At 46.9% G+C, this 49,421-nt stretch carries 45 protein-coding genes and 1 tRNA gene; 30 read left to right on the top strand and 16 right to left on the bottom strand.

What is annotated here, in order from left to right; genetic code table 11:
* The first annotated feature begins 122 nt into the window (after nucleotides 1–122).
* The 6 genes from truA to purF all read left to right on the top strand — a co-directional run bounded on the left by truA (nucleotide 123) and on the right by purF (nucleotide 6,398).
* A complete protein-coding gene (gene truA, locus L4D12_RS01935) occupies nucleotides 123–908 on the top strand; it encodes a tRNA pseudouridine(38-40) synthase TruA (protein ID WP_428446125.1) in 786 nt (261 codons plus the stop codon).
* Nucleotides 909–1,156: 248 nt separating this feature from the next.
* Nucleotides 1,157–2,092, top strand: a complete 936-nt coding sequence (gene accD / locus L4D12_RS01930; protein WP_428446124.1) for an acetyl-CoA carboxylase, carboxyltransferase subunit beta — start codon at nucleotides 1,157–1,159, stop codon at nucleotides 2,090–2,092.
* A 240-nt stretch (nucleotides 2,093–2,332) separates the two neighbouring features.
* Entirely contained in the window at nucleotides 2,333–3,607 is a 1,275-nt protein-coding gene (gene folC, locus L4D12_RS01925; protein WP_428446123.1) for a bifunctional tetrahydrofolate synthase/dihydrofolate synthase, read from the top strand.
* 2 nt (nucleotides 3,608–3,609) lie between these two features.
* Nucleotides 3,610–4,194 carry an SPOR domain-containing protein gene (locus L4D12_RS01920; protein ID WP_428446122.1) on the top strand — a complete coding sequence of 195 codons (585 nt, stop codon included), beginning with the start codon at nucleotides 3,610–3,612 and terminating at the stop codon, nucleotides 4,192–4,194.
* 64 nt (nucleotides 4,195–4,258) lie between these two features.
* The gene (gene cvpA / locus L4D12_RS01915; RefSeq protein WP_428446136.1) at nucleotides 4,259–4,750 is read left to right on the top strand and encodes a colicin V production protein; all 492 of its coding nucleotides are present in this window, start codon (nucleotides 4,259–4,261) and stop codon (nucleotides 4,748–4,750) included.
* Between the two features lie 130 nt (nucleotides 4,751–4,880).
* Entirely contained in the window at nucleotides 4,881–6,398 is a 1,518-nt protein-coding gene (gene purF / locus L4D12_RS01910) for an amidophosphoribosyltransferase (RefSeq protein ID WP_428446121.1), read from the top strand.
* A gap of 130 nt (nucleotides 6,399–6,528) precedes the next feature.
* Here purF and L4D12_RS01905 read toward each other — a convergent pair whose 3' ends face one another.
* Both L4D12_RS01905 and L4D12_RS01900 read right to left on the bottom strand, forming a co-directional pair.
* On the bottom strand, nucleotides 6,529–7,128 hold the full coding sequence (locus tag L4D12_RS01905) for a Yip1 family protein (protein ID WP_428446120.1): 600 nt from the start codon (nucleotides 7,126–7,128) through the stop codon (nucleotides 6,529–6,531).
* A gap of 271 nt (nucleotides 7,129–7,399) precedes the next feature.
* Nucleotides 7,400–8,275, bottom strand: a complete 876-nt coding sequence (locus L4D12_RS01900; protein ID WP_428446119.1) for a LysR family transcriptional regulator — start codon at nucleotides 8,273–8,275, stop codon at nucleotides 7,400–7,402.
* A 356-nt stretch (nucleotides 8,276–8,631) separates the two neighbouring features.
* Between L4D12_RS01900 and L4D12_RS01895 the strand changes: the two genes are divergently transcribed.
* Entirely contained in the window at nucleotides 8,632–9,681 is a 1,050-nt protein-coding gene (locus L4D12_RS01895) for a response regulator (RefSeq protein WP_428446118.1), read from the top strand.
* Nucleotides 9,682–10,336: 655 nt separating this feature from the next.
* On the opposite strand, the gene L4D12_RS01890 is transcribed toward L4D12_RS01895, so the two are convergent.
* Nucleotides 10,337–11,728: a peptide MFS transporter gene (locus L4D12_RS01890; protein ID WP_428446117.1), complete on the bottom strand. Its 1,392-nt coding sequence runs from the start codon at nucleotides 11,726–11,728 to the stop codon at nucleotides 10,337–10,339.
* A 446-nt stretch (nucleotides 11,729–12,174) separates the two neighbouring features.
* On the opposite strand from L4D12_RS01890, the gene rfaH reads away from it, so the two are divergent.
* Together rfaH and galU are read left to right on the top strand one after the other, a co-directional pair.
* Nucleotides 12,175–12,675: a transcription/translation regulatory transformer protein RfaH gene (gene rfaH / locus L4D12_RS01885; RefSeq protein WP_428446116.1), complete on the top strand. Its 501-nt coding sequence runs from the start codon at nucleotides 12,175–12,177 to the stop codon at nucleotides 12,673–12,675.
* Between the two features lie 124 nt (nucleotides 12,676–12,799).
* On the top strand, nucleotides 12,800–13,708 hold the full coding sequence (galU, locus tag L4D12_RS01880; protein ID WP_428446115.1) for a UTP--glucose-1-phosphate uridylyltransferase GalU: 909 nt from the start codon (nucleotides 12,800–12,802) through the stop codon (nucleotides 13,706–13,708).
* 289 nt (nucleotides 13,709–13,997) lie between these two features.
* Here galU and folD read toward each other — a convergent pair whose 3' ends face one another.
* Nucleotides 13,998–14,858 (bottom strand): bifunctional methylenetetrahydrofolate dehydrogenase/methenyltetrahydrofolate cyclohydrolase FolD, encoded by an 861-nt coding sequence (folD, locus tag L4D12_RS01875; RefSeq protein WP_428446114.1) that lies wholly within the window; start codon nucleotides 14,856–14,858, stop codon nucleotides 13,998–14,000.
* Between the two features lie 791 nt (nucleotides 14,859–15,649).
* Here folD and L4D12_RS01870 point away from each other — a divergent pair.
* The 10 genes from L4D12_RS01870 (at nucleotide 15,650) to L4D12_RS01825 (ending at nucleotide 26,293) form a co-directional block, all read left to right on the top strand.
* A tRNA-Arg gene (locus L4D12_RS01870) sits at nucleotides 15,650–15,726 on the top strand.
* 435 nt (nucleotides 15,727–16,161) lie between these two features.
* On the top strand, nucleotides 16,162–16,350 hold the full coding sequence (locus L4D12_RS01865; protein WP_428446113.1) for a hypothetical protein: 189 nt from the start codon (nucleotides 16,162–16,164) through the stop codon (nucleotides 16,348–16,350).
* Nucleotides 16,347–16,601, top strand: coding sequence for a bacteriocin immunity protein (locus L4D12_RS01860; protein WP_428446112.1), 255 nt, complete (start codon nucleotides 16,347–16,349; stop codon nucleotides 16,599–16,601). The genes L4D12_RS01865 and L4D12_RS01860 overlap by 4 nt, the downstream gene beginning before the upstream one ends.
* Before the next feature lie 775 nt (nucleotides 16,602–17,376).
* Nucleotides 17,377–18,678, top strand: a complete 1,302-nt coding sequence (tig, locus tag L4D12_RS01855) for a trigger factor (RefSeq protein WP_428446111.1) — start codon at nucleotides 17,377–17,379, stop codon at nucleotides 18,676–18,678.
* A gap of 107 nt (nucleotides 18,679–18,785) precedes the next feature.
* On the top strand, nucleotides 18,786–19,409 hold the full coding sequence (clpP, locus tag L4D12_RS01850) for an ATP-dependent Clp endopeptidase proteolytic subunit ClpP (RefSeq protein ID WP_428446110.1): 624 nt from the start codon (nucleotides 18,786–18,788) through the stop codon (nucleotides 19,407–19,409).
* A 116-nt stretch (nucleotides 19,410–19,525) separates the two neighbouring features.
* On the top strand, nucleotides 19,526–20,806 hold the full coding sequence (gene clpX, locus L4D12_RS01845) for an ATP-dependent protease ATP-binding subunit ClpX (protein WP_428446109.1): 1,281 nt from the start codon (nucleotides 19,526–19,528) through the stop codon (nucleotides 20,804–20,806).
* Nucleotides 20,807–20,934: 128 nt separating this feature from the next.
* The gene (lon, locus tag L4D12_RS01840; RefSeq protein ID WP_428446108.1) at nucleotides 20,935–23,307 is read left to right on the top strand and encodes an endopeptidase La; all 2,373 of its coding nucleotides are present in this window, start codon (nucleotides 20,935–20,937) and stop codon (nucleotides 23,305–23,307) included.
* 219 nt (nucleotides 23,308–23,526) lie between these two features.
* A complete protein-coding gene (gene hupB / locus L4D12_RS01835) occupies nucleotides 23,527–23,799 on the top strand; it encodes a nucleoid-associated protein HU-beta (RefSeq protein ID WP_428446107.1) in 273 nt (90 codons plus the stop codon).
* Nucleotides 23,800–23,971: 172 nt separating this feature from the next.
* Entirely contained in the window at nucleotides 23,972–25,861 is a 1,890-nt protein-coding gene (gene ppiD / locus L4D12_RS01830) for a peptidylprolyl isomerase (protein ID WP_428446106.1), read from the top strand.
* A gap of 138 nt (nucleotides 25,862–25,999) precedes the next feature.
* Entirely contained in the window at nucleotides 26,000–26,293 is a 294-nt protein-coding gene (locus tag L4D12_RS01825) for a ComEA family DNA-binding protein (protein ID WP_428446105.1), read from the top strand.
* Between the two features lie 103 nt (nucleotides 26,294–26,396).
* Here the strand turns inward: L4D12_RS01825 and rrtA are convergent, their stop codons facing one another.
* A complete protein-coding gene (gene rrtA / locus L4D12_RS01820; RefSeq protein WP_428446104.1) occupies nucleotides 26,397–26,963 on the bottom strand; it encodes a rhombosortase in 567 nt (188 codons plus the stop codon).
* Nucleotides 26,964–26,973: 10 nt separating this feature from the next.
* On the opposite strand from rrtA, the gene L4D12_RS01815 reads away from it, so the two are divergent.
* Nucleotides 26,974–27,597, top strand: coding sequence for a tRNA-uridine aminocarboxypropyltransferase (locus L4D12_RS01815; protein WP_428446103.1), 624 nt, complete (start codon nucleotides 26,974–26,976; stop codon nucleotides 27,595–27,597).
* A 392-nt stretch (nucleotides 27,598–27,989) separates the two neighbouring features.
* Here L4D12_RS01815 and L4D12_RS01810 read toward each other — a convergent pair whose 3' ends face one another.
* From L4D12_RS01810 to L4D12_RS01800, 3 genes are all read right to left on the bottom strand, one after another.
* Nucleotides 27,990–29,357 (bottom strand): anti-phage deoxyguanosine triphosphatase, encoded by a 1,368-nt coding sequence (locus tag L4D12_RS01810; RefSeq protein ID WP_428446102.1) that lies wholly within the window; start codon nucleotides 29,355–29,357, stop codon nucleotides 27,990–27,992.
* Nucleotides 29,357–29,941, bottom strand: a complete 585-nt coding sequence (gene yfbR, locus L4D12_RS01805; RefSeq protein ID WP_428446101.1) for a 5'-deoxynucleotidase — start codon at nucleotides 29,939–29,941, stop codon at nucleotides 29,357–29,359. Before yfbR ends, L4D12_RS01810 begins: the two co-directional genes overlap by 1 nt.
* Before the next feature lie 201 nt (nucleotides 29,942–30,142).
* Nucleotides 30,143–31,357 carry a pyridoxal phosphate-dependent aminotransferase gene (locus tag L4D12_RS01800; protein WP_428446100.1) on the bottom strand — a complete coding sequence of 405 codons (1,215 nt, stop codon included), beginning with the start codon at nucleotides 31,355–31,357 and terminating at the stop codon, nucleotides 30,143–30,145.
* Nucleotides 31,358–31,971: 614 nt separating this feature from the next.
* Here L4D12_RS01800 and L4D12_RS01795 point away from each other — a divergent pair.
* Genes L4D12_RS01795 through menE form a run of 5 tightly spaced genes read left to right on the top strand, consistent with a single transcriptional unit; the run spans nucleotide 31,972 to nucleotide 38,239 of the window.
* Nucleotides 31,972–33,288: an isochorismate synthase gene (locus L4D12_RS01795; protein WP_428446099.1), complete on the top strand. Its 1,317-nt coding sequence runs from the start codon at nucleotides 31,972–31,974 to the stop codon at nucleotides 33,286–33,288.
* Nucleotides 33,285–35,024, top strand: coding sequence for a 2-succinyl-5-enolpyruvyl-6-hydroxy-3-cyclohexene-1-carboxylic-acid synthase (menD, locus tag L4D12_RS01790; protein ID WP_428446098.1), 1,740 nt, complete (start codon nucleotides 33,285–33,287; stop codon nucleotides 35,022–35,024). Before L4D12_RS01795 ends, menD begins: the two co-directional genes overlap by 4 nt.
* On the top strand, nucleotides 35,008–35,841 hold the full coding sequence (menH, locus tag L4D12_RS01785; RefSeq protein WP_428446097.1) for a 2-succinyl-6-hydroxy-2,4-cyclohexadiene-1-carboxylate synthase: 834 nt from the start codon (nucleotides 35,008–35,010) through the stop codon (nucleotides 35,839–35,841). Before menD ends, menH begins: the two co-directional genes overlap by 17 nt.
* A gap of 38 nt (nucleotides 35,842–35,879) precedes the next feature.
* On the top strand, nucleotides 35,880–36,854 hold the full coding sequence (menC, locus tag L4D12_RS01780; RefSeq protein WP_428446096.1) for an o-succinylbenzoate synthase: 975 nt from the start codon (nucleotides 35,880–35,882) through the stop codon (nucleotides 36,852–36,854).
* Nucleotides 36,854–38,239 (top strand): o-succinylbenzoate--CoA ligase, encoded by a 1,386-nt coding sequence (gene menE / locus L4D12_RS01775; protein ID WP_428446095.1) that lies wholly within the window; start codon nucleotides 36,854–36,856, stop codon nucleotides 38,237–38,239. The genes menC and menE overlap by 1 nt, the downstream gene beginning before the upstream one ends.
* A 36-nt stretch (nucleotides 38,240–38,275) precedes the next feature.
* On the opposite strand, the gene L4D12_RS01770 is transcribed toward menE, so the two are convergent.
* The 3 genes from L4D12_RS01770 to L4D12_RS01760 all read right to left on the bottom strand — a co-directional run bounded on the left by L4D12_RS01770 (nucleotide 38,276) and on the right by L4D12_RS01760 (nucleotide 41,542).
* Entirely contained in the window at nucleotides 38,276–40,150 is a 1,875-nt protein-coding gene (locus L4D12_RS01770) for an MFS transporter (RefSeq protein WP_428446094.1), read from the bottom strand.
* Between the two features lie 136 nt (nucleotides 40,151–40,286).
* Entirely contained in the window at nucleotides 40,287–40,883 is a 597-nt protein-coding gene (locus tag L4D12_RS01765; protein WP_428446093.1) for a TetR/AcrR family transcriptional regulator, read from the bottom strand.
* Between the two features lie 260 nt (nucleotides 40,884–41,143).
* Nucleotides 41,144–41,542 carry an NINE protein gene (locus L4D12_RS01760; RefSeq protein WP_428446092.1) on the bottom strand — a complete coding sequence of 133 codons (399 nt, stop codon included), beginning with the start codon at nucleotides 41,540–41,542 and terminating at the stop codon, nucleotides 41,144–41,146.
* A 176-nt stretch (nucleotides 41,543–41,718) separates the two neighbouring features.
* Here L4D12_RS01760 and L4D12_RS01755 point away from each other — a divergent pair, with 176 nt between their 5' ends.
* Together L4D12_RS01755 and L4D12_RS01750 are read left to right on the top strand one after the other, a co-directional pair.
* Nucleotides 41,719–42,588, top strand: a complete 870-nt coding sequence (locus tag L4D12_RS01755; protein WP_428446091.1) for a Tim44 domain-containing protein — start codon at nucleotides 41,719–41,721, stop codon at nucleotides 42,586–42,588.
* Between the two features lie 171 nt (nucleotides 42,589–42,759).
* On the top strand, nucleotides 42,760–43,005 hold the full coding sequence (locus tag L4D12_RS01750) for a TIGR02647 family protein (RefSeq protein WP_428446090.1): 246 nt from the start codon (nucleotides 42,760–42,762) through the stop codon (nucleotides 43,003–43,005).
* 56 nt (nucleotides 43,006–43,061) lie between these two features.
* Here L4D12_RS01750 and L4D12_RS01745 read toward each other — a convergent pair whose 3' ends face one another.
* Nucleotides 43,062–43,310, bottom strand: a complete 249-nt coding sequence (locus L4D12_RS01745; protein WP_428446089.1) for a YkgJ family cysteine cluster protein — start codon at nucleotides 43,308–43,310, stop codon at nucleotides 43,062–43,064.
* 253 nt (nucleotides 43,311–43,563) lie between these two features.
* On the opposite strand from L4D12_RS01745, the gene L4D12_RS01740 reads away from it, so the two are divergent.
* Nucleotides 43,564–44,007, top strand: a complete 444-nt coding sequence (locus L4D12_RS01740) for a YcgN family cysteine cluster protein (RefSeq protein ID WP_428446088.1) — start codon at nucleotides 43,564–43,566, stop codon at nucleotides 44,005–44,007.
* Nucleotides 44,008–44,152: 145 nt separating this feature from the next.
* Here L4D12_RS01740 and dusC read toward each other — a convergent pair whose 3' ends face one another.
* Both dusC and L4D12_RS01730 read right to left on the bottom strand, forming a co-directional pair.
* Nucleotides 44,153–45,103, bottom strand: coding sequence for a tRNA dihydrouridine(16) synthase DusC (gene dusC, locus L4D12_RS01735; RefSeq protein ID WP_428446087.1), 951 nt, complete (start codon nucleotides 45,101–45,103; stop codon nucleotides 44,153–44,155).
* 52 nt (nucleotides 45,104–45,155) lie between these two features.
* On the bottom strand, nucleotides 45,156–45,842 hold the full coding sequence (locus L4D12_RS01730; protein WP_428446086.1) for a Rossmann-fold NAD(P)-binding domain-containing protein: 687 nt from the start codon (nucleotides 45,840–45,842) through the stop codon (nucleotides 45,156–45,158).
* A gap of 150 nt (nucleotides 45,843–45,992) precedes the next feature.
* On the opposite strand from L4D12_RS01730, the gene L4D12_RS01725 reads away from it, so the two are divergent.
* Nucleotides 45,993–46,640: a YecA/YgfB family protein gene (locus L4D12_RS01725; protein WP_428446085.1), complete on the top strand. Its 648-nt coding sequence runs from the start codon at nucleotides 45,993–45,995 to the stop codon at nucleotides 46,638–46,640.
* A complete protein-coding gene (locus L4D12_RS01720; RefSeq protein ID WP_428446084.1) occupies nucleotides 46,585–47,067 on the top strand; it encodes a (deoxy)nucleoside triphosphate pyrophosphohydrolase in 483 nt (160 codons plus the stop codon). The genes L4D12_RS01725 and L4D12_RS01720 overlap by 56 nt, the downstream gene beginning before the upstream one ends.
* Nucleotides 47,068–47,183: 116 nt before the next feature.
* Here L4D12_RS01720 and dsbB read toward each other — a convergent pair whose 3' ends face one another.
* On the bottom strand, nucleotides 47,184–47,702 hold the full coding sequence (gene dsbB / locus L4D12_RS01715) for a disulfide bond formation protein DsbB (RefSeq protein ID WP_428446083.1): 519 nt from the start codon (nucleotides 47,700–47,702) through the stop codon (nucleotides 47,184–47,186).
* A 97-nt stretch (nucleotides 47,703–47,799) separates the two neighbouring features.
* On the bottom strand, nucleotides 47,800–49,392 hold the full coding sequence (gene nhaB / locus L4D12_RS01710) for a Na(+)/H(+) antiporter NhaB (RefSeq protein WP_428446082.1): 1,593 nt from the start codon (nucleotides 49,390–49,392) through the stop codon (nucleotides 47,800–47,802).
* Nucleotides 49,393–49,421 lie beyond the last annotated feature (29 nt).

Here is a 49,421-nt window from a genome sequence, read left to right as displayed (position 1 = left end):
CCCCTAGCCCCTCGAAACTCGCCCCTGTTTTCTGCTCTCCCTCGCATCTCATTCCACTTTTCCCTATAATTCGGATTCATTTGAACCTTGGCCGCGGGCCATCAGTAAGAACGAAGTGAATTATGCGAATAGCTTTAGGTATTGAGTACGATGGTGCGAAATACTACGGTTGGCAACGCCAGCGGGATGTAGACAGTGTGCAAGAGCGTTTGGAAAAGGCGCTGACTAAAGTTGCCAATCAACCGGTTGAAGTACAGTGTGCCGGGCGTACTGATGCGGGGGTGCACGGTACGGGTCAGGTGGTGCATTTTGATGTGAATGTTGACCGTAAAATGGCCGCTTGGACAATGGGCGTGAATGCACATCTGCCAAAAGATATTGCTGTGCGTTGGGCGAAGGAAGTTAACGATGATTTTCATGCCCGTTTTACCGCCACAGCCCGCCGTTATCGCTATGTCATTTATAATCACGCGTTGCGTCCTGCCATTTTAGGGACGGGTATTAGCCATTACCATGGCGACCTGGACGAGAAAAAAATGCATGAAGCAGGACAATATCTATTAGGTGAGAATGACTTCACCTCGTTTCGTGCGGTGCATTGCCAGTCACTCAGCCCATGGCGTAATCTGATGCACTTAACGGTGTCTCGCCAAGGTAATTTTGTCATTATTGATATCAAAGCGAACGCCTTTGTTCATCATATGGTTCGCAATATCACCGGTAGCTTGATTAAGGTCGGGCGGGGTGAAGAGAAGCCGGAGTGGATCCAATGGCTTTTAGCACAAAAAGATCGAAAATTGGCGGGTGCAACAGCTAAGGCGGAAGGGCTATACTTGGTGGATGTGGACTATCCTGAAGCGTTTGCTCTGCCACGTGCGCCGATTGGCCCACTGTTTCTACCCGATTAAGCCTGCGTGTAGGTTCATTTTTGCCGCAATAGGATAGAAATGGGGCGAAATGATGAGGATTTTACCCTATGTCTTTTACTTCATAGGGTAACAACAACTCATAGTACCAGTTTTTTATCTACAGACTGGCAAGTTTGTGCTTTAATTCCATATCGGAAAATTAACGAATTTGTAATTCTCTGCCACAACAGCTTGTGCTATGAAATTAATGCGCATTGGGCAGGGGAATAGAACATAAAAGGTCATTCATGAGCTGGCTGGAAAAGATCCTAACCAAAAGCAACATTGTTTCTTCTCGCAAAGCGTCAATCCCTGAAGGGGTATGGACCAAGTGTACATCTTGCGAACAAGTGCTTTATCACGCCGATCTAGAGCGAAACCTGGAAGTTTGCCCGAAGTGTGACCATCACATGCGAATGAAAGCGCGTCGCCGTCTGGAAACGTTTCTGGATGCTGACGGTCAGGTTGAACTTGCGGCGGATATGGAACCACAAGATAAGTTGAAGTTCCGCGATTCTAAGAAGTACAAAGATCGTCTTTCTACTGCGCAGAAGACCAGTGGTGAAAAAGATGCCTTGGTGGTAATGAAAGGCACATTGCTTGAGCAGCCATTGGTTGCCTGTGCGTTTGAGTTCTCCTTCATGGGGGGCTCAATGGGCTCGGTAGTGGGCGCTAAATTTGTGCAGGCTGTTGATGAGGCCATTGCTAGCAATTGTGCGTTAGTTTGTTTCTCTGCCAGTGGCGGTGCGCGTATGCAGGAAGCATTGATGTCATTGATGCAAATGGCGAAAACCAGTGCCGCATTAGAGCGTTTATCTGACAAAGGCTTACCTTTTATTTCCGTGCTTACCGATCCGACTATGGGTGGTGTTTCAGCCAGTTTGGCCATGTTAGGTGACATTAATATCGGCGAACCGAAAGCCTTGATTGGTTTTGCTGGCCAGCGTGTTATTGAGCAGACGGTGCGTGAAAAACTACCTGCTGGATTTCAACGCAGTGAATTTTTGCTGGAGCATGGTGCGATTGATATGATTGTTGACCGCCGTGAAATGCGCCAGCGCATTGGTGGTTTGGTTGCAAAACTCACCAACGCGACGTCGCCAATGGTTGTGCCTATTAAAAAGCCGGTCGTGGCGCCTGTAGAAATGGTTGATGATATTGAAACGCCAAAGACGGAAGACTAGTTTGCGTTAACCACGCACACAGTGTTGTCTTTGTAGCGATCAACAATGAACGGGACGATTGTCCCGTTCGTTATTTTTAAGGCAGTTTTATACCTAGCTGCTTTATGACGAGGCGATGTGCCTGTCACGTTTGGTGATATTGCTGGCTTTTGTCACCCTTAATCGTGTAATGCGGTTTGGGTTCAGACCGTTCAGTGTTAAATTAGTGGGCATATTGGTTTCACTAGAAAATGATGACGCATGTCTGGATTGACCGTACCACAAGCAAATTCTTCTTTAGCCTCTTGGCTTTCTTATCTCGAACATCTTCACACCAGCGCGATTGATCTTGGACTTGACCGGGTTCAGGCTGTTGCGATCAACGCAGAACTGACGAAGCCAGCAAATCGGGTGATCACCGTGGCTGGGACGAACGGCAAAGGATCGACCTGTGCGATGTTAGAATCTATCTTACTGCAGGCGGGTTATACCGTCGGTGTGTACAGCTCCCCGCATCTGATTCGTTATAATGAGCGAGTTCGTATTAATGGCCGCGAGCTGCCAGATAGCGCACATACTGAAGCGTTTGCTGTTATTGAGCAGCAGCGTGGTGACACCAGCCTCAGTATGTTTGAATTCGGTACCTTGGCGGCGCTGCAATTGTTTAAGAGCCATCACGTTGACGTGGCTATTCTGGAAGTCGGTCTTGGCGGTCGCCTTGATGCGACTAACATTGTTGAGCATGATGTCTCTGTTATCACCAGTTTGGCGGTTGACCATGTTGACTGGCTTGGTGATGACATCAATGTTATCGGTTATGAAAAAGCGGGGATTTTCCGTTCTGGCAAACCCGCCATTTGTGGCCAGCCAAATCCACCGGCGACAGTACCGGCTCATGCCGACGATATTGGCGCTGATTTTTATCAGGTCGGGTATCAATTTGACTACCAAGTCTGTGATGACCATTGGCAATGGAAGAGCGGAGCATTTACGCTCGATAACCTGCCATTACCATCATTACCATTGCCTAATGCTGCAACTGCCCTGATGGCCCTCGCACTTGCGGAGCTGGATATTTCTGATCAACATATTGCCGACGGTTTGGAAAAAGCCTCATTACCTGGCCGCATGCAAACGGTATCAACCCAACCGCTCGTGATTATGGATGTGGCGCATAATCCACATTCTGCTGAATATTTTGCTCGTCAGTTGTCTTTAATTAAGCAGCGTGAAGGGAAAGCGAAAATCCATGCCGTTGTAGCTATGCTGCACGATAAAGACATTGCCGCGACCGTGGCTGAAATGACTGAGATTGTTGATGCGTGGTATCCCGCCTCATTGACGGGTCCTCGTGCAGCAACGGCCGATGAGATTATTGCTCATCTGGCACCGGAGACTCACGGATTTGAAACGCCAATAGCGGCATATGACGCTGCGCTGACAAAGGCAGAGCCTGAAGATATGGTAATTGTATTTGGCTCCTTTTACACTGTTGGGCAAGTATCCAGTCACATTGGAATAAATGAACAGGAGTGATTGTGGCAAGTAAATTTCAAAGTCGCCTGATAGGCACGATTATTTTGGTCGCTATTGGGGTTATTTTTCTACCGGATTTATTTGACGGTCAGAAGCAGCATTATCAGGAGCAATTCGCCAGTATCCCGCTTCAGCCTGAGGCGGCCGATAAGGTGGCCTATGAAACCATCCCTGAGCCTGAGTTTGCAGAGGTGAAATTACCTCCGGAACCAGTCACTGTGACCATTGATAATGACACCGCTGATGATAATGTTGTCGAGCGTGATGTGCCGGATGAGGCGGTGCAAGTCGTGCAGGTTAAACCTCAGCCCGTGACGCCACCGAAAGCGGGTAATCAGGACAGTGGTTGGGTGGTGCAACTCGGGGTATTCCGAAATTTTGATAATGCGCACCAGCTTGTTGATCGCTTACGTAAAGAAGGCTATCAGGCACATGTGTTTCCAAAGCAGCCGAAACAAGGTGACTTAGCAAGGGTTGTAGTAGGGCCTGATATTTCAAAAGTGACCTTGTCTGCCAAACTGAAAGAATTGGAAAAATTAACCGGATTAAAAGGCCGATTGGTCAGATTTAATCCATTAAACCCATAGGTAAACGTTTGCGTCCTCATTTTTTCTGTTAGAATACGCATCAATAAGACGAATACAATAAATGATGATTTGGATTGATTACGTCATTTTAGGCGTAATAGGCTTCTCTGCTCTGGTGAGTTTGCTCCGGGGTTTTGTGAAAGAAGCGTTGTCACTCGTGATTTGGTTTACGGCTTTTTTTGTCGCCAGTAATTTTTATACTCAGCTGGCAGCGCATTTCACGAATATTCAGGACGAGATGCTACGTAACGGTAGCGCCATTGCAGCGTTGTTCATTGCCACGCTGATTGTGGGCGCGGTCGTGAATTATGTGATTGGACAGCTTGTTCAGAAAACCGGCCTGTCGGGGACAGATCGGGTGTTGGGGATTGTGTTTGGCGGCGTGCGTGGTGTCTTGATTGTCGCAGCCGTGCTGTTCTTTATGGATGCTTTTACCGGGTTTTCAGAAGCGGATTGGTGGAAACAGTCGCAATTGATCCCTCAGTTTGGCGTCGTCATTGAATGGTTCTTCACTTACCTAAAGGATACATCAAGTTTTTTACCGAGCGTGTTGTAACGGGCGGTCTTGATTAATAGGAATCAGATCACAATGTGGTTTGGTAGCCTCATGGAAACAGTATTCAGCAGGGATTCGGTTTTATCGGGTGCCTGCTGAAATTTAACTAAGTGTGACGAGGATTTAGGACATGTGTGGTATTGTCGGAATCGTGGGTTCTACCCCGGTGAACCAGTCTATCTATGATGCATTGACCGTGCTGCAGCACCGTGGCCAAGATGCAGCGGGTATTGTTACCCTGGAAAGCAATCGTTTCCGTCTGCGGAAGGCAAATGGTCTAGTCCGTGATGTGTTTGAAGCTAAGCATATGCAGCGTCTTCAAGGTAATGTTGGGATTGGGCATGTTCGCTACCCAACCGCGGGCAGTTCGAGTGCCTCAGAGGCTCAGCCGTTTTATGTGAACTCACCTTATGGTATATCGCTGGCCCATAATGGCAATCTGACTAATGCTGCCGAGATCCGTGATAGCTTATTTGAGAAAGCCCGCCGCCATGTCAATACCACTTCTGATTCTGAGCTGCTGCTGAATGTACTGGCTAACCAGCTAGATAGCGCTAAATCCTACCCTATCTCTCCTGCTGAAGTGTTTGAGTCGATCACTGAGCTGCATCGGATGGTTTCAGGTGCCTATGCGGTGGTCGCGATGGTCATTGGCCACGGTATGATTGCATTTCGGGATCCTAAGGGCATTCGTCCTTTGTGCTTGGGTAAACGTGAGGTTAATGGTCACATTGAGTATATGGTGGCGTCAGAGTCTGTTGCATTGGATGCGGTTGGCTTTAACTTTATGCGTGATGTTGCCCCTGGTGAAGCGGTTTACATTACGTTCGACGGACAACTCTATACTCAGCAGTGTGCGGATAATCCAACATTGAACCCTTGTATCTTTGAGTTTGTTTATTTTGCCCGCCCGGATTCCTTTATCGATAAAGTGTCTGTTTACGCTGCGCGTCTGTGCATGGGGCAGAAGCTTGGTGAGAAAATTAAGCGTGAGTGGAGTGATTTGGATATTGATGTTGTTATTCCAATCCCAGAAACCTCTTGTGATAGTGCGCTTGAAATTGCAAATACATTAGAGAAACCTTACCGTCAGGGGTTTGTTAAAAACCGTTATGTTGGCCGTACCTTCATCATGCCAGGTCAGCAACTGCGCCGTCAGTCAGTACGTCGTAAACTTAACGCAATCCGTTCTGAGTTTAAGGATAAGAGCGTGCTGTTGGTTGATGATTCGATTGTTCGCGGGACAACGTCTGAGCAAATTATCGAAATGGCGCGGGAGGCGGGGGCGCGTAAAGTGTATCTGGCCTCGGCGGCACCGGAAGTGCGATTCCCTAATGTGTATGGTATTGATATGCCATCAGCCAATGAACTGATTGCCCATGGCCGTGAAGTGGATGAAATTTGCCAGATGATCGGTGCTGATGGCCTGATTTTCCAAGATTTGAATGATCTCGTTGCCGCTGTTGCGGAAGGTAACCCAGATATTCAGCAATTTGAAACATCAGTATTTAGCGGTACCTATGTCACCGGTGATATTGATCAGGCTTATTTAGATTTTCTTGACTCGCTACGTAATGAAGATTCAAAGACTAAGCGCGAGATCCAGCAAGACTTGGCCAACCTTGAGTTGCATAACGAAGAGGTGTAGGTATAACCTCCTAGACCCTAGACCCTAGACCCTAGACCCTAGACCCTAGACCCTAGACCCTAGACCCTAGACCCTAAAAGCGAGAGTCATGACTCTCGCTTTTTGTTCTTTCTCGCCACGCGTTCTGCTGTTAATGACTAAACTGCGGCCCAAGGCCGACACTCCAGAGAATGACTGAACCGGCAATAATCGACACCAACAAGACTAACCCGGCAGTCACAATTGAGCTTGCATAGATGAAGCCTCGCTCTTCGGGAATATGCATTAAAATCGGTACGCCGGTATACAGTAAATACACTGAGTAGGCGATACCAATGAGGCCTGCAATCATTAAAAACCAGATCTGTGGATAAATGGCGGCGATACTGATCATAAACAGGGGAGTCGCCGTATAAGCGGCTAATTCTAATGCTTGTTTATAGGTTGGGGAGGAACCAAAAGTGTGACTCATCCAATAGGTGAGGTAAGCCAAGGCAAAGACGCCACCGATCAGGGCAATGTACATGGTCGCAGACATGATCAGTGCACTACTCTGGGTCAGGAAGATCGGCTCACCGACGCCAACACGCCAGCCGATAAAGGCACTGGAAATAAAGGCAAAGATTGGCGGTAGCAGGGCAACCAGCAGAATATGGCTGAGGCAGCTCTGGATCCCTTCATGCTCCTTGTCGATGGTTTTCCATTCTTGCTTTGGATGGGCATACAGCCCGAATAAATGTCCCAGAATCATAACGTTTCCTTATTAATACCGATCATTGTGGCATATCCGGTATCTCTTCATTCAACGTAGAGCCACTTGTCTACTAATCTATGCCTTGATTAGAAACCAATATACTCTCGCTGAAACGAGCATCTTGAAGTAGCTTGGTTATATTAACGTTTAGTCGGGGTTGAAACGGTTAGCAAGAAATTGTATGCAACGAGATTAAGACAGAGGGAGAATGAAGCCCTTTACTCAGTGATGAGTTCGGAATAAGGGCTTCATGAGGAACCGCGGTAACTTACAGTTTGAAATAATCACTCGCAAATTCGATGAATAAGCGTAGTTTTTCAGGTTGATAATCGCGGTGATTATACATTAGATAGACATCGCGTTGGTTCGATGACCAGTTTTCAAGAATTTGGACCAGTTTTCCTGATGCAATGTATGTTTTCAACATGACATCGGGCATCAGGGTGATTCCAAGTCCTGCCATACAGGCTTTACGTACCACATTCAGTTCATTGGCTTCAAAGCGACCGCGATCACTGACTGTAATCGTTTCGCCATTACAGTCTGTAAGACGCCAGCGGAACAATGGTTTGCCTTTTAATAGTGGATGCTGGTGGAGGTCTTGGGCGTGTTTAGGCTCAGGATTGGATTTTAGGTAATCTGGGCTCACCACAAGAATATCTTTAACGATATTGATTTTGCGTGCAATGAGCGTTGAATCACGTTGTGGACCGACACGGAAAATGATGTCCCAGTCAGTTGGGTCTAGTAATTCAGGATCGTTGCTCATCGACAATTCCAGGTTAATCGCTGGATGCTCCTTCATAAAGGCGTTGAGTAACGGTTGTAGCATGACTTTTGTCAGGTTGGATGGCGCCGCAATTTTAAGCTTACCTGCCGCACCTTTACATTCTTCACTGATATGCTCAGCAGTGTCGACAAGACTTTGCAGGATCGGACTACAATCGTCATAAAACTTCTGTCCAGCCTCTGTCAGTGACAGCTTTCTGGCATGGCGATTAAGCAGCCGAATGTTCAGGCTCTCTTCGAGTGCTTGGATACGCCGGGTAAGTGTGGCGACAGGCACTTGGGTTTTACGCGAAGCCGCAGTGTAGCTGCCATTTTCAACAACCATGCGAAATAAATTCAAATCGTCAAGCTTCATAACTCTACATCACTGAAAACTTATAATGGGGAATTGTATAATAAAATGTGTCAAAAGATGTCCTTTTCCAGACAAGTTTTGTTGTGAATCAATAACTGTGTTTCCTATTGTCTCGTTTTGTTTTCTTACTCATTGAAATCATTAAAATTTGAGCGCCGTAACAGAATTTAATAAATTGTTGTCGCACATGCAAATTTGACTGACTATTGGCCAATTCATGCCTATGCTTTTGGTTAGTTCATAATGATTTATGGATTTATAAGGTTATGTGTAACTTGGTATATATATCCACTAGGTGGTGATTATGTCAGCATAATACGTATAACCCTAGTCTAGCGGTAAGGGAGCAGCAGACTTTGCTTGAAGATAAAGACATTCTGATTGTCGAAGATGATCCGGTGTTTAGAACGATGTTATCTGGCTTTTTACACAGTCAGGGATGCCGTGTGCGTGAGGCAGGAGACGGGTTAGCGGGGCTAAGAGCATTGCGAGATTGCTTACCGGATGTGCTGCTTTGTGATTTATCGATGCCAGTGATGACGGGAATGGAGTTTGTCGAAGAGGTCGCTTTGCAATACCCCATGGTGCCCATTATCGTGATTTCAGGTACGGGAAATATGGCGGATGTTGCAACAGCATTGCGGCTAGGTGTAAAAGACTTTCTGATCAAGCCGCTTGAGAACATCATGGTCTTAAAATCAGCGCTGCTTTCGGTATTAAAAACCCAAGATTCAATCACCGGGCATAATGATTTTTCCAGTCAGTGGATCAGCCTCGAAGATGAGACCGTGATTGATGAAGAGCTGGAATGGCATATTGAAGAGCTAAAAAGCAATCCAAGGGCAGCGCGTGAATTACTTCTTGGATTGATGCCGGAACCAGAATCAAGCTTGGGTGATTGGCAGATAAATTATTGTGTCCTCCAATCAGCAGACGCCCCCCCGATGTTATTGGATTATACCTGGCAGATAGATGGAAGACTGGCGTTTTATCTTGTTGATTCTGCAGCCGGCGGAGAAAATGGTACTGCGACGACCTTGTTGATTCGGGCTTTTTTTAATGACTATTTACGTACCAGAATGGCCGAAGAAAGTAACATTACGGGGTTGATTAAATTGATCGAAAAAGGGATGCGGCATTCTGGTTATGCCTCTCCAATCCGAGCAATATTTGGTATTTTTGATGTCACCGATCACAGCTTGGTTGTGGCATCCGCTGGTTTAGCCGTGCGGCTGCAAACCAGTGAGGGTGAGCAAATGATCAAAGCAATGCCTTGGTTAGGCAACAACGCTAGCCGTAATGACAGTGTCAGGCTGAGGCTTGCAGAGTCAGGTGGCCGCTTGTCCCTCAGCGAAAAAGGCTTAAGCAGTTTCAGCCTGACGTTTAAGCGGGTTTCTAGGGGGTAGGAGCAAGATCTAGGCGCGAGTCTTTAGGGACTAGTTTCGAGGAAGAGCGGGTTAAGAGCCGATGGGCAAGAGCGAACCTGTGGCCCTAAGATCCTGGAATAGCATCAGGGGCTAGGGACGAGTTTTCAGGGACGAGGATGAGCGGGTTAAGAGCGGAAGGGCAGAGCGAACCTGTGGCCCTAAGGCCCTATGGAAGAGCTTGAGGGGCTATGGGCGAGTTTTCAGGGACGAGGAAGATCGGGTTAAGAGCGGAAGGGCAGAGCGGATCTGTGGCCCTAAGGCACTATGGAAGAGCTTGAGGGGCTAGGGGCGAGATTAAAGGGACGAGCAAGAGCGTTTAGAACGGAATAAAAACAGGGACTGGCTCTCAGAATGTGCTCTTTTTCCTTTACACTCGAACCTCGTCCCTCGAATCTTCTTACAGAACCCCCTTGCTTTCCCGCTTTTCCTAGTCCCGCTTTTCCTAGTCCCGCATTTCCTCGTTATTAACTGCTCTTCCCGCTCCTACTCGTCCCTAGTCCCTAACGCTCTTAACTGCACTTTCTCGTCTCTCGACGCGCAGCATGACTCGCCCCTCATCCGTTTTATTCAAACCAAAAAAAACGGAGGACTGTTGTCCTCCGTTTTCTGTTTTTTGATCTCGAACTCGTCGTTCTTACGCCTCTACAGGCTGAACATCGATAGCGTCATCTTTAACTTGCTTGCCTTCTGCGCCGTGCATCCAACCAATAAGGTGGTTAGAGCAAAGTAGAAGTAGTACGCCTGAAGCCGTAGCAGCAATTGCGATACCGCTAAAGATAGCCATTGGGCCTGATTCACCAACGTGTGCACCAATGATCCCAGCTACATAGTTAGCAACCGCGTTAAAGCCGAACCATGTCCCCATCATTAGAGAGGCAAGGCGAAGCGGAGCCAGTTTTGTCACCAAAGACAGACCAATTGGCGATAGACATAGTTCACCCAAAGTATGGAAGAAGTATGCACCTACAAGCCATAGCATTGATGTCTTCACGGTGATATCGCCACCTTGCTGCATTACTGCACCAATCATGCATAGGAAGCCCGCGGCTAAGAAGAACAGACCCATTGCAAATTTAACCGGTGAGCTTGGTTCCTTAGGACCTAATTTCACCCAGATAGCGGCAATAATTGGCGCCATAGTGATAACAAAGAACGGGTTCAGTGATTGGAACCATGCCGCTGGAACTTCAAAGCTGCCGATCATACGATCAGTATATTGTTGCGAGAAAATGTTCATCAGGCCACCGGCTTGTTCAAAGCCAGCCCAGAAGATCACAACAAACAAGCCCATGATCATAATAACTTTCAGGCGATCACGTTCTACTTTTGTCAGTGGCTCTTGTTTGCCTGATTTGTTCATTGCTGCCGCGCGTTTGGCTGCGGGTACTTTACCAATGTTACCTAGCAGGCGCTCTGCATAAATCAACTGAGTCACTAAGCTGATCAACATACCGATACCAGCAGTCAGGAATCCAGCTTTCCAGCCATATACCGCAGAGGCGGTACCCGCGATGATACCAGCAAGTAGGGAGCCAAGGTTAATACCCATATAGAAGATGGTAAAAGCACCATCACGGCGGTTGTCGCCATCTTTGTACAGGTCGCCAACCATCGTTGAAATATTTGGCTTAAACAGACCGTTACCGATGATAAGTAAACCTAAACCGGCATAAAAGACATTCACTGCATACGGGTCAATGACGCTATGAGGCAGAGCCAGCGTAAATTGACCAAGTGACATTAATATTCCGCCAATAATAATTGAGCGGCGTTGGCCTAAATAGTTATCAGCAATCCAACCACCGATAAGAGGAGTAATGTAAACAAGGCCGGTGTAGATGCCGTAAAGGCTAAGTGCGTCCTGTGTTGTCCAACCAAGACCGCCATCCATGGTTTTGTCAGTTAGATATAAAACAAGAATTGCACGCATTGCGTAGTATGAAAAGCGTTCCCACAGTTCGGTTCCAAACAGTAAGAACAAACCTTTTGGGTGGCCTAATAGCGTCCCACTTTGTTGATTGTTCATGATTATTCTCTAGGTATAGTTGGTGTTGTGCTTGCGAGTGTGGCGTTATTTATAAAGGACAAATTATTAAACTGCAAATCCTTACAAAATCAGAACAAGATAAAAACATCATAACGCATTGATTAATAAGTGATTGTCTGTTTAGTGTTCAAAATTGAAATATCAGATTTACGCTGTGAATCATGCTTGTTATGTTGTAAGTGAAGATTTAATTAGTGATTTATCTTGTTTTTTGGTTCTATTGCGAAGTTTTATGCTGGATATGGCGTATTTTAATGTTTGTTACATTCTCATTGGTAGGGGGAGGGAGCGAAACGCATTAAGAACAAAATAGGTGATGATTAAACATCCTATTGAAATTTAACTGAAAAACAATGAACATGAAAAGTACAGGTAATAATGTACTATTGCATGGGAATGAGAGTGATTAACGGGCAGGGAGATAAATGAAAAATTGGCATCTACTATATTGTAAGCGCAGCGAGCAAGAGCGTGCGGTGATTAATTTAGACCGCCAAGGTGTAGAGTGCTACTACCCGCAAGTTACCGTCGAGAAAATAGTCCGTAGTAAGCGTGTTGTGGCGTTTGAGCCTCTGTTTCCTAGTTATATGTTTGTCTATTTTGACCCAGAAAGAGTCAGTTATACCACTATTCGTTCTACGCGAGGGGTTGCTGATTTCATTCGTCAGGGGGCACGACCTCAGATTGTCGATCCCGAGCTTATTTATGGGTTAATGATCAATGAAGACTCCGCAGAGCAGCAGGCTAAGTTATCTGCACTACCAAAGCCAGGAGACACTCTAAAGTTAACCAAAGGCCAGTTTAAAGGTATTGAAGCCATTTATCAGGAGCCCGATGGTGAGAAGCGTTCATTTATGCTGATTAACTTATTGGGTAAATCTGTTAAAGTGAGCGTGCAAAATGCAGACTTAGTCAAGTCTGAATAGTGACGAAATGAATACCGTGGTGACTGACCACGTTGTTAAGAAATGGCATTGCCAAAGAATCTAACTGTTATAACAACTTAAATTTTATTTAGCTTGCCTGATGAACTTTAAAATGGAAAAGAATATGTCTATCACACCTCCTGTTCGAAAAGCCGTGATCCCGGTTGCGGGTCTGGGCACACGTATGCTGCCAGCGACAAAGGCCATCCCGAAAGAGATGCTGCCAATTGTTGATAAACCATTAATTCAGTACGTTGTAAATGAATGTGTGGCGGCGGGCATCAAGGAAATTGTACTGGTTACACACTCATCAAAGAATTCGATTGAGAACCATTTTGATACCTCTTTTGAGCTTGAGGCGACGCTTGAAAAGCGTGTGAAGCGTCAGTTGCTGGATGAAGTACAGAAAATCTGTCCGAAAGAAGTGACGGTTATGCATGTGCGACAAGGTCAAGCCAAAGGACTCGGGCATGCGGTATTATGTGCACATCCGTTGGTGGGTGATGAGCCGTTTGCAGTGGTTTTACCTGATGTCATTCTCGATGATGTAGCCAGTGATTTGCGTTGTGAAAATATGGCTGCGATGGTTAATGCTTTCAATGAAACTAAGATTAGTCAGGTTATGGTTGAACCTGTACCTATGTCTGAGGTTTCCAATTATGGTGTGGCTGATATCAACGGGGTTGACCTAAAACCGGGAGAGAGTGCGGCGATGGTCAAGGTCGTTGAAAAGCCAGCTAAAGAAGAGGCGCCATCGAATCTGGCAATTGTAGGTCGCTATGTTTTGCCTGCTGAAATTTGGTCGCTATTGGCGCGTACACCGGTTGGTGCCGGTGACGAGATCCAACTGACCGATGCGATTGATATGCTGATGAAAGATCAGCAGGTCAATGCTTTCCATATGTCAGGCAAGAGCCACGATTGCGGCAGTAAGCTTGGTTATATGCAGGCTTTTGTTGAGTATGGTATGCGCCATAACGATCTTGGCGAGGACTTTACTGCATTCCTGAAAGAGATCGTGAAGCAGAAATAAGCGATGAGATCTGTGGAATAGTAAGTACAAGTTTCGAGGAAAGAGGGACGAGTAAAAGCAAAAGAGAGTTGAGGTCCTGTAAACAGGCTCAAGGAACGAGATTCGTCCCTTGAACCTTTAACTCGTTCTTCCTCAAGGCTCGTCCCTCGAAACCCGTTCTTAGTCTCTTGCTGTTCCCATAGGGCCTAGGATCGTTTTTGTTTTTCCGTTTTTAAACCGCTCTTCCTCGCCCCTTAATAGTCGTCCCTCGAAACCAGTCCCTCAAACCTATAACCGCTCTTAATTACCCCTACATCTCTGAGTGATACAGCTCGCAAGCGTGAAGGGTATTTTCAATTAAGGTTGCGACCGTCATCGGTCCGACACCACCTGGAACTGGGGTGATATGCCGGGCTTTTTTCCGTGCGACATCATATTCGACATCACCGGCGAGTTTGCCATTTTCCAATCGATTAATACCAACATCAATAATGGTAGCGCCCGCTTTGATCCAGTCGCCAGGTATAAAATTAGGTTTACCGACGGCGACAACCAGAATATCTGCTTGGCGAATATGGTGTTCTAAATCTTTGGTAAAGCGGTGGCAGGTGGTGGTGGTAGCGCCAGCAAGTAATAGCTCCATCGTCATTGGGCGGCCAACAATATTTGATGCGCCCACAATAACGGCATGTTTACCTCGTACTTCAATATTGTAGCGCTCCATAAGGGTCATGATTCCCTTCGGAGTGCAAGAGCGCAGCTTAGGAATTCGTTGGCACAGGCGGCCCACATTGTATGGATGAAAACCATCGACATCTTTGTCGGGGGTGATTTGCTCTAGCACTTTGGTTGTGTCGATTCCTGCGGGTAGGGGTAACTGTACCAGAATGCCATCCACTTGGTTGTTGGTGTTGAGATCATCAATTAATGCCAGTAGTTGAGATTCAGTGGTCGTTGCTGGTAGATCAAAGGATTTAGACATAAAACCAACTTCGTTACAGGCTTTTCGTTTGCTGCCCACATAAATCTGTGAGGCGGGATCTTGGCCAACCAGTACTACGGCTAACCCCGGTGCTCGTAGCCCAGCGTCAATGCGTGCTTTTACGCGAGCAGCAACTTCTTGACGAACTGTCTGAGAGATAAGTTTTCCATCAATGATTTGAGCAGCCATGTTTTTCCTTAGACGGTTATAAACTGAATAATGTTATCAATAATGATCTCTTTCTGTGGTATTGTCGCAAAAAATGTGACGAAAGGCTAGTTAGCAAACGATTGCTATTGGTTTTTGTTAAGTTTTTTGAGGTGGTGTTGATGAGGGGCTAGGGGCGAGTTTTCAGGGGCGAGGAAGAGCGGTTTAAGAGCGGAAGAGCAAGATCTAGGAACGAGTATCGAGGGACGAGTGTTGAAGGAAAGCGGATTAAGAGCGGAAAAGCAAATGCAAGAGCGGGAGAGCAGGGGCGAGTAGTGAGTTTTGAGGGATGAGTAAGAGCGGTCCTAAGATCCTATGGGGTTAAGAGTGGAATAGCAAAAGCGGATCTGTGGCCCTCGGTCCTATGGGAAGAGCGAAAAGAAGCTGCATTTTTCTTGACACTAGAACCTCGTCCCTCGAGCCTCCTCACAGGACCACAGGACCACAGGACCACAGGACCACAGGACCACAGGACCACAGGACCACAGGACCACAGGACGACCTATCTTTTGCTTTTCCGCTCTTCCTTGCCCCTGCTCTCCGTTCTTAACAGCTCTTCCGCTCCTACTCGTCCCTAGCCCCTAGCTCCTGATTCTGCTGCTCCTTTTTCTCATTCCTCGAAACTAGCCCCTACTCTTATGCTTTCTTCCCATGCACATTGTTCTATGTTTGAACACTTAATAGCAAATACGTGGAAAATAGGGGAAAAGGCATTGACGAACCCAGATTGGGACGTATAATTCGCTCCTGTAACGTATCGTTATGTCAACAATGCGCCCTTAGCTCAGCTGGATAGAGCACGTCCCTTCTAAGGATGTGGTCGTAGGTTCGAATCCTACAGGGCGCGCCATTCTTGCTGTAAGCACAGTCTTTCTCTCTACCGACTAAGAGAACTGTACCTCACAAACTCTGACTCGTATCACATTACCAAATCCCACTTTAAATACTCCCATACCTGTTTGTATTGAATGCTATATTCAACTCAAGGCCCAGTACCATAAAAGCTATCTAGGCACTATGCGCTACCGTCTGGAACGTATAAGCAACTATTTCTCATCCTTCCAAGTTCGAGACCTAACAACCAGCCCTCATGCAAGGGACCATATCAGCGGCTTTATTGATGTCCATTTAAAGGCTGTAAAATCCGGAGCTGCTCGCAAGGATGCCTCCACACTGTAAGCCATGATTAACTGGTTGAGGCGGGATATCGGCCTACAGATTCCTAACATATTCAAACAAATACGAATACCTAAAGATTATGGTGTAAGGCAATTTGTACCTACTGATGAGCAAGTCTATAAAGTCAGAAGGTAAAGCGCCACGAGCAAGATTTAAAGATACTGTTGGTAGGATACGTTCATTTGAATTGCACCATGTCGAAGAAATACAATATGGTGGCAAAGTTTATGACAATAATAATATTAGAATTAATACCCCGCGTAACTATATTGAAATTCATAAGAGGTCAAAATGAAGAATAAAGAAAGATTTCAAGATTATACGCTGTCGGAATTTTTAGAACTCTTGAATGAAATTTTTGAATCAAAGGGCAGTGATAAGTATCAAGATGAATTGTTGGAACATTTTATAACAATTACAGCTCATCCTGATGGTTCTGACTTGATCTATTACCCTGAAAAAGAAGAAGATGGAACTCCTGAGCGAATCGTTGAAATCGTGAAAGCTTGGAGAGAGTCGAAAGGACTACCACTGTTTAAAAAATAAGTTAGTGCGCATAAAAAGAGGAAGGGTAAATTGAATATTTATGTTGTGCACCAGATGCACCATAGTCGATTAATAATATTTGAATCATTGTGCACCAATGGGGCGCAAGGAGGATCGTGTTATTTATGAGTGTGGTTGCTTTACCGGATATGGATATAAAGGTTCGAATCCTACAGGGCGCGCCATTCTTGCTTCTTCCTCTATCTTTATTTTTTACACCATCGCTTACTGATTATTCGATTGTTGTGTTCTTTCCCCCGAATTCTCCTTTATACGCCTTGATTTTTGGCTTCTCGCGTCGTGCTATAGGTTCGATTTATCTCTGGGTGGTATGCGAGACCGTGGTGTGAAAGTGACTATCATGGTTCTAACATTCGCCATTTCCTCGCGATAACGAGGCTAGATTATTGCGGTAAAAATCAACAAATGGTCGGCGAATAAATCGAATAATTAAGCTCAGAGTCAAAAAATCGCTAATGGACACGATTTTTTTGGTTTTTATACTTGTAAATGGAATTTTTGCCCCTATCTTGTGTGAAAGGTTTGATCGCGGTGCGGTTAGTCTGTCTCGACGACAGGACTGAGGATCGCTATAATACCGCGTTTTAATTTCTAATTCGGTGGTGTTTAGGCCCATGGAAGCAGAAGTTATCAGAATTAAGGCGTTATGGTTTTGGCGTGGTAGCCAGCCATAACACGAAAGGATGCCACCGTCAGTATGACTGATCGGCAACATCACTCAGAGAACACTGAGTAAGTTTTGAGGTTAAATATAATGCAAGTTACCGTTGAAACCACTGAAGGTCTAGAACGCCATCTAACTATCACAGTTCCTGCTGCAAACATCGAGAATGCAGTAACAGCTGAACTGAAGAAAATTGCTAAGAATCGTCGTTTCGATGGTTTCCGTCCAGGTAAAGCACCAATCAAAATGGTTGCTCGCATGTTCGGCGCGTCTGTACGTCACGATATCCTTGGTGAAGTGATGCAGCGTCACTACATCGAAGCAATCGTAAAAGAGAAAATTAATCCAGCTGGCGCACCAACGTTCACTCCTGTTGAGCTTGCTGAAGGCAAAGATCTAGTATTTAAAGCAACTTTCGAAGTTTTCCCTGAAATCGAACTTGCTGGCCTAGACAAAATTGCAGTTGAAAAACCAGCCGTTGAAGTGAAAGCTGAAGATGTAGACGGTATGCTTGATACGCTACGTAAGCAGCAAGCAACTTGGAAAGAAGTTGACACTGCTGCTGTTGCAGACAGCCGTGTAACTATCGATTTCGTTGGTTCTATCGACGGTGAAGAATTCGACGGCGGTAAAGCTGAAGGTTTCGCACTAGCAATGGGCCAGGGCCGCATGATCCCTGGTTTCGAAGACGGTGTAGTTGGTAAGAAAGCGGGCGACGAGTTCACTGTAGAAGTGACTTTCCCTGAAGAATACCACGCTGAAAACCTAAAAGGTAAAGCGGCATCTTTCGCTATCACACTGCATAAAGTTGAAGCGCAAGAGCTACCTGAACTTACTGAAGAGTTCGTTGCTAAGTTCGGTGTTGAAGACGGTTCTGTAGACGGTCTGAAAGCTGAAGTTCGCAAGAACATGGAGCGTGAGCTTAAGCAAGCAGTTAAAGGCCGTATTAAAGAGCAAGTGCTTAACGGTCTTGTTGAGCAGAACGATATCAACGTTCCTGCTGCGCTTATCGATCAAGAAATCAATGTTCTACGCCAGCAGGCAACTCAGCGCTTCGGCGGTGATGCTGCTAATGCACCTGAACTACCACGTGAGCTGTTCGAAGAGCAAGCTAAGCGTCGCGTAGTAGTTGGTCTGCTTCTTGGTGAAGTGATCAAGGCTGAAGAGCTAAAAGCAGACGAAGAGCGCGTTAAAGCGATCATCGCTGAAATGGCTTCTGCATACGAAGATCCAACAGAAGTTATTGCTTACTACGAGCAAAACGAGCAGATGATGAACAACATGCGCAACGTTGCTCTTGAAGAGCAAGCTATCGATGCGCTTCTGGCAAAAGCTCAGGTTACTGAGAAAGAAGTTAGCTTTAACGAGCTAATGAACCAGCCAGCAGCTTAATTTGCTGAAATTACTGTAGGGATTTGACTTTACTTCAAATCTTCTGCTAAGAATGGTCCGTGTGAGAGTAATTTCATTCGGGCCATTTATTTTAGGGAAATAACGTTATGAGCTACCAAGAAAAAAACGCCATGTCGCCGATTTTAGATGCGCTGGTTCCTATGGTGGTCGAGCAGACTTCTCGTGGTGAACGTTCCTACGACATCTATTCCCGACTATTGAAAGAGCGTGTGATCTTCCTGACCGGCCAGGTTGAAGATCATATGGCTAACTTAGTCGTTGCTCAGCTTTTGTTCCTTGAGTCAGAGAATCCTGACAAGGATATTTTCCTGTACATTAACTCTCCGGGTGGTTCTGTGACTGCGGGCATGTCAATTTATGACACCATGCAGTACATCAAACCAAACGTGAGCACTGTGTGTATGGGCCAAGCATGTTCAATGGGTGCTTTCCTTCTCGCGGGTGGCGCACAGGGCAAGCGTTACTGCCTGCCTAATTCACGTGTGATGATTCACCAGCCATTGGGTGGCTTCCAAGGACAAGCATCGGATATTCAGATCCATGCACAAGAAATTCTAACGATTAAGCAGCGACTGAACGGTCTGCTTGCCGATCATACAGGTCAACCGCTGGAAGTGGTTGAACGCGATACTGATCGTGATAACTTTATGTCGGCAGAGCAAGCGGTTGAGTACGGTTTGGTCGACGCTGTTTTGAGTCAGCGTAATTAAAGGCGATTGTTCTCTCCGTGCACTGGCTGGGCTAGTTGCACGGAGCAAAACGACCCGAGTTGTTATACACTCAAAACAAGGCAATGATGGGGTAAGACCCGAAAAGAGGTTAGCGAATGACAGATAAGCGAAAAGAGAGCGGTAGTGGAAAACTGCTGTACTGCTCTTTCTGCGGTAAAAGTCAGCATGAAGTTCGCAAGCTGATTGCAGGCCCTTCTGTGTATATTTGCGATGAATGTGTTGACTTGTGCAACGACATCATTCGTGAAGAAATCAAAGAAGTGATGCCTAAGCGTGATGGCAGCGAGCTTCCGACACCACAGCAAATTCGTAAAAACCTGGATGAGTACGTAATTGGTCAAAACCATGCGAAGAAAGTGCTAGCAGTAGCGGTGTATAACCACTATAAGCGTCTTCGTAACGGTGATACCAACAGTGATGGCGTTGAGCTGGGCAAGAGTAACATCCTGCTTATCGGCCCAACAGGTAGTGGTAAAACGCTGCTGGCTGAAACACTGGCACGTATGCTTGATGTTCCTTTCACAATGGCTGATGCGACCACGCTGACTGAAGCGGGTTACGTTGGTGAAGATGTGGAAAACATCATCCAGAAGCTGCTACAGAAATGTGATTACGATGTAGCCAAAGCTGAGCGCGGCATTGTGTACATCGATGAAATCGATAAGATTTCTCGCAAGTCAGATAACCCATCAATTACCCGTGATGTCTCGGGTGAAGGTGTTCAGCAGGCTTTGCTGAAGCTGATTGAAGGTACTGTGGCATCGGTACCACCACAAGGTGGCCGTAAGCATCCACAGCAAGAATTCTTGCAGGTTGATACTTCTAAGATCCTATTTATTTGTGGCGGCGCATTTGCCGGCCTGGATAAAGTGGTTGATCAGCGTGTCGCAACCGGTACGGGTATCGGCTTTGGTGCAGACGTTCGTTCTAAAGATGAATCTCGCACGTTGAGTGACTTGTTTGAGCAAGTTGAACCAGAAGATTTGGTCAAATATGGCTTGATCCCTGAGTTCATCGGTCGTCTTCCTGTTACCGCTATTCTTAATGAGCTGGATGAGGATGCGCTGGTACAGATCCTGCGTGAACCGAAAAATGCATTGACTAAGCAATATGCGGCACTGCTTGAGCTTGAAAATGTTGAGCTTGAGTTCCGTGATGATGCGTTGGTTGCAATTGCTCGTAAGGCGATGGCGCGTAAGACAGGTGCTCGTGGTTTACGATCAATTGTTGAAGCGGTACTGCTTGATACCATGTATGAATTACCTTCAGCTGAAGGTGTTAGCAAGGTTGTTATCGATGAATCAGTGATCAAAGGTGAATCTGAGCCTTTGTTGATTTACGAAAATACTGAAAGCCAAGCTGCTGGTGCTGAGTAAATTCTGCCCAAATAGGTGAAAAAAGGAGGCTTGTGCCTCCTTTTTTATTTTCTGTTAGCTATCCCGTTGAATATTGAGTGCTTGCCCCCATATACTCAGTAAAGAGATTGAACGGAAGAGAGAATATTATGAACCTGGAGCGTTCGGAACGCCTTGAGATCCCCGTTCTGCCACTGCGTGATGTGGTGGTTTACCCGCATATGGTTATTCCATTGTTTGTCGGTCGGGATAAGTCTATTCGTTGCCTTGAAGCGGCGATGGATGATAACAAACAAATTTTATTAGTGGCCCAGAAAGAAGCGGCGACTGATGAACCTTCTATCGAAGACCTCTATGATGTCGGTACGGTTGCGACCATTCTACAGCTGCTGAAGCTTCCTGATGGTACCGTTAAGGTACTGGTAGAAGGTCAGCAACGTGCCAAGGTTGAAAACCTGCGTGATGATGAATTTTTCAGTGCTGAGGCCGAGTTCCTTGTCACGGAAGAGATGGATGAGCGTGAGCAGGAAGTCTTAGTTCGTACTGCGATCAATCAGTTTGATGGTTTCATTAAGCTGAATAAAAAGATCCCGCCGGAAGTACTGACATCCCTCAATGGTATTGAGGAGGCTGCGCGTCTGGCTGACACTATTGCCGCTCATATGCCGCTAAAGTTGGCTGATAAGCAGAAGGTACTGGAAATTGTCGGTGTGGCGGAGCGTCTAGAGTTCCTGATGGCGATGATGGAATCTGAGATTGATCTGTTGCAGGTAGAAAAGCGTATCCGTGGCCGTGTCAAAAAGCAGATGGAAAAAAGCCAGCGCGAATACTATCTCAACGAGCAGATGAAAGCGATCCAGAAAGAACTGGGGGAGCTGGATGACGCACCGGATGAATTTGAATCGTTAAAGATCAAAATTGACGAGTCGAAGATGCCCGCTGAAGCACGCGAAAAAACCGAGCAAGAATTGCAAAAGCTGAAGATGATGTCACCGATGTCAGCAGAGGCAACGGTGGTGCGCGGCTACATTGATTGGATGCTGAGTGTGCCTTGGCACAAGCGTTCAAAAGTGAAGAAGAATCTGGCGAAGGCTGAAGAGATCCTTAATGCAGACCATTATGGCCTTGAGCGCGTCAAAGAACGTATCCTTGAGTACTTAGCGGTACAGAGCCGTGTGAATAAGCTGAAGGGGCCAATTCTATGCCTTGTGGGTCCTCCTGGTGTGGGTAAAACCTCATTGGGTCAGTCTATTGCTGCGGCGACTGGTCGTAAGTACGTTCGTATGGCATTGGGTGGCGTGCGTGATGAAGCTGAAATCCGTGGTCATCGTCGTACTTATATCGGTTCTATGCCGGGCAAGCTGATCCAGAAGATGGCCAAGGTGGAAGTTAAGAATCCACTGTTCCTGTTGGATGAGATCGATAAAATGTCGTCTGACATGCGTGGTGACCCAGCATCTGCGTTGCTTGAGGTGTTAGATCCAGAGCAGAATAATGCATTTAATGATCACTACCTGGAAGTTGATTACGATTTGTCTGACGTGATGTTTGTGGCGACGTCAAACTCGATGAATATTCCTGGTCCATTATTAGACCGTATGGAAGTGATTCGTTTGTCAGGTTACACCGAAGACGAGAAGCTTAATATTGCTAAGCGTCATTTGCTTGATAAGCAAATTCAACGTAATGGTTTGAAGCCCGCAGAAATTGAAGTCGCTGATTCCGCGCTGATTGGGATTATCCGTTATTATACCCGTGAAGCGGGTGTCCGTAGTCTAGAGCGTGAAATCTCAAAACTATGCCGTAAGGCGGTAAAAGAGATTTTGCTTAATCCTAGCATCAAAAAAGTAGTGATCAATCAGGATAACCTGAAGGCCTACTTGGGCGTGCAGCGTTTTGATTATGGTAAGGCAGAAGAAAATAACCGTATTGGTCAAGTGACAGGTTTAGCTTGGACAGAAGTCGGTGGTGATCTGTTAACCATTGAAACGGAATCAATGCCGGGCAAAGGCAAGCTAACATACACGGGTTCTCTGGGTGATGTTATGCAAGAGTCTATCCAAGCGGCGATGACGGTTGTGCGCACCCGTGCGGAGCGCTTAGGTATTGCTGCTGATTTCTATGAGAAGCGTGATATTCATGTTCACGTACCAGAAGGGGCGACGCCGAAAGATGGACCAAGTGCAGGTATTGCCATGTGTACTGCGCTGGTGTCTAGCTTGACGGGTAACCCGGTCCGTGGTGATGTAGCGATGACGGGTGAAATCACCCTGCGTGGTGAAGTATTGCCAATTGGTGGCCTGAAGGAAAAACTTCTGGCTGCGCATCGTGGTGGTATTAAAACCGTGCTGATCCCGAAAGAAAATGAACGTGATCTTGAAGAGATCCCGGACAACGTTATCGCGGATTTAGAGGTGTGCCCAGTACGATGGATTGATGAAGTACTAACCATTGCATTGCAGAATAATCCAGCAGGTATTGAGCTGGTCAACACCCAAAACAGTGACATGCAGCAAAGTTAAGTGATGAAAAAACGCTTTCGAGGTCAAAAGCCTTGTCAGCGTTTTTTTGTGTCGTTATAAGTGAGTTCTAATTTTCTGTTGGCTCAATAATATCAATGCAGGCTCATCGTTTAAGCTCTGTACTGGTAGCATTCGATCTGATGTATTTTATTATCCACTACGCAGTATTAGTGCCTAGGAGGCGGCGAGTGGATAGCGTTCTATAGAGGGGATGTGATCGTGAATAAAACTCAATTAGTTGATAAAATCGCTGAGAATGCTGACATTTCGAAAGCGTCTGCAGGCCGTGCTTTAGATGCATTTATTGAAGCGGTTTCTGGTAGCTTAAAGTCAGGTGATCCGGTTGCGCTTGTTGGCTTTGGGACTTTTTCAGTACGTGAGCGTGCAGCGCGTACTGGTCGCAATCCACAAACGGGTGCAGAGATTCAGATCGCAGCCGCTAAAGTTCCAGGCTTTAAAGCGGGTAAAGCGCTTAAAGATTCTGTAAACTAAGGTTTTGGGCACAACCTGCCAGTTTGTATGAACAAACATGCCTTCAGGTTGTCACAGATAGACAACAAAGCATGACTAAAGGGCGCATCATGTAGATGCGCTTTTTTACTTTGCATAAGTGTGAACTTTTCAGGTCCATGCCAGATCGAATAAGTAGGAGATACGGCAAATTATGATGGAGCGTATACGCGAAGGCGTAAACAGCATTTGGGTCAAAATTATTCTTGGCTTAATTATATTTGTTTTTGTTTTTGCTGGTGTGGGCAGCTACCTTGTAGGTGGTGGCCAACAAGTAGCGGCAACAGTAGACAATCATGAAATCAGCCAGCGTGAGTTTGAGATGGCTTACCAGAACGAACGCAATCGCATGCAATCGCAGCTGGGTGATTCTTTCTCAACGTTAATGGGTGATCCTGCTTATGTGCAGCAGTTCCGTCGTAGCGTACTGGATCGCATGGTGAATGACCTGCTGATTGAGCAACGTGCGAATGAGCTGGGTTTGCGTATCAGTGATGAACAAATCAGTGCCGCCATTTTTGCGATGCCTGAGTTCCAGCGCAATGGTGTGTTCGATAACGAGCAGTATAATTCGTTGTTACGCCGCTCTGGTATAACACCGGACATGTTTGCTGAATCGATGCGTACAGACCTACTTCGTCGGCAGTTCTTATTGGCAATTCAGAGCAGCAACTTTACCCTTGGTAATGAGCTGACGGCGTTGACCAAGCTTGAGCAACAGCAACGTGAAATTCGTACATTAACCTTAGATGTAGCAGCATTTACGAAGAATGCGGAAATCACCGATGCCGAAGCAAAAGCGTATTATGAGAAAAACCCACAGCTTTATACGCGCCCAGAGCAAATGAAGGTGTCTTATATTGAGCTGTCTGGTGATAATCTGAAAACCACGCTTAACGTTACCGATGCCGATGCGAAAGCATATTACGACGAGAATCAGGCTAAGTTCGGTACCGCAGAGCAGCGTCAAGTTAGCCATATTCTGGTTCAGGGTAAAGACAGCGATGCAAAAGCCAAGGCAGAAGCATTACTGGTTGAGCTAAATAACGGTGCTGATTTTGCGGAACTGGCGAAGACATCTTCTGATGATACGTTCAGCGCGAAAAACGGCGGTAAGCTTGATTGGTTTGAGCGCGGTGTGATGGATCCTGCTTTTGAAGACGCGGCATTTGCGTTAAACAAAGGTGAGGTCTCCGGCGTTGTTGAGTCTGATTTTGGTTATCACATCATCAAGTTAGATGATGTTAAAGAGCCAACAGTAAAACCGTTTGCTGATGTCCATGATGAGATTGTTACTGAGCTACGCGAGCAGCGTGCTGCTGAAGCATTTTATGATCTACAAACTCAGCTGGCAGAGAAAGCCTTCGAGGCGGAAGACTCGCTAGATGATGCAGCCGAAGCGGTGAATACAACAGTACATACTACTGATTTCATTTCTCAAGCTGATGCGCCTGAGTTATTGGCCACACCTGCTGTTATGCAAGCGCTAATGAGTCCAGAAGTACGTGAAGACGGTTTGAACTCGGATGTGATTGAAATTGCTCCTGAGCATGTTGTTGTTGTTCGTGTTGATGATGCACGCGATGAAATGGTATTGCCATTTGATGACGTCGTCGTTCAGGTAAAACAGCATCTGGCTATTCAGAAGGGTGAAGAGCAAGCGCAAGCTAAAGCGGATGAACTTGTTAAGCAATTACGTGAGGGTAATACTGCCGTTGTTGCAGAACAAGGTTTGAGCTTCTCTGCGCCAGAGACCATCTATCGAATGGGAGCTGATCGTATGATTGCTCAAGTTGCATTTAGCATGGCCAAGCCTGTTGACGGCAAAGCGGTTTACGGTGTGACGCGTGACTCAGCAGGTAATGTGCTGATCATTGCATTGGACAAAGTGATAGAGGCGGATGTCTCCAATGTGGCAACTGACAGTCAGTTGGCCAGACAGCTGGAGCAGATGTATGCTCAGCAAGATGTGATGGCAACGTTGGAAGTGTTACGCGATACCGCAGAAGTCACTATTCCTGTAGCTGACACACCTGCAAACTAATTGTAATTAATACATTAGTCGACGGGCCGCCATGTGCGGCCCGTCGTTTTTTTGCAGGTATAGTCGCACTTATTGTTTACTCTCTAAAGGTATCCTTCTAGTTTGAAATTGAACTTTACATATGAAAAGAGGATAACAATGAAAACTACGTTGGCAATGGTTGGGTTAGTGGTAGCGTTAGGTGTACTGCCGGTAAACACGGCGTTAGCAAAGGCAGATAGCCATGAAGGTATTGATATTACAGTAAATATTAATACAGCTAATGCGGAAGAACTGGATAAGTTACTGGTCGGTATTGGTCCGGATAAGGCGGCGAGTATTGTTAAATACCGTGATGCCAATGGTGAGTTTGATTCCGCAGAAGCATTGATGAAGGTGAAAGGGATTGGTCCATCGACCATTGAAAAAAATAGCGATCGTATCAAGCTATAATGATTGAAGGGAGTGATGTTTGTAGTACTCCCGTACCGGATTGATGAGCGGCTGCAACTGTTACTACTTCATGCGTAGTGATAGGCAATTATCATCGTTACCTTTACTGTTTGCTTGGTTGAAAGCAAAGAGTGATCAACCAAGGGACGATAGCAATAACAATACCGGCTATGACACCAGTTAGGTGCGCTTCTATAGCAACGCGGGCGTCAATCAGCGCCGCTGAACTTAAGGACCCACCAAAGACTTGTTCTTCTGCCACTTTGATAATCACCCCTGCCAACATTAGCCAGCCTAGTTTCTCTTTTGCCAGAATATCTCGACAAGCTCCCCAGGCAAACAGGCCATGCAATACACCCGATAAACCCGCATACCAGTTCATTGATGACCACAATAAAGTGATACCGATAATGGCTGATAGACCAAAAAGTAAGCCAAGTAGGCGGTAAGCATTTAATTGAGCCCGGAAGATAAAGGTAATGATTGCCAAGGCGATGCTGTTCATTATCATGTGAGGCCAATTGGTGTGGGTAAAGTTTCCAGTCACAATCTGCCACACTTCACCCTGTGCAATAGTACTCTGTTGCCAGGCTAATATTGATTGTGCGCTGGGTAACTGAGCGACAGCCATCATAGCGATGGTAAAAATGACGATGAGACGGATAGACAAGGCAACCTCGATGAGTCGATATTGTGAACAGTGCGGTAAGGCTAAACAGGCCTGTATTTGCCGCTGGATCCAAGTAGTTGATGCTAAAACTGAACTGTGGATATTACAACACCCTTCTGAGGTAAAACGTGCTATTGGCACCGCCCGGATCTTAACGTTATCCCTGCCTAACGCTAAACTGTGGGTTGGCGAAAATTTTTCGGAACATGAAGAAATCAATCAGTTACTGGCAGAGCCTGATCGTGACGTGTGGGTGATTTACCCCGGAGAGACCGCAGTGCCGATTTCAACACTGATCGCCAGTGACAAGGGGGATGCCAATCGTCATGTAAAACGGCGCACGTTGATCTTGCTCGATGGTACCTGGAAAAAGGCCTACAAAATGTGGTTGCTGTCTTCGAACTTGCAGAAACTGCCGACCGTCGCGCTCGATAATGCGGATGATGGCAACTACCGGATCCGTAAATCCCCTAAAGCCCAGGGGGTCTCCACCGTGGAGGCTGGATACTTGGCATTATCGGCGTTAGAAGGTGATGGTGAAAAATTTACCCCGTTACTGGATGCTTTTAACCAGATGATTGAGTTTCAGATCCAGCAGATGCCTAAAGGGGTGTTTGAGAAGAATTACAGGTAAAATCAGGGACGAGTTTCGAGGGGTGAGGAGGAGCGGGGAGAGCAGGGACGAGGAAGAGCGGTTTAAGATCGGAAGAGCAAATGCAAAAGTGGACCACTACACTATGGGTAGAGCAAGAGTTAGGAGCGGGTTTCTAGGGACGAGTTTCTAGGAAGAGCGGTAAAGCGAGAGCGGTTCTGTGAACCTATGGTAAGAGCTGAATTATTGAAAATTATGTGCTTAAGTGCGTATTTTCATAAAACCTACAGTTGCTTAGGGCCATAGCGACGCTTTTAATTCCACAGAACCCGCTCTTAACTGCTCTTCCGCTTTTCCTAGTCCCTCGAAACTCGCCCCTGCTCTTCCTGCTCTTCCTCGCCCCTAGTCCCTCGAAACTCGTCCCTTTAGACTTGCTACTCGCTCTCTACCCCCATTGCTGCGGTGGGGTGAAACAGGGTGCTGTACAACCGCTGGGCGAAGCCGTCGGTCATACCTGAGATATAATCAGCAATGATGCGGTGGGCGTTATCACCACTATTCTGAGCATGAAGCCAGCGGTCGCGGGTGTTTTCCGGTAGCAGACGTTCAGGATCGGCGGCGAAGGCGTCAAATAACTCCATGATCAGTTGTTGCCCTTTATATTCCAACCGTTGGATATCGGGTTTATGGACGACAAACTGGCTGACGAATTGCTTGAGTACATCCAAAACTGTTTCCATCGGATCTGACAGCACGGCGGTCCATTGCAGTAATGGCGCGTCAAAGCTGTCTATGCCATTTTGGATAGCCGGTGCAATATGGATAGAGGTCAATAACGCGTTGACCATCGCGCCAATGGCATCTTTGCGTTGGTGGTGAGTACCGAAGAGTTGTTCGCTTAATACACTGATCCGCGTTTCTAACCACGGCTCTCCGCAATCAGCCAGTTTGCTGGCCACGGCTTCCTGCCACTGCTCTCGAGTGACAATACCCATTACGATGGCATCTTCGAGATCATGTACGCCATAAGCAATGTCATCCGCCAGTTCCATGATCGAACAATCAAGAGATTTGAAGCGGGTTTTGAGGTGTTCGGTGGGGTGTTGCCGAGGGTGCCGCATCTGGCTGAAGAGTTCACGGTCATGGGCGGAAAAGGGGGCTAGAACCCACTCGAAAGTGGTTTGGTCATCGCGGTAGACGCCTTTCGCTGGATACCAGTCTTTGGCTTTGAGGTGACGAAAGTGATGAACGTCTGCGGGGCGATCAGGCGCGCAGGTTTGGCTGATGAATGCCGGGTACTTCAGTAAGCCGAGTAAGGTTCGACGAGACAGGTTCATCCCAAAATGCTCGGTATAGGGTTCGAGCAAGCTGACAATACGAAATGTCTGGGCGTTACCTTCAAACCCGCCATGCTGGCGCATCATGTAATTGAGCGCAACTTCCCCGCCATGGCCAAAAGGAGGGTGGCCAATATCATGGGCTAGGCACAGACTTTCCATCAGACTGTTCGATGGGAGTAACGCGCGAAACTCTGGTTGTTTGATTTTGAGCTGGGCAACAATCCCTGTCCCGATTTGTGAGGCTTCGAGCGAATGCGTCAGGCGGGTTCGGTAAAAGTCATGATGACCCGCGCCGTGTACTTGTGTTTTGGCTTGCAGGCGACGAAATGCTGCGGAGTGGAGGATGCGAGCCCGATCGCGCTGATAGGCTGAGCGATGGTCATTGCGCCGCTCTTTTTGCTCGTTGCTCTTACGAGCTTCCCATTGCAGGCTAAAATCATGGGTCAAAGTAAATGAAGGCATCAGCTGATCTCATCCAGGGTCAGGTTAAAGCTATCGACAAACGTTTGCAGGAAATATTCCATCTCCGGTGTAGAGCGAGCTGCCAAGGTTTTTTCGAGGTTATTTTTGGCTGTGGTAAATTCATGGTTACCGGCATTTAGCTCTTCAAGGCACTTCAGGTAAGCACACAGGCTGTCGGCTTGTTTGACTATGGCATAATCGTCTTTGTTGATCTGGTGGCTATCGAGTAGCGGGGCATAATCATCACGGAATTCTTCTGGGAGCATGGACAGGAGTTTTTGCTCGGCGGCTAATTCAATTTTTTTGTACTCTTCGGCAATCGCCGGGTTGTAATATTTGATTGGGGTCGGCATGTCTCCAGTCAATACTTCGCTGCAGTCGTGAAACATGCCCAGTAATGCGATACGCTCTGGGTTTGTGTGACCGGCAAACTTGCGGTTTTTAATAAGCGCAAGGGCATGGGCAACGAAAGCAACCTGCAGGCTATGTTCAGAGATGTTTTCGGTTTCGATACTGCGCATCAGTGGCCAGCGTTGGATCAGCTTCATGCGCGCAAGATGGGCAAAAAAATGGCTATGTTTCATGTCAGTACTTCTTTGCAGTGAAAACGGATAATCCTTTAAAGGTAACAGAAATTTTGTTTTGGCGAAGCGTTATCTTTCCCCCTGAATGGTCTAAAAATACAGCGACTGAAATGAGCGGCTTGAGCTCGCTTGGGAATATAAGTTACTGATATGAAAAAGCCCCGATATCTCGAGGCTTTGTGGCGAAGATGACAATGGTGATTATTGACGGTAGCTGTGAAGGAAGCGTTCGAGACGGCCAATCGCCATTTCCAAATCATCCACTCGTGGCAAGGTCACAATACGGAAGTGATCGGGTTGCTTCCAGTTAAAGCCGGTACCGTGAACAATCAGAACCTTTTCCTGTTGTAAGAAGTCCAGCGCCATTTTTTGGTCATCAACAATATTGAATTTCTTTTGATCCAGTTTCGGGAACAGATAAAGCGCGCCTTTAGGTTTAACACACGATACACCCGGAATCGAGGTTAAGAGATCGTAGGCTTTATTACGTTGTTCGAGCAGACGACCACCAGGTAGGATCAGCTCATTAATACTTTGATAGCCACCGAGTGCTGTTTGAATGGCATGTTGCATTGGCACGTTGGCACATAATCGCATTGATGAGAGCATTTCAAGCCCCTCAATATACCCTTTGGCATGCGATTTAGGACCAGAGAGCACCATCCATCCGGCACGGAAACCACATACACGGTATGACTTCGACAGGCCATTGAAAGTAATGCAGAAAACATCAGGTGCCAGTGGGGCTATCGAGGTGTGTTGAGCACCATCATAGAGAATTTTGTCGTAAATCTCATCGGCAAAAATAATCAGTTTATGCTGGCGTGCAATTTCAACCACTTCGAGTAGGAAGTCCCGGCTATATACCGCACCCGTTGGGTTATTGGGGTTGATCAGTACGATCCCCCGCGTATTCGCGGTGATTTTGCTGCGGATATCATCGAGATCAGGGTACCAGTCAGACTCTTCATCACACATATAATGCACAGCATTACCGCCAGACAGTGATACAGCTGCCGTCCAGAGAGGGTAATCAGGTGACGGCACGAGGATTTCATCATTGTTGTTGAGCAGCGCTTGCATCGCCAACACAATCAACTCAGAGCAGCCGTTACCGATATAGACATCTTCTACATCTAATTCCAGCATACCGCGTTTCTGGTAGTGCTGAACCACTGCTTTACGGGCGGAATAGATACCCTTTGAGTCGCAATAACCTTGTGAGGTTGGCAGGTTGCGAATGACATCAACCAGGATTTCATCAGGGGCATCAAAGCCAAACGGGGCTGGATTACCAATGTTAAGTTTGATGATTTTCTGCCCTTCTTCTTCCATGCGTTTGGCATGCTTCAGAACGGGACCTCGTATGTCGTAGCAGACATTATTGAGTTTTGATGACATCCCGATATTGTGCATTTGCTGTAATCCTGATTGATTGGAGTTTATGATCTCAAATTACACTATAAAACCTTATAAAATAAACACCAAGCCGGTAAAAATAGTGAAGAATAGTGATTTGTATAATTAAATTCTGTTATGACAGGTGAAAAGCGCTGCCTGGATGGGAATATGAGGCGGGTTTCGCTCTGTTGGTAGAATAAAATATTACATTAGATGGATTTGTTGTAGTTTTCGCCAATATTGTGGAGGCTAAGCCTAGTATCGCTTGGAAATCGTACTGCAAAGACCGATAGATAAGACACTTATGTCCATGATAACCAGCCCATTATGAAGACTGTTTTTTTTTAGGTTGCACGACAATGATCGAAAAGTAACTTTACGGTTGATTATAAGACGAAATGAAGATTCATGTTGAGCCATTACTTTATTAGTCACACTGCCTGAACTGGGGTAGAATGGCACGTTCACTATGTGGTTGATTGCCTAGTTTGCCTATCGACATGTTCGTTACCAATCTGTAATAGATAGGGGCAACGGCTGCATACAGTAAAAGATGCTAACTGATTAGCACTGATACAATCAGCCAGGGATGAGCCTTTATTAGTGCTTGATAGCTGAGTGAGGTTACCTTGACCGCGTTACAAAAAGCCGTTGAGTTCTTAGTAAGAAAAATTCAACAATCTGCAGCAACAACGCAACGATTAACAGTACCGCTGGATCTTCCTGCGAATACCGATCTAATAGAGTGGATAGAATCCCAACCTCTGTTCCCTAAATTTTACTGGCAGTCACGTGATTGTCGGGAAGAGGTCGTTGCGCTTGGCCAAATCAAAACATTTACCGACCCGAAGGTGGCTGAAAAAGTATTGGATACTGAACAGCGGATTTGGGGCGGGCGTTCGTTTGATGGTCGCACCAGTCGTAATCAACGCTGTTTATCGTCCTTCTTTTTCCTGCCCGTGCTTGAAGTGATTCGGTTAGATAACAGCTGGCAGCTTGCTGTAAACCTGTCGCAAGACAGTGTTGATAAAGTGCTGGCGGCCTTGTCTGATATCGCATTGGAAATTAAACACGTTTCTGATATTAAAAGTAAAATCTTAAGCCGAACCTATTCACCTGACTTCACTGGCTGGTCACAGATGATTGGTAATGCATTGGATGCGATCTCGTTGAAAGTGCTGGAAAAGGTCGTATTGGCTCGCAAGACAACCCTGACACTGGATACCCCCGTTTCTCCGGCTCAATTGCTTAAGGCTAGCCGTGCGGCCAACCACAACAGTTTCCATTTTATGATGGCGCTTGATGCGAAGCACTGTTTCGTCGGGTCGACCCCCGAGCGTCTGTTCCTGCGTCAGGAACGTGACTTGTGCACTGAAGCGTTAGCGGGCACGATCGGGCGGGGAATTAATGCGGCTGAAGATGATCGGTTAGCGCAGTGGTTGTTGGACGATAGCAAAAATCGCTATGAAAACCGGTTAGTGGTTGATGATATAGTGAGCCGTTTAGTCCCTCGTTGTACCAGCATGAATGTGGCTAAGATGCCGGAATTAATCCGCCTGCGTAAAGTGCAGCATCTTAAACGGGGTATTGATGCCCAGCTTAACGAGCAAGTCTATAGTTCAGAACTGCTTGATAGTTTACAGCCGACGGCCGCGATTGCGGGACTGCCTCGTGATAAAGCGCTTGATTTTATCCATGATAATGAACCATTTGCTCGCGGTTGGTATAGCGGTGCAGTGGGGTTCTTGAGCGGGACTCGTAGTGAGTTCTGTGTCGCGATCCGCAGTGCTCTGATCATGGGCGAAGAATTGCATTTGTTTGCAGGAGCGGGGATAGTGCCGGGATCGACCGCAGACAGTGAATGGAAAGAACTGGATCGTAAAACATCGACGCTGTGCAGTTTATTCAGTCAGGACGATGAAGACTGGGAGCGTAAAACAGCATGAATGCAACCATACCAGTAACGATGCCCGCCACTCCGGTGAGTCGTGCCGCGTTGAACAAACTCTGGGCTGGGCTGATGCTTGAAGAGCTTGCTCGCCTTGGCGTAAAGCATATTTGTATCGCACCGGGATCCCGTTCGACACCGTTAACCCTTGCGGCAGACAGTCACCCCCGTTTGACAGTACACACCCATTTTGATGAGCGTGGATTAGGGTTTATGGCGCTGGGGTTAGCCAAAGCCACCGATGAAGCGGTGGCGGTTGTGGTTACCTCTGGTACCGCCGTGGCGAATTTATTGCCTGCCGTTGCGGAAAGTGGCCTGACGGGGGAGAAGTTAGTGTTACTGACGTCTGATCGTCCGGTTGAGTTGATCCAGTGCGGTGCCAATCAGGCCATCCGTCAGCATGGGATTTTCTCTGATCATGTGACGGCCTTTCAGGCCATTCCCTCCCCATCACTGGATATCAGCCCTGCATGGTTGTTATCGACCATCGATAAAGTGATGGCGCAGCAGAATCAACAAGGTGGGGCGGTGCATTTTAACTGCCATTACCCTGAGCCACTTTACGGTGCTGACGCTGATTTTTCTTCATACCTTTCACCTGTCAAACATTGGCAGATGCAGAATACGCCATATACCCACTATCAAGATGCTATTTTACGTGAAGGCCATATCGATCAAGCTCTTTGGCATACGGTACAAAAACGTAAGGGGATAATTGTTGCTGGGCGTATGGTGCCGTCTGCCTATTCTGCCGTTGCTGCATTGGCAAAGCGACTCGGCTGGCCATTGTTGACTGATCCTCAAGCTGGGGGGAGCAGTGATTGGGCCGGATTTGATGTTTGGTTACAGAATCAAGAGTGCCAGAATCAATTGAGTCAGGCTGATGTATTGCTCCAGTTTGGTGGGCGTCTGGTGTCTAAACGGCTGTCGCAATTGATCGCTGCCGGGCAATGGCAGCATTACTGGCTGGTGGACCCTCTCGCGGGGCCGCTTGACCCGAGTTACCGCTGTTCTTTACGTATTCAGGCTGACGTTTCATTTTTTGCAAAGGGTCTAACCGCATCGGTAAGCCTGCCAGATAACGCGAACTGGGCGGCATCACTTAAAGGTGCATCAGAGCGTTATTTGATGCAGGTAAAAAAGCAGCATACGTCCCTCAGCGAAATCAGTTTAGCAGCGAACGTGATGGATTGGCTGCCGCCAGAGACGGAACTGTTTCTTGGTAATAGCTTAATTGTTCGCCTGCTTGATATGTGCGCTCGAATGCCAGAGACTGCCACGTTTGCTAACCGCGGCGCTTCCGGGATTGATGGTTTAGTGGCAACCGCAGCAGGGGTTCAGCGTGGTCGTCAGGCTCCGTTATTGTGTGTCCTTGGTGATACCTCACTCTTATATGATTTAAATTCACTGGCGTTGTTGAAACACGTTGACCAGCCATTCGTTGTGTTAGTGACCAACAATGATGGTGGGGCAATTTTTGATTTATTACCCGTTCCCGAAGCCCAGAAAGACGCCTTGTACCGCATGCCCCATGGGTTGAATTTTATGCATGCAGCAGCCATGTTCGGCTTGCATTATCATTGCCCAACGACGCTTGAAGAGGCCGAGCAGGCATGTCGTGTTGGTTTAGCTCAGGCTAGGACAACCTTGATCGAGATTCAAACACCAGCCGGTGAAAGCGGGGAGCAACTGAAGGCGTTGTTTGCTGGGGTGAGCCGTGCTGCTTTATTCTGAAACTTTTGGTCATCGTCGGCAGGGGGACTCGTCCCCTACGTTGGTATTCTTACATGGATTACTCGGTTCAGGACGAGATTGGCGGGATGTCGTCAATCAACTTGACCACGATTATTTCTGTATGACGATTGATTTACCTGGCCACGGTCAGAGTCGGTCACTCTTACCTGAGGGATTTGCCGAGGTTAGCCAATGGTTGCGCGACACACTGAGCAGCCGTGGCGTCAGGGATTATGTGTTAATTGGCTATTCTCTGGGGGCTCGGCTGGCGATGTATCATGCTTGTCAGCCCGTATTGGCAAGCGTTGCAGAAAAGCAGGAAGGGGAAAGTGTTCAACCTCATTTGGTGGGGTTAGTGCTGGAAGGCGGCAACTTTGGTTTGCCGCTAACTGACCGTGCTGCGCGATGGAGAAATGATCAGCACTGGGCTCAGCGGTTTGCAGATGAACCGATAAGCCAGGTCTTGGCTGACTGGTACCAACAGTCGGTTTTTTCTTCTTTGGATCATGACCAAAGACAAGGTTTACAAGCAAAGCGCAGTGATAACCTTGGCCGGGCTGTAGCGCATATGCTAATGGTGACCTCACTGGCAAAACAGCCCGAGTTACTGCCTGATGTTACTTGCTTGCCATTGCCGGTACAGTACCTCTGTGGTGAAGATGACAGCAAATTTAAATCCCTGGCCGCCGATTCTGGGCTTTCGCTCTCAGTGATCCCTGATGCCGGGCACAATGTACATGTTGAACAGCCTTATTTGTTTGCCATGGCATTACAACAGTATTTATTTAGAAATAACCTTTCAGCTGGTTGTTTTTAAAAAGTTTTTTACAAAGAATCAGTAGATGGACTTTTATCATGCGTAGCGCAAAACTGTACCAATATCAGCTTCCAATGGACTCCGGTGTGATCTTGCGCACCCAGCGTCTGATCAATCGAGATGGCTGGATTGTTGAACTGACCGATGGCCAGCGAGTGGGCTACGGTGAAATTGCCCCACTGCCTGAGTTTAGTCAGGAAAATGTTGCAGAAGCGGGAGAACAAGCCCAGCAATACCTTGAACAATGGGTAGAAACAGGCTCGTTTGACTTGACGTCAGCGCTACCATCAGTGGCTTTTGGACTCAGTATGGCAGCACTAGAGCTGCAAGGTGGCTTACCAGCGGAAGGGAACTATCAGGTCGCCCCGTTATGCTGTGGTGACCCCGATGATCTTGTTGTTGCACTGAGCAAGATGCCGGGGGAAAAAGTCGCAAAGATCAAAGTGGGGATGTATGAAGCAGTACGTGATGGCATGGTTGCCAACATGTTTATTGAATCTATTCCCAATATTCGCTTACGTCTTGATGCGAACCGTAAATGGACGCCAGTGAAAGCTCAGCAGTTTGCGAAGTATGTGAAACCTGAGCACCGAGCGGGTATCGCTTTTCTCGAAGAGCCTTGTATGACGCCAGCAGATAGCTTGGCGTTCGCTAATGAAACAGGGATTAATATTGCCTGGGATGAGACTGTGCGTGATGAAGGCTTTGAGGTGAAAGCCGAGCCGGGTGTGGTGGCGATTGTGATCAAACCAACCTTGGTTGGTTCGGTACAGCGTTGTATGACGTTGGTTGAACAAGCTCATGAGGCAGGCTTGACGGCGGTGATCAGCTCGAGCATGGAATCAAGCCTCGGCCTAAACCAGCTTGCGCGATTTGCCGCATGGCAAACACCGGATGTTATTCCAGGTCTTGATACCATGCAGTTATTCTTGAGCCAGTTAGAAACGCCATGGCCTGATTGCCAGTTACCCGTTAAGTCCCTCAATGAGCTTGCGCTAGTATGGCAGAAATAATGCCTGATATTTTTGCAACCTGGCCCTGGCAGCATTGGTTGAAAGAGCGGCCGTCAGCGGTTGCTTTATCTTTTGACGATCAGCAATTTAGTTGGGCTGAATTATCAGCTCGTGCTGAAGAATACGCACAAGGCTTGATTGAGCAAGGCGTAAAGCGTGATCAACTGGTTGCCGTTATTGCCCCTAACTCCGTGTCTGTATTGTGGCTGCTATTGGCAACCTTACGTGTCGGAGCCCGCTTTGTCGGGCTTAACCCAAGGGCTAGTCAGGCTGAGATCAATGAGCAGCTTGCCCAGTTGCAACCAGATTATGTTTGGTACCCAGCCAAAACGGAATTGACACTCGATGTTGCACCAAGATTGCATTTGTTGCCACCGGAGCATGCACGTCTGGTACCTGTAACGTGGCAGCCGACTCGGGCTGCCACGTTAACATTGACCTCGGGCTCGACTGGGGTGCCTAAAGCCGTCGTCCATTCAGCTCATACTCACCTTGCCAGTGCGGCTGGATTGCTAGAGTGGTTTGAGTTTAGTGCTGAAGATAGCTGGTTGTTATCACTGCCGATCTTTCATATCTCTGGCATGGCGATTATCTGGCGCTGGCTGTACCGCGGTGCTCAGTTGACAGTCTGTTCGCCACATCAGTTTAGTGAAGCCTTACAGACTGTGACGCATGCTTCGTTGGTCCCGACGCAGCTTCAGCGGGTATTAGAAAGCGATAGCGTGTCTTCTTTGAGTTTGAAGCGGGTTCTGCTGGGCGGGGCGATGATCCCATCTAGCCTGACACAACAAGCCAGTGAACGAGGCATAGAGTGCTGGAGTGGTTACGGGATGACAGAAATGGCATCGACGGTAACGGCAAAGTTGGCGAATGGCTCAGAGGGTGTTGGTGCCGTACTGCCCTATCGCGAAGTCACGCTCAAAGACGGTGAAGTGATGGTGCGCGGGGCAGCCTTATGTCTAGGTTACTACCGCAATAAAACCATTTTTCCGGTGAGCGAGCATGAGTGGTTTGCAACGAAAGATCTCGCGTGTTGGCAGGATGAGGAACTGCATATTCAGGGTAGGGCCGATCATATGTTTATTTCAGGCGGTGAAAATGTTCAGCCTGAGGACATTGAAAAAGTGCTGTTAGCCCACCCCTCAGTCACACAAGCTTTTGTACTTCCACAATCTGATCCTGAGTTTGGCCAGCGGCCGGTCGCGATTATTGACACTGAGGCTGAACTGGATGAAGCCTTGATAATGCAGTTATCTGCGTACATGAAGCAACACGTGGCGGCTTTTAAGCGCCCCATTCGTTACATCTGTCTGCCTATCGCATTACAAGGCAATGGTATCAAAGTCTCTCGTCATGCACTGACGGAGTGGCTGGCTCAAGCGTGATCTAGCCGACAAACTTAAGCAGAAGCAGGGATGCTTCTACCTATTTTTACCTCGTAGTATCAATACCTGATCGCGAAGCATGTCGCTATTTGCCTCTTCTGGCGTAATAGGATCCCCTGCAATAATATTCACCTTTGACCAAAAACGTTTTGGTCGCTTTAGCAGTGCTCGTCCACCTTCATGACTGAAGTAACTGCCCCATAATCCTTGCAATGCGACGGGTACGACGGGGACGGGGGATCGGCGGATAATCAAGTCAATCCCACGCATGAATGGGCCAATTTCGCCATCTGATGTGAGCTGACCTTCTGGGAATACACACACCACATCCCCGTCTTCAAGGTGTTTACTGACTTGTATAAACGCTTTGAGAATCGATTTTCTATCGGTTGCATCAATAGGGATCACTTTGCAGGCTCTGCAAAATGTTTTGATGAGCGGCAGATTATAAATATCGCGATCCATCAAGAATCGGATTGGTCGCGGGCAAGCTCCAGCCAGTAGTAGTGCATCCATGTAACTGACATGATTACTGATCACCAGTGCGCCGCCCTTCGCGGGTATATTCAACAGATCTTTGTGTCTCACCCGGTATAGTGTATGGCTGACCAGCCAGACCAAAAATCGCCAGAAAAAATCCGGTACCTGCACGTAAATATAGATCATGACCATCAGGTTCAGTACGGCAAGGATCAAGAAAAAGGCCGGAATAGAGAAAGCCAAAATCGACAGGATAAGAATGGCGCTGATTGCGCTCGCCACCATAAAAATAGAATTCCAGATATTATTGGCGGCGATAATTTGTGCCCGTTCATTCTCTTTTGCCCGGTGCTGCATCATGGCATAGAGTGGCACGATGAAAATACCGCCAGAGACCCCCAGCATAAGCAAACTTATAAACACGCCCAACAGGGTGGGATCGGTAATGAATGCCGCAATGCCCATGGTTTCTGGTGCTGTATTGGGTGACATAAACATCAAGCCCGCGCCAAACACCGTGATTCCTAAGCTGCCAAGCGGCACAATGCCGGGTTCGATTCGGTGTCCTGAAAGGCGATCGCATAACAATGATCCGATAGCGATACCTACAGAAAACAATGTCAGTAGGAAAGACACCGCAGCAGCGTTACCGCCGAGGTAGAGTTTGGCAAAATTGGGTAGCTGAGTGAGATAGCTGGCACCAAGAAACCAGAACCAGCTGATCCCCATGATACACTGGAATATCGTTTTGTCTTTATGCGCAATCGCTAGAGTATGTTTAGTCTGGCGGATGGGGCGCCAATGAAAAGGAATCGTGGGGTTGCTGGCTTTCGCTTCGGGGATCCAGCGTGAGCTAAGGTAACCGAAAATAGCAAAGGAGACCACGCTGATGGCGGCAATATAAGGAGCATGACTCTGATTTGCGATAATACCGGCTAGTAAGGTACCGATCAGAATGGCAAGGAAGGTGCCGGTTTCCACTAAGGCATTGCCTGATACGAGTTCCTCTTTTTTGAGGTGCTGAGGAAGTAAGGCGTATTTTGCCGGACCGAAAAACGCAGACTGAGTGCCCATGAGAAAGAGCAGTAATAGCAGCATCAGGTAACTTTCTGTGATGAAGGCAATGGCGGCTAATGACATAATGACAATTTCAGCTAATTTAACGATTCGCATGATCTTTGCTTTATCGAATTTATCTGAAAGTACTCCGGCAGAGGCCGAAAAGAGGAAAAAAGGTAAAATGAACAGCCCTGCGGCGAGGTTGATGATGAGATCACTGCTAAAGGGTAAGGTGCCTGGTGCAGAAAAGGCGATCAGAATAAGTAAGACATTTTTGTAGACATTATCATTAAAAGCCCCTAACGCTTGAGTGATAAAATACGGTAGAAAACGCCGTTTGGTGAGTAAGCGAGACTGAGGCATGTCTGACATATTGATTAACCTACATCCTGTTAGGGTGATTTCTCATGCTGATGACTATTAATATTGAGCGGGAGTGTAATGGGTGTTGGGTTAACGTTGGCCCGTCAGTGTGATGAGTTGACCAACGTTTAACGTAATGAATAGATTACGCTTTCCATGCATTAAGGTAAGTGTTAATTAAATTATCAATTAATGCTTTGCCATCCACGGGAGACGAGGTAAATAGTTTGTCATCAACGGTAAGTAGCGTAATACCATGTACACCTGCCCATAGGACACGACTGGCTTCAAGAATATTCGCATTACTTTGTTCTGGATTAATTTGACGGATCAGAGTTTCCAGCATACCGGTCATGTTATCGATACGTTCTGTTTGCCATTCCGGTAATTCCTCACCGTTCATCGTGTGCTGAAAAATCAGTTGCCAGCGATACGGGTTGTGTACCGCAAAATCAAGATAGCAGTAGGCCAGTTTGGTGAGTGCATCTTCAGCAGATGTCGCTTGCGCCATCTGAATTTCTGCTTCGGCAAACAGCTCATCAAGGGTTTGTGCTACGGCATGAAGTAGTAATAGGTTGTAGTTACCAAACACGTTAACCAGCGTGCTGGGGACATAACCAATCATTGCAGCGACTTTACGTAAGCTGAGTTCGTGATGTGGGTGTTCAGCGAGAAAGTTTTTGACTTGCTCCAGTGTCATCGCGACTAACTCTTCACGAGTATGATCATTTCTTCTTGCCATTGAATATTTCTCTTTATCGAACAATGTCAGGTGAATCGTAATATGCTCGTCACGTCGGCAATGACACGAAGTAGCGTTGTCTTTGGTTGTTCTATTTTTGAACATGCAGTCAAAGTTATAGAACAATGTTCGATATTTTAGTAGCAACCGAGATTTCAGGTCAAGCCTCGGCCTTGGCTGATGTGGGATTACGGCTATTTTCTTAATGAGTTGTGAGGTCTGTCGTTAGACTTCATCACAACTCATTGACGTTATGCGTGTTAGTGGCGTCTGGCTTTTTGATTCTCAATTGACACTTGCTCATTAAGTGTCCAGAAGTCGACTAAAATACCGATAAAGAAAAAACCTAAGGTAAAGAGGTAGAGGATACCGGATAACCATTTACCCATATACATGCGATGTAAGCCAAATACCCCAAGAAAGGTCAGTAATAACCAGGCCACGGTATAATCAATGTCACCGCTTTGAAAACGCAGTTCAGCTTCTCTATCCATTGATGGGATCAGGAACAGGTCGATAAGCCAGCCAATACCACATAGCCCGAGAGTAAAAAACCAGATTGTCCCCGTTACGGGCTTACCGTAATAGAAACGGTGAGCACCGGTAAAACCAAAAATCCATAATAAGTAACCGATAAGTTTACTGTGTGTATCGTGCATTGTGGTGCCTATTAAAGTCATGACGTAAGTAATTAGCCTAAAACAATCACTATTCCTTGCAAGGCTTTTTTATTCATGCTCAATATTGGTAACAATTTGCTGATGAGCTTTAGTTGACATTCACGGGTAGGTGTTTACGATGCAAGTTCCAATATGAGGCAAAGGTATTCTCTGTAATGAAACGTATCTTCACAATATTTGCCCTGATTCTGACGGTGTCATTAGCGGCACCGCACGTTGAGGCGAAGCGTTTTGGTGGCGGTAAATCATTCGGTAAAAGTTTTAAAACAGCGCCGGTGAAAAAGCAGCAACCACAACAAACTGATACCCTGAAACAGCAACAACCCGCTGCTAATCAGGCGGCTAAATCAAGTAAAAAAGGCCTGATGGGTGGTTTACTCGGTGGCCTGTTAGCGGGCGGTCTACTCGCTGCCTTCTTTGGTGGTGGTTTTGATGGCATCCAATTTATGGATATCCTGATCATTGGCTTGATTGCCTTTGTGATCTTTAAGCTGTTTAAAGCGCTGCGAGGCACTAAATCTACGCCGATGGGGCATCGAGATGCTTATGCGGGGAACTCCCCTCAGCAGCGAAGCCAGCAACCACAATTCCGTCAGCAAGCAGGGTCTGCGGCGAAGGACGAGTATGTGTCGACTGACAGTGAGGTGCCATTTAACCTGCCTCCTGGTTTTAATATGAATGCATTCTTAAATGGTTCACGTGAGCACTACCGCACGATCCAAGGTGCTTGGAATCACAATGAATTAGGTAAGATTCGAGAGTATGTTAGTCCAGCGTTGTTTGAAGACTTAGCGGCTGAGCGTGGTAAGTTGGGCGGTGAGCAGCATACTGAAGTGATGTATGTTGATGCTGAACTTGTTCGTGCTGACTACAATGCAAACTTGGCACAATTGAGCATTAAATTCTCAGGCCGTTACAAAGATCGCGTAGAGGGCGTTGAAGAAGATATCACCGACGTTTGGCATTTAGAGCGTGATTTAAAAACCCCTAATGCACCGTGGTTAATTGTTGGTATTCAAGCTTAATTATTGAACAATAAGTGATTTTTGATAAAAGCCGCTCTTGGGAGCGGCTTTTTTATATCAAAAATTTGAACTTGATCGCGTTGAGATTCGACATGACATGATCTCATCACCTATTTTTCTTACAGCGACCCGCTAGTATTAATATCAAGTTGAATAAGTAGAGAGTAAGACATGCCATATAATGCAGATTTGGTTCACGAGATGAACCTGTTGATCAAATTCCCAATGCACAGTGACATGGAAGGTATTAAGGTGCGTAGCAACGCTGCGCCAGAAATGGTGACAGCTGCTGAGCGTTTATATGCAAAAGGGTTAGTGACCAGTGAAGATGGCGGCTACCTGACTCATTCTGGTCATCTGGCCGTTGAGCATGCAAAGTCAGTATTGAGAATTCTAACCGGTAAAGTTATTGAATAATCAGTGATGGATTTTCAACGAAAGTAGTGAGTCAATCAAGATAAAAGCATGACCTGTCAGGTCATGCTTTCTAATTCTATGATGTTATCTAATGCTTGTTGTGAGCTGCTGCCGCAAAGCGATGGGCACGCTTTAAACTGATGACAGACGGCTGGCCGCTCTGGCTTACCAAAGATCTTACACAGATTATTCTCATTAAGCTGAATACAGCGCACTCCTGCGGGCTTGCCTTCTGGCATACCAGGAATGGCAGAAGAGATACTTGGTGCGATACAACATGCCCCACACCCTAAACGACACTCCATAACTCACCTACACTTATTGGGAAAGGTTGCGAAACTTACCACCGTCATAGGGTGGGATCAAAAATAATTCATGATTTAGTGAAAAATGCCCCTTTAAATAGTAATGACTCTTATTCATGGCCTGATATCATGCTGAATCGGCCAGAAATTGCAGAATCACTTGCGCTTTACTGGCATGGCGGCTATAAAACCGCCTCCGAAGTATGACCATTGGGTTTTTTCCCAAATGGTGAGGTAACAAAAAGGCAGAGTGATGACGCACTATTGGCAAGAAAAAGATTTACAGGACATGACAGATCAGGAATGGGAAGCATTATGTGACGGCTGTGGTAAGTGCTGTCTGCATAAGTTGATCGATGACGACACTGATGAAATCTATTACACCAATGTCGCGTGCAGCCTGCTTGATAACAATACCTGTTCTTGCCGAGACTATGCTAACCGTTTTGAATCGGGCGAAGAGTGTCTCAAACTCACTCGTGAACGTATTGAGGAGTTTGCCTGGCTTCCGGACACTTGTGCTTACCGCTTACTGGCTGAAGGCCAGCCACTGCCTGAATGGCATCCTTTGCTGACTGGCTCGAAAGACGCCATGCATGCCGCAGATGAGTCTGTACGTGATAAAATTGTTTACGAGATAGATGTCATCGACTGGGAAGACCACATTTTGAATCATCCGAATCGCATCGAGGGATAGTAAGCATTTCAAAGGCTTATATTTATTAGGTGTGGTCAATCATAGCCGCACCCACACCATATATTATGGATCTCTGTGGACGTTTTGTGGACACTTAAGCGTCCACAAAAGGGAAATTGGCTAGTCCTCCATTCAGTCTTTTAAATTAAACTATAAGCTCTCGCTGTGCCTGCTGCAGAACGTCAATAATAGGCGCAGCTTTGTTGTGTTTGCGAATATCGCTAAACAGTGCTTGGGCTTGCGGGTATTCGTGGCGCAGGTAGGCGAACCACTGTTTGATTCGGTTGGGGTAATACAAGCCTTTATCGCCTTTGATTTCGTAGGTTGAATACGTCAGTAGTAGTTGCAGTACCGTCTCCCACTCCATATGGCTGTGATTGTATTTTACCACATTACCTAGGTTGGGCAGGTTGATGGCGCCACGGCATACCATCAGCGCATCAGTGCCTGTTGCCGCGATACAGCGTTGGCCATCCTGATAATTCCACACTTCGCCATTGGCAATAATCGGCATGGTGATTTTTTGCTTGAGCTGATGGATGTATTCCCACTTAATGTTTTCTGCTTTGTAGCCATCAGTTTTGGTGCGGGCATGGACGACAATTTCGTCTCCGCCTGCTTGAGCGACCGCATCGGCGATTTCGAAACAGTGGTTAGGATCATCCCACCCGAGACGCACCTTGGCCGTGACAGGTAAACGGGGATCGGTAGCTGCTCGCACCGCTTTGATGATGTCGTATATGAGCGCCGGATCTTGTAGCAATACAGCGCCACCCCGACTTTTGTTGACCGCTTTGGCTGGGCAACCAAAATTGATATCAATGCCGGGCGAGCCTAGCATCGTCGCGCGATGGGCATTTTCTGCCAGCCAGTTAGGATCTTGCCCCAGTAGCTGTACCCGTACTGGCGTGCCTGACGGTGTTTTACCGCCATGGTGTAATTCAGGGCACATCCGGTAGAACACACTATTTGGCAGTAGCTGATCAACCACGCGAATAAATTCGGTTACGCATAAATCGTAGTCGTTGATTTCTGTCAGCATTTCCCGCATTAGGTGATCCAGTACACCTTCCATCGGGCCTAAAATTACTCGCATTGATTCTCTCTTTGTGCCAAGGGCCAAATAGTGATTGATTGGGTGCGAGATTTTAGAGGGTATCGGCGGGCTTGTCTAATAACATCCTGCCAGAACGCGTCACAACCGCGGGGAGCTCGCGTCTGTCTGCGGCTAAGGCTAACTTCAGCATGTACTTGGCGACCTTTTCTGCCGGAATCGGCTCCAGATTGGCGAGAGGGCCAATGAGTAAGGGATGGAGGATATCAAACAGACGCTGAACCCAGCGTTCATCGGTTCTTGGCTCGGAGCGATCACCTTTTAGCGGGCCGGGGCGGACAACGAGGCAATGTTCAAACCCCATCGCAATGAGCGCTTTTTCCATTTTTCCCTTACAACGCAGATAGTGTGATGGCGACAACGAACAGGCAAACAAGCTGGAAATGACCACAAGATGTTTTACCCCCAGTAACTTCATACTGTGGGCGACCTCTTTAACTAGCTGGTAATCGACTGCTTCGAGAGCGTGTTTACTGCCAGCTTGTTTTTTGGTGGAGCCTAGGCAAATAAAACCAAATGTTGGGGTCGGGTTGGTGTTTTCCCATTCAGTAATACGTAAGTTGGGATGGATAATTTGCTTTAGCTTACTGCTATGTAGAGATAGCTCCCGCCGCGTAAGAGAATAAACATGACTAAAGTCTGGATGGCTGAGTAGGAGGTGTAAGAGCTCATCTCCCACCAATCCACTGGCGCCGGCAATTATGGCCTTGTTACTCGTCATTCCTGTTCACCATCATAATAATTGCTTCAACGTCATCATTTTTGCCATTGTTCAGCATGAACTTCAACCGTTTTATCGCGTTCCTATCATCCTGATGAAGCTTGGGTATATAATCGGCGACCATTACCGATGTGAGACGAGATTGGAACCATGACACAATTAATGACATTGCCGCTAGCTTGGGATGGAATGCCTGCAACCTTCATTGAAGGTGCACTACTGGCGGCCAATTCAAACCCGAAGCCACTTGATCCCGAAATGTGGTTACCATTGCTAATCACGGGCGGCGTTGATGAGGATGAGCCTGTCGCAGTAAGTAATGACGATAAAATGGCCATTTTGAATCATTTTGAGTTGCAGTATCGTTATATCAAGGCGGGAGAATACGAGCTGCCAACAGAGCTTAGTTGGGATGAAAACCAAGGCCTAACCGTTGCGATGAGCCAGTTTGCGGAAGGGTTTCTGACAGTTTGGCCGTTGATTGAACCAAACTGGGCTGAGCAGCCAATGACAGATGGCACCGTACGCATGTTGTCTGCCTTCATCACGACCATGATGCTGATGCAAGATGAAACCAATACCTTGGCTCAAATGGCGGAAGCCGGGGTGATGGGGATGCCAGCTCCCGAGTCTTTATACGCACAGCTACCGTTAATGCTGACGGAAGTGGTGATGGCAGCCGATGAAATTCAACAGGGCGCGGCTGCTCAGGCGGTGAATCCATACAAAGAGACAGGCCGAAATGATGCCTGCCTGTGTGGTAGCGGTAAGAAGTTTAAACAGTGTTGCGGTAAATAATACATTGGTCATGGACAATCAATTATCCCCATCACCTTCAAAACCGGTGCTGCTTGTGGTCGCAGGTGTGATCGAAAAGGATGGGAAAGTCTTGCTTGCCCAGCGCTTTGAGCATGCTTCTCAAGGCGGTTTATGGGAGTTCCCTGGCGGGAAGGTTGAGGTAGGAGAAACACCCGAGCAAGCCCTACATCGTGAACTTCAGGAGGAGCTTGCTATTGAGAGTGTCACGGGCCGATTTCTTGCGGATAGTGTGTTTGACTACGGTGATAAGCTGATCCACCTAAAAGGGTATGTATCCCACTGGCAATCTGGTGAGCTGATACTGCATAGCCATCAGCAGGCGCTATGGGTGACACTGGATAAGATAAGCGATTTTTCTTTGTGCCCGGCAGACTATCCGATAGTTGATGCTTTGCTAGCGAAATAAGCATAGTGAATTCGGCATGCTGAGTAATAAAAAAGCGAGTGGTTAATTATACCTCTCGCTTTTTTGTACTTGATACTTTAACCTCGAACCTCGAACCTCGAACCTCGAACCTCGAATCAGTTTTTCTTCGTACCAAAAAACTGTGCCACAACAATAATGGCTAATGCGGCAAGGTTAGCGGCAAAAATAATTTCCAGCCATTGTGGCATCGACAGACCTAAGAACTCCCAGACAATTTCAGCGCAGTCACCAGAGGCTTCGAACATCCAAGGTACCCACTGGTTTAACGGTGCCCAGCTTGGAAAGTTGACCACAAGATCGCAGGATGCAGACCATGGAAACTCAGGGAACTGATAGCTGACATGCTGAATAGAGAGCACCAGACCGTGATAGGCGCTATAACCCCAGCCGAGTAAGCCTACCCAGCGTATCACGGTATTGTGTGGCGCCATTAAGCCGATGATGGCAGATATAGCAATCCCTGCCATAGCTACTCGCTCATAGACACACATGACGCACGGATCGAGTTTCATGACATGCTGGAAGAATAGGGCGCAACCTTCAAAGAAAATGATGAAAGCCAGCAGCAGTAACCATGAGAGGCGACTTTTAGAAAAAGTGTTTAAAAAATGCATGAATTATTCCTGATTCAATATTACAAAGCCCTGACAAGTCAGGGCTTTGTTTATACGACAACTGATGGTTAGTCAATTTTCATTATGAAAAATTCAATTAATGTCCAACAGTTGGTGCAACCTGTGACGCCGCTTCCGTAACGGAATGTGCTAGCCAGCCCATATCGTAGAACAACTGTGTCATTGGAACCAGAGTGAACTCGATACAAGCCAGACCAACTAAAGCAAGGACAATGGTATATGGCAGAGCCATATATACCATGCGGCCATAAGATAATCGGATCAGTGGTGCCAGTGCCGAGGTAAGCGCGAACAAGAACGCAGCCTGCCCGTTCGGGGTTGCCACTGATGGTAAGTTAGTGCCCGTATTGATTGCAACAGCCAGCATATCAAATTGATCGCGCGAGATGATGCCATTTTCCAGGGCCGTTTTTACTTCGTTGATGTAGACCGTGCCGACGAAGACATTATCAGACACCATTGAAAGTAAGCCGTTAGCCACGTAGAACATGGTCATCTGGGCTGTGCCTTCTAGGCTCAGTACCATTTGAATGATTGGCGCGAAGAGTTGTTGATCAATAATTACCGCAACAACAGAGAAGAATACTGCCAATAATGCCGTAAACGGTAGTGCCTCTTCAAAGGCCTTGCCTAGTGAATGCTCGTCAGTAATCCCCGTAAATGAGGTTGCAAGAATAATAACGGTCAAACCGATAAGGCCGACAGCAGCTAAATGCATGGCAAGGCCAACAATCAGCCATACTGCAATGATAACCTGGACAATGAGTTTTGCGTAATCAAGGTTAGTACGCTGCTTTTGCTCTTCTTTATCGAACTCAACCAGAATTTTACGAACATTTTCAGGTAGACGTGCACCGTAACCACAGATTTGGAATTTCTCAACCAATACGCAAGTTAGCAAGCCACAGAAAAAGACGGGAACGGTAACCGGGGACATGCGAATAATGAATTCGCCAAACTGCCAGCCAGCTTGATCGGCAATGATCAAGTTCTGAGGTTCACCCACCATGGTCATAACGCCACCCAACGCGGTACCGATACCAGCATGCATTAGCAGGCTGCGCAGGAACGCACGGTAGTTTTCTAGGTCATCACGACTTACTTCAAGGATTTGACTGTCTGACGTATGGTCATGCGAACTATGAGGTTCTTGGCCTGAAGCCACTTTGTGGTAAATGCTGTAGAAACCGATGGTAACGCTGATCACCACTGCGATGACTGTTAGGGCATCAAGGAATGCGGATAAAAATGCAGCCATCACACAGAAAGCGAGTGACAATAAGATTTTTGATTGGATGCCAATGAGTATTTTAGTAAAGATATAAAGTAGCAGCTGCTTCATGAAGTAGATGCCTGCGACCATGAAGATCAATAGTAGCAATACTTCAATGTTGGCAAGTAATTCATGCTTTACCATTTCAGGGCTGGTCATGCCAATGGCGACAGCTTCAATAGCGAGCAGGCCCCCGGGTTGTAGAGGGTAACATTTCAACGCCATAGCAAGTGTAAAAATGAATTCAATAACCAGCAACCAACCTGCGGTAAATGGATCAATCAGGAAGAATACGATTGGGTTGATGATTAGAAAGGCGATGATTGCGACTTTATACCAATCTGGCGCTTTACCCAGAAAGTTTTTTATAAAGGCGTTCCCTAGCGAAATTGCCATGTGTTCGAGTCTCTTAAATACGCAATAGA

This window comes from Photobacterium nomapromontoriensis, assembly GCF_050336815.1.
In the GTDB taxonomy this organism is placed as follows: Bacteria; Pseudomonadota; Gammaproteobacteria; order Enterobacterales; family Vibrionaceae; genus Photobacterium; species Photobacterium nomapromontoriensis.
This window is presented reverse-complemented; position numbering and strand designations above follow the sequence as displayed.

What these genes read in the sequence shown, in the direction of transcription:
- truA (WP_428446125.1), top strand. Translation starts at nt 123, where the DNA reads ATGCGAATAGCTTTAGGTATTGAGTACGATGGTGCGAAATACTACGGT.
- accD (WP_428446124.1), top strand. Translation starts at nt 1,157, where the DNA reads ATGAGCTGGCTGGAAAAGATCCTAACCAAAAGCAACATTGTTTCTTCT.
- folC (WP_428446123.1), top strand. Translation starts at nt 2,333, where the DNA reads ATGTCTGGATTGACCGTACCACAAGCAAATTCTTCTTTAGCCTCTTGG.
- cvpA (WP_428446136.1), top strand. Translation starts at nt 4,259, where the DNA reads ATGATTTGGATTGATTACGTCATTTTAGGCGTAATAGGCTTCTCTGCT.
- purF (WP_428446121.1), top strand. Translation starts at nt 4,881, where the DNA reads ATGTGTGGTATTGTCGGAATCGTGGGTTCTACCCCGGTGAACCAGTCT.
- L4D12_RS01905 (WP_428446120.1), bottom strand. Translation starts at nt 7,128, where the DNA reads ATGATTCTGGGACATTTATTCGGGCTGTATGCCCATCCAAAGCAAGAA.
- L4D12_RS01900 (WP_428446119.1), bottom strand. Translation starts at nt 8,275, where the DNA reads ATGAAGCTTGACGATTTGAATTTATTTCGCATGGTTGTTGAAAATGGC.
- L4D12_RS01890 (WP_428446117.1), bottom strand. Translation starts at nt 11,728, where the DNA reads ATGAACAATCAACAAAGTGGGACGCTATTAGGCCACCCAAAAGGTTTG.
- rfaH (WP_428446116.1), top strand. Translation starts at nt 12,175, where the DNA reads ATGAAAAATTGGCATCTACTATATTGTAAGCGCAGCGAGCAAGAGCGT.
- galU (WP_428446115.1), top strand. Translation starts at nt 12,800, where the DNA reads ATGTCTATCACACCTCCTGTTCGAAAAGCCGTGATCCCGGTTGCGGGT.
- folD (WP_428446114.1), bottom strand. Translation starts at nt 14,858, where the DNA reads ATGGCTGCTCAAATCATTGATGGAAAACTTATCTCTCAGACAGTTCGT.
- L4D12_RS01865 (WP_428446113.1), top strand. Translation starts at nt 16,162, where the DNA reads ATGAGCAAGTCTATAAAGTCAGAAGGTAAAGCGCCACGAGCAAGATTT.
- L4D12_RS01860 (WP_428446112.1), top strand. Translation starts at nt 16,347, where the DNA reads ATGAAGAATAAAGAAAGATTTCAAGATTATACGCTGTCGGAATTTTTA.
- tig (WP_428446111.1), top strand. Translation starts at nt 17,377, where the DNA reads ATGCAAGTTACCGTTGAAACCACTGAAGGTCTAGAACGCCATCTAACT.
- clpP (WP_428446110.1), top strand. Translation starts at nt 18,786, where the DNA reads ATGAGCTACCAAGAAAAAAACGCCATGTCGCCGATTTTAGATGCGCTG.
- clpX (WP_428446109.1), top strand. Translation starts at nt 19,526, where the DNA reads ATGACAGATAAGCGAAAAGAGAGCGGTAGTGGAAAACTGCTGTACTGC.
- lon (WP_428446108.1), top strand. Translation starts at nt 20,935, where the DNA reads ATGAACCTGGAGCGTTCGGAACGCCTTGAGATCCCCGTTCTGCCACTG.
- ppiD (WP_428446106.1), top strand. Translation starts at nt 23,972, where the DNA reads ATGATGGAGCGTATACGCGAAGGCGTAAACAGCATTTGGGTCAAAATT.
- L4D12_RS01825 (WP_428446105.1), top strand. Translation starts at nt 26,000, where the DNA reads ATGAAAACTACGTTGGCAATGGTTGGGTTAGTGGTAGCGTTAGGTGTA.
- L4D12_RS01815 (WP_428446103.1), top strand. Translation starts at nt 26,974, where the DNA reads ATGAGTCGATATTGTGAACAGTGCGGTAAGGCTAAACAGGCCTGTATT.
- L4D12_RS01810 (WP_428446102.1), bottom strand. Translation starts at nt 29,357, where the DNA reads ATGCCTTCATTTACTTTGACCCATGATTTTAGCCTGCAATGGGAAGCT.
- yfbR (WP_428446101.1), bottom strand. Translation starts at nt 29,941, where the DNA reads ATGAAACATAGCCATTTTTTTGCCCATCTTGCGCGCATGAAGCTGATC.
- L4D12_RS01800 (WP_428446100.1), bottom strand. Translation starts at nt 31,357, where the DNA reads ATGCACAATATCGGGATGTCATCAAAACTCAATAATGTCTGCTACGAC.
- menD (WP_428446098.1), top strand. Translation starts at nt 33,285, where the DNA reads ATGAATGCAACCATACCAGTAACGATGCCCGCCACTCCGGTGAGTCGT.
- menC (WP_428446096.1), top strand. Translation starts at nt 35,880, where the DNA reads ATGCGTAGCGCAAAACTGTACCAATATCAGCTTCCAATGGACTCCGGT.
- menE (WP_428446095.1), top strand. Translation starts at nt 36,854, where the DNA reads ATGCCTGATATTTTTGCAACCTGGCCCTGGCAGCATTGGTTGAAAGAG.
- L4D12_RS01770 (WP_428446094.1), bottom strand. Translation starts at nt 40,150, where the DNA reads ATGTCAGACATGCCTCAGTCTCGCTTACTCACCAAACGGCGTTTTCTA.
- L4D12_RS01765 (WP_428446093.1), bottom strand. Translation starts at nt 40,883, where the DNA reads ATGGCAAGAAGAAATGATCATACTCGTGAAGAGTTAGTCGCGATGACA.
- L4D12_RS01760 (WP_428446092.1), bottom strand. Translation starts at nt 41,542, where the DNA reads ATGCACGATACACACAGTAAACTTATCGGTTACTTATTATGGATTTTT.
- L4D12_RS01755 (WP_428446091.1), top strand. Translation starts at nt 41,719, where the DNA reads ATGAAACGTATCTTCACAATATTTGCCCTGATTCTGACGGTGTCATTA.
- L4D12_RS01750 (WP_428446090.1), top strand. Translation starts at nt 42,760, where the DNA reads ATGCCATATAATGCAGATTTGGTTCACGAGATGAACCTGTTGATCAAA.
- L4D12_RS01745 (WP_428446089.1), bottom strand. Translation starts at nt 43,310, where the DNA reads ATGGAGTGTCGTTTAGGGTGTGGGGCATGTTGTATCGCACCAAGTATC.
- L4D12_RS01740 (WP_428446088.1), top strand. Translation starts at nt 43,564, where the DNA reads ATGACGCACTATTGGCAAGAAAAAGATTTACAGGACATGACAGATCAG.
- dusC (WP_428446087.1), bottom strand. Translation starts at nt 45,103, where the DNA reads ATGCGAGTAATTTTAGGCCCGATGGAAGGTGTACTGGATCACCTAATG.
- L4D12_RS01730 (WP_428446086.1), bottom strand. Translation starts at nt 45,842, where the DNA reads ATGACGAGTAACAAGGCCATAATTGCCGGCGCCAGTGGATTGGTGGGA.
- L4D12_RS01725 (WP_428446085.1), top strand. Translation starts at nt 45,993, where the DNA reads ATGACACAATTAATGACATTGCCGCTAGCTTGGGATGGAATGCCTGCA.
- L4D12_RS01720 (WP_428446084.1), top strand. Translation starts at nt 46,585, where the DNA reads ATGATGCCTGCCTGTGTGGTAGCGGTAAGAAGTTTAAACAGTGTTGCG.
- dsbB (WP_428446083.1), bottom strand. Translation starts at nt 47,702, where the DNA reads ATGCATTTTTTAAACACTTTTTCTAAAAGTCGCCTCTCATGGTTACTG.
- nhaB (WP_428446082.1), bottom strand. Translation starts at nt 49,392, where the DNA reads ATGGCAATTTCGCTAGGGAACGCCTTTATAAAAAACTTTCTGGGTAAA.